This window comes from Mycobacterium sp. ML4 (assembly GCF_054515735.1).
On record NZ_JBTNSY010000003.1, the window covers coordinates 1 to 55,165 of the forward strand.

Consider the following 55,165-nt stretch of genomic DNA (forward strand, 5'->3'; position numbering starts at 1 on the left):
CAATGAACGAACCGGCAAGCCGCGCAGCGCCCACATGGTTCACCACAGTGAACTGGATCGGCGCCATCATCTTCGCGACCGCAGCAGCTTTCTGGGCATCCAGATACCTCGTAGAGCAGCAGCACGCCACAAAGCGCTTTCAGCCACTGGGGAATCTCGCCCAGGCGATGATTGCCGCCGGCATGGCAATCTTGTTCAGCGCCATACTCTTCGTAATCTGAGATCAGAGACGACCCGACAGCTGCCATGCGGGCTGCTCCTGTATGCGGTTCGGTTCGGCCCGACGCGTGCCCCACGTGTCCCGGTGCTCCGGGAGAGGGACGTGAGCAATGTTGCGGCACCGCGGCTCTTGTGTGGCACGTGCATCGTTTGCGTGGCGAGGACCTGTGCTGCATCGGTGACCGAGTGCTCTCCGTGCGCGATGATCGGATCGAGGCGATGCAACGTGCAACGGCGTACGGCCGAAGAGCAAGAGATGAAACCGATATCGAATTGCGCGACCGCCGAAGAGTGAGCCACGTGCGCTCATACTGCTGATCGCTTCTTCGGGCCGAGACTGCGGTGCTGCGCACGCTGACCGAATGTTCCGGGTCGGTCCCGACGCAAGAATCTTGGGCCCGAGCCCTTCCGCTGCGCCCAATTCTCGGGACTTTTGCCCCTACCCCCTAAGGGTATAGGGTGTCATACTTCACCTTATGACGCAAACACCAGATTCCGTCGAACCACCCAATGCAACCGGAGGATTCAGCCACTCGGATCCACCTGAGTCCAGTCGGGTTGATCGACTCTGGACGATTGTGGCGATCGCCGCGGGCGTGGTCTTCATCGTCGCTGTCATCTTCTTCTCGGGTTTCTTCCTGGGGCGGGTCACGCATGGCCCTTACGACGGCAAGCACGTCTCCGGCGGGGGTGAGAGCACCTGCCGGATGGGCTCCGGCGGAGGCATGGGACCCGGAATGATGGGCCCGGGAGCGTCCAGAGAGCCCCGGCAAACGACAATGCCCGGACCACAGCCAACGCCACACCCCTAGCAGCCCATAACCATTGGCAATCAACACATCAATTTATATCGCCATCGTGCTTGGGCACGTCCGACACAGTCTTCCACATCCTAGTAATTGAAGAAAGGAAGTCAGAAAATGAGGGATAAGCGAAAGCACCGAATCGCGTTCGCCGTCGGCAGCCTGGCAGCTACAGCAGGATTGATGATCGTGGCGATTCCGCTAGTTCCGCAGGTAACCGCCAACCTCGACGACGCTGCCCTGGCGGAGATGGGCATGAAGCCGGAAATGCCTGTCCCGCATGTGATGCGCTATGGAGCAATTGCTTACGCATCCAGCGGGGCGTGGGGTGCAGCGCAGGGCTATCCAGTCAAGGCGCAGGCAGAACAAGTCGCTCTGCAGAAATGTGGCGAGAAGGACTGCCGAGTAATCATCAGCTTCAACCTATGCGGCGCGGTCGCGTCTGACGGCGGGAGTTACCAAGGCGGAACAGGCTTCACACGTGCAGCGGCAGAAGCCGACGCCTTGAACAGGCTGGGTGGCGGGACTGTCCTCAGGTCGGTCTGCAACTGAGCTCGGCGCATCGATATCGTAAAATCGTTCTGACACAAACGAATTAATCACTTCCGCGATCTCCAGCGATGCGGGCTACAGCGCCATCGTCGCCCCGAGCGCCGCGACGTCACCGGACCGACGATCCGCAGGTCGATGAGATCGCGGGGAAAAATCCGCCGCCACATCGGCGTTCCACACCGGTTGGCAATCTCAATCCGATACGCGTCGAACGCTTTTCGGTCCCGGGTCACTGATCGTCGCACACTTGCAAGGTGGTGCCCAGTGGCGCGGCCGAAACGGTAGAACTGTGCGCGTTGTTCCTCGGTGATCGGGCCGCGCAACAGTTGATAGGTGTCTTCCAGTCCGACGAACAGGCAGTCCGCCACCCACATCTGCATATTGGATCTAAGGCGTTGTAGCGAACCGGGCTCTCCGGCGTCGATCTCACCTGTCGACGGGCACAGTCAACGGCTTCGCGAAACGGCGTCGCGGTCCTCCTGCGACCCGACGACCGCGATCGCCAGATAGTGACACGTGGTAGGCGCCCGCTTCCACGGGCGCTTTTGCAGGTTGCCGGAGTCGATTACGGATTCCACGACCTGTAGCCCACCTCAGGCCACGGCAATTTCATGATCACATTCGCCGGTCCTGCTGTTCGCCGACGTGTGCACGACCTGAGCCGCGCGGCTCAGCCGGTCAGCTGCGCGATCTGGATCAGGTTTCCGCAGGTGTCGTCGAGCACCGCGGTGATCACCGGCCCCATGGCAACCGGTTCCTGGGTGAAGCGCACGCCAAGACCGGTCAGCCGCTCGAATTCGGCCCGGGCGTCATCGACGGCGAAAGACATGAAGGGAATGCCGTCGGCAACCAGCGCCTCCTTGAATGGCTTGACCGCCGGGTGCCCATCGGGTTCGAGAACCAGTTCGGTCCCGTCCGGGTCTTCGGGTGATACCACCGTGATCCAACGGGCCTCACCCATCGGGATGTCGGCCTTCGGCCTGAAGCCGAGAACCTCGGTGTAAAACCGCAGCGCCTTGTCCTGGTCGTCGACGAGGATGCTGGTCAGATTGATTCTCACTGGGGATGACCGGCCAGGTAGTCGCCGACGGGAATCCGTTCGGAGGCCGAGTAGCCGACGGGCAGCAGCACGTCACCTGATGTGGTCAGGTAGTAGACGTCCCAGCGGTGGTAGCCGGGCAGGACGGCCGGATCGGCGGCGATCGCGTCGGCGTAATCCCGGACCGCTGCGACGTAGTGACTGGAATGGTTGTAGCTGTAGACGGCACCGTCACGATTGCCGGCAAAACCGTTGGCGGCGAGCATCCGGCCGGCCGCCATGATGCTGTCGCGCGGGGAGTGGATGTCCCCGCCCTCGGCGTAGGCGGCGAAGGTCGAGGGCAGGAACTGCATGGGCCCTTGTGCGCCGGCGGTGCTCACCCCGTTGATGCGGCCGAAGTCGGTTTCGACCATGTTGATCGCGGCCAGGTAGTTCCAGTCGACGCCGGTGGCCGCCGCCGCGGCCTGGTAGTCGCTGACGAGTTCGCCGAGCGGCACCGGCGCGTCGATGTGCCACGCGGGCAGCGTGGGTTTGGCCTCACCGGCGTTCAGCGCCATCAGGTGGTGGCGCGCATCGACGTTGAGGTCGTAGATCCCGACCAGCGCTGCCGGAATGATCGGCCGGATGGTGGGCTCCCATTCGGGGTGTCGCCCGATGGCCCGGTAGGCCGCCTGCTGACGGAGCGCGGCCGCCTGCAACACCGCATCCGAGGATGACGGGTCGCGTAGCGCCTGCTCGTCGGCAACCAGGTCACGGGCCAGCAGCGCCGGTTCGGCAGCCAGCGCCGGCTGCGCCGGGAGCGGGGCCGCGGCCGATTGGCCAGGCGAATTCAGCACCAGCGTGGCCAGGACGGCGAAAATCACTGCGCTGCAGCGCAGCAGCCAAGTGGGCGGTGAACCGCCCCCATGACGAACATCCATAGTTTCGACCTCAACGCAGACATGCGACCCGACGTCGTCGGCTCGTGCGGGTATTCCGCACTACATCTTGTCCGCTGAGTCCCGATTGACCAAGCTAAGGCAGCAACAACGCGGGGACATCGAGTTGGGGGCAGGTTCTGGCCCAGGCACGGCTGGTGAGCTCGGATGGCGGACTTCCGGCGCGAAGTGCGGCAAGCATGAGGTCCGGGTCGAACGACGGGCCGGCCGGGTCGGAGCTGTATTCTTCGCCGCGCATGTAGTCGGTCGATTCTTCCGGCGTGGCGAAGTTGTCGATCTGCAGTTCGACCATGTTGCCGTCGGGATCGCGGTAATAGATCGACGTCGTCACGCCATGTTGCACCGGTACATGAGGGTGGACACCCGACCTCGTCAAGGCCTCATATTTGGTGAGCAGACTCAACAGGTCAGGGTAGGTGTAAGCCGAGTGCGCCATCCCTACCGTCGCCGCGGTGCGCGGAACCGGACTGGATAATTGCACAATCGCCAGACGATGGTGTTCGTCGTCGAACGTCATGAACGACAGGAATTCGTTCTCGAACACCACATGGGCGTCCAGCACTTCGAGGTACCAGTCGCGCAGTTCCGGTAGCCGGCCGGTCTGCAGCACGATATGGGCGAGCCGCTTTTCGAGTTTCACGGCTTACCAGGCAGGCGCCGGGTCCAACATCGCGACATGGTCGTTCTGCCACTGATACCGCACCGTGGTGGTCGGTCCCGGGCACGCCGTACACACTTCCCGGCCGTCCTTGTAGTCCAACGCGACGGTGTCATCGGTCGTTTTTGCCGCATTGACGCTGGTGAAGGCATACGCCTTCAACGTCGCCACACCGACGTAGCTGCCCTTGTGGAAGAGCAACGCCATATCGGGCGAGCTGCCGGTGGCTCCGACCACAGTGACGATGACAGTCGACAACGTTGCGCACGGGTTGTAGTTGCTGCTCGGATCGAAGCTCTTGACGTTGTGATCCCACGCTGAGGCCTGCGGTAAGGCGGGCAACGAGGCAAGCGCGGTTTCGATCTGCGGGGCATTCAGGTTCACCCCGCACGTCGGCGTCGGGTCGGCGCGAGCGGGCGATGCCAGCGGATTAAACGCGCAGAGCGCGGCGATGAGCGCGCTCAGGACAACTGCTCGCATCGAAACACTGCCTCCTCGTCGGCTGCAGTCAATCGTCGCGCTGTTTTCCTCCCAGCTGGTAGGACCGCTATGACATTGTGTCGAAGAAGTGACCTACGCCGCGGTTATCGCGCGGGCTGGTTGGGCACGCCGGCTGGCAACTCTACGACGTGATCGTCGTACATCGAGGCTTGCTGCTGGCCCTGGCCGCGGCGGAGGCTTGCAGCGAGGACGGGGTCGCAGAAGCCGGACTGCGCTCTTGCCGGCCGGAACTGCCGGCGCCCTCCACGGTGGCGATGATCGTCGGCATGGTGGCGCTGCGTACGGCGTTTTTCGGCGACGAGCAACCCTCGCGTGATGCGATCGTCGATGAACTGGTGCAGGCCAGTCTGCACGGATTCCTGCACCGACACAGCTGAAGCGCGCTTCACCGCGCGGTGTCCGCGCAAGCGGGCGCGGAAAGGAAACTAGGGCGGCCGTCCAAGGCGTCCGCGCAGATACACAACGCATCGAGGACGCACCCAGGTCTCGTCCATTTCTCCGCCTATCCGGGCTGAAATCTGGCGCGATGCCTCGACGGCCCGTTCGCTGCGGTAGCGAGCGGGATCGACGAGGCCGCGAACGCTTGCGAAGCGCCATGGCAGGATTTGTCGCTATGGCAGACAACGGGGTCGGCAGGGTCGCCGGCAAGGTCGCATTGATCACCGGCGCAGCCCGTGGCCAGGGTCGTGAACACGCGATCCGACTGGCCGAGGAGGGAGCCGACATCATCGCGGTGGACGTCTGCGAAGACATCGACGGAGTCGCCTATCCCGGAGCCACCGAAGGTGACCTCGCCGACACCGCCGATCTCGTCGAGAAGTCAGGCCGCCGCATCGTCACGGCGAAATCCGACGTTCGTGATGTAGAAACTCTGCGTGCCGCGGTCGCGCGGGGAGTTGACGCGCTGGGCCCACTCGACATCGTCGTGGCGAACGCCGGCATCAGTGGGATTCCCGCCCCTGCGGCGATGATCGAAGAATCCGCGTGGCAGACGATGATGGGCATCAACCTGACCGGCGTGTGGCACACCGTCAAAGTGGCGCTGCCGCACATGACCAACGGCGGCGGCTCGATCATCTTGGTCAGCTCGATGTTGGGCATTCGCGGCGGTGGCTACATGGCCCACTACGCCTGCGCTAAACACGCCGTCGTCGGATTGATGAACTCGCTGGCCAATGAGCTTGCACCGCAATGGATCAGGGTGAACTCGATCCATCCGGGCAATGTGCTGACACCGATGATCGACAACGACTGGTTCGTCCGGACACTGCGACCGGACCTGCCGAACCCCACCGTGCACGACGCCGCAGAGATCATCGGACAGTTCCATATGTTGCCCAGGCCGCTGATCGAGGCACGCGCAGTCAGCCACGCCGTGCTTTTCCTCGCCTCCGACGAGTCGCAGTACATCACCGGCGCGGCACTGCCCGTGGACGCCGGCGCCGTCGCGAAGTTCTGACTCAGTCTCCTGTCGCGCCGTCCGGCGAGCACCGCGGAAGCCGGTGCAGCCCGTCGGGGTCTGTCTCGACACAGAGATACGGTTGCCCGTCCGCCGCGGTTGCAACACAGACGGGAAGTTCGTTGGCCCCGGGGCTGTCCGGTGCCACCAGGAGCTCCAGCTCCTGCGAGCCGACGTACCGCAGGGCGTCGTCGTTGGACAGCTTCCACGGCCGTCCATCGGTCGGCCATTGCCCGCCGACCACCCGGATATCCTGGCGCGCATCGCCTTCGGCGTCCCGGGTCTGCAGACAACTCACCCACAGCTTCCCCGGCAGCGGGCGGAAGTACACCGCGAGGCGCTGCCGGTTGAGGTTGACGTCGACCGGGATGCCGATTGGGGGCAGGGCTGTGCCCTCCGGCTGGTCGTTCAGCGACTTCTTGACCTGTCGGGACCCGATTCCGGTGCCGAACCAGTCGATCGTCAGCACGGTCGTGAGGTATTGAGCGATCGCCAGAGTCAGCAGCCCGCCCGCGCCGGCCACCCCGACGCCCGCAGCGCCGGCCGCGGCGGTTACCGGTAGCGCGATCAATCCGGCGACGGCGGCCGCTCCCGCAGCGGTGGCAATCTTGCCCGCGGTCGTGAGGCTGAAATCCGGATTCACCTGCGGCTGCGGGGGATTCTGTACCGGTCTCACTCCGACGGTTCGCGGCAACTCGTCGAAGAGGTCACTGACCCGCTTGACTTCCACCTCGTATTCTTCGCCGGTGAGCTCACCGGCGCGCTTCTTCTCGCCAGCGGCACTCAGTTGCCGCTCCAGACTTTCGATCGTCTTGAGGTTCGCCCGCCGGGTCTCCTCCACCGTCGGGTCGCGCGGTATCTCGTCGAGACCCATTTCGTAGGTAACCTTGAAGCTGGCCCTGAAGTCGTAGAGCTTGTTCTCGGCGCTCACGGTGCCGTCGACCACCAACCGGCCGTCTCCGGTACGCGGCAGAATGTCGGCGTCGAGGGTGTCGAGGCTGCGCTCTTCGCCACCGATGCTGACGGTCTTGGGCCCTCGCAACAGACACGGCACATCGGGATCGAAGTCGCTTTCGTCGAGTTCGAAGCTGTTCATCACTGTGTCGCGCACCTGACGCAGAATCCCCCATCCAGTGACGGCCAATCCCGTTTTCTCACATGGGTTTTCGGCCAGTATCGACGGTGGGAGCTGCTCACCGGCGGGCAACTCGCGCAGCGTCTGCAGCTGAACCACCATGGATTCGTGGGTGGCGTCGCCGATGTCGAAGCGGTGCACCACGGCGTCGAGGGCCTTGACCGTGCTGTCGTCCCGCGAGCCTGGATCAACGTCCAGCGGCGAGGGCAGCAGCGCCTGAATCCCGTTGTCCCCCATCTCGGCGAGCTGCGGGCGGATCGCATCGGCGATCTGGCCGGCCAGCGAGTCGAGAACCCTGGTGGCGGCGTCCTCGTCAGAGAGGCCGGGTTGCCGCAGCATTTCCATCTTCACCAGCAATTGGCCCGCGATGCTGTGGGTGATCCAGTACGCGTCGGCGTAGTCGAGTTCCCAGCTGATCCGCGGGTCTTGTCCGGTGAACGCGGTGGCGCCGTCGGCACCGCGTTCGACATGTGGACCGAACAGCCGCGGCCCGTACTCGTCGCTCAGCTGGTCGGCAATGAGCACCGGGGCGTCCTGTGCGGTGAAGTTCAATGCGATCGTCTGTTTGCCGGGCTCTACCTGGTGTGGCTCCAGCTGATCATGAATCGTCAAGCGGCCGAACAGCGCGATCTCGTTGTAGGGGATCTCTTTGGACTCACCCGCACGCGGCCCGTCCGGGATGGTGACCGTCGCCGGGGGCAGTTCCACCAGAGGGATGCAGGTCACCGAGTCGATCACGATCTTGGAATCGAAGATCACCAGGTCGATCGCGAAATGCCTCAGCGGGTCCCGCTGTTCGCCGCCGGCCTGTTCCTGCCACGCTCGTTGGTGGGAGTCGACGATGAACCAGACCCGATCCAGGGTGAGATCCAGGGTGGCGGTTGCGGAGTACCCGGTGCCGTCCACGGACTCGGTCCGCCTGTCGCCGCTGAACATCTCGACCGTCTGGTCCTGGACGCGTTCACGATGAATTTCGATGATCGTGTCGGGGCGGTCCATGTCGGATGCTGTACCCAAAAAGCTGGGGACTCAGACCTGGGAGCAGACCCTCACAACATCGAGTCGAGCATGACGCCGGCATCGCCGTCCGCACTCGCGGGCGCATCGCTGTTCTGCGCAAACACGACGAAGGCCGACTTGTGACTCGAGGTGTTCAGCAGCTCCGCAAACCAGCCCTCGACAGGAATGAGCCCCATCCGCGATGTGCCGTCAGCGCTGTACTGAACTTCCGCTGACTGCTGAAAGTGACTGCTTTGCACCGGTTTCGCGGTCGGCACGCCCAGATCTCTGACGTTGGTCAGGCCGGTCGTCGACAGGCCGTTCAAGTGGCCGATGTCTGCCTGCAGCACAGCGACGGGATCCGTCCCGCCGGCGATCTTGGTCTTGATCTCCATCTCGGCTGTGGAAAATGCGTTGTGTAGCGTAACCCATCCGGGACCCTCTTTTCCCACCGTCCACCCCGGCGCCGGGGTCACCGAGATGCCTTGACCCAGGTCGATCGCGCCGCCCACGGTCAGCACCACCGCCGGCGGGCGGGTGATCGAGCCGGTCGCGGCGATCGTCGACAGCGCCGCGGCAGCGACCGCGACGCACCACGTACCCCGCCAAACCTGTATGCAACGCCGTCGTACGTACATGGCTGACTCCTCGGCCGCGATGGGTGACGATCAATTCTGACGCGGCAACAACTCGGCCGCAAAGCGATTGATGAACGTGTCCGCCGGCGTCATAGCGACCGGCCTGATGACGAATCTCGTCAATCCCGAACCAGATAGGCGTCGAGCTGGCGGCGCAGCTGATCCCGCCCCTACCCCGGACCGGTCTCTCACGGCAAGACCAACGCGATGCCGGCTAGTTGAATCCCGGTTGCCGCAGCAGATCCGCAAAAAGCTGCGCCGCTGAGGCGACACCCGCGTCATCGTCGGTACCCACCAGGTCCAGGAGCAGCCCGCGGGTCACTGCCAGGCCCAGGCGTATCAGCGCCGGGTCGCCCGCGGAGCCGGCCACCCTCGCCGCCTCGGCCAACCAGCTGTTGACCGCGTTCGGCACCATGCGCACGAAAGGCTCCTCGCCCTGCGCGCCGCGGGAGTAACACTCGAAGAAGAGGCGTTCGAAGGGTCGTAGCTCGGGGCGGCGGAGGACGTCCCACATCGCGGTGAAACTGTCCGCGGGCTCGCTCGGTAGCTCGGGCAGGAGGGCCCTCTGCCGGCGTTCGACCTCCTGCACGATTTCCAGCAGGAGTTCGTCCCGGGACGAGAAGTGGTGCAGCAGCATGCGGTGGCTGGTGCCGACCGACTCAGCCACGTCGCGCAGCGAACGGTTTCCGATTCCGCCGCCCGCGAATTCCCCGATCAGGGCATCGAGTAGCTGCCGGCGTCGCCGGACGTCAGGAGTGCGGGCCAAGCGAGTGCCGCAGTTGCTCGCTGCGACCTTTCAGGCCCCGGGCCTCCATCTCCAAGTAGCGACGCGTAGTGCCCAGCATGAGCCGCCCGACGAGCGCGCCGATCGGTCCGCGCTGGTCGAGTTCCTGGCGCACCCGCGTGCGATCGCCGGCGATCGGGGTCAGCGAATGAAGTGCCGAGGTCGACCCGCCAGGAGAACTCTGCAGCCACGTCCACGAGACCCCGGGCTGCACGGCGGTGACCTTCCAGACAAGCTTCGGCAACTTCGGCTGCTTGATCTCGAATCGTTTACCGACCTCCAGGCCCGGCCCGTCCAGCGCGACCAGACGAGTGACCGAAGCTGTCCATTCCGGCCAGCGCTCGACGTCGCTGAACACCTCCCAAACCAGGGATGCCGGTGCGTCGATCTCGACGCCACTCTCAATAATCATGTACCAGATGGTACACCCATCGACGGCATCGGTGAACCGGTTCTTGGAGTCGTCCGGTCGCGCCCATAGGCTTCGGCGCATGGACTTCGAGTTGCTCCGCACCGACCTGCACCAGACCCGGTTCGTCTCGCACGACGCGCCCGCACCGGCACCGGGTGAGGCGTTGCTGCGCGTGGAGTCCTTCGGCCTGACGTCGAACAACATCACTTACGCCGTGTTCGGCGACGCAATGCGGTACTGGGATTTCTTTCCGGCGTCGGACCCGGATTGGGGAAAGCTGAATGTCTGGGGATATGCGCACGTCGAGGAGTCGCGCCACCCCGTTCTCGCGCCGGGTCTGCGCGTCTACGGCTACCTGCCGTGTGCCAGCCACCTGCTCGTCGTGCCCGACCGGATCAACGACAAGGGATTCATCGACGCAGCACCGCACCGGTTGCCGCTGCCCTCGGCCTATCAGGGCTACCGCGACGTCACCACCGATCCGGTGTACTCGGCCGACCGCGAAGCAGAGCACGTCCTGTTCTTTCCGCTGTTCTTCACTTCGTTCCTCATCGACGACTTCGTCGCCGACGAAGGATTCTTCGGGGCGGACACCATCGTGATTTCCAGTGCCTCATCGAAGACGGCCATCATCGCGGCCTATCTGCTCGCCAAGCGCGACGGTGTCGACGTGGTCGGGCTGACGTCGGCCGGCAACCGCGAGTTTGTCGAGGGACTGAACATTTACGATGCGGTTCACGTGTACGACGACATTTCTCGGTTACCCGGCGACCGCGCCGTCTACATCGACATCTCCGGCGACAGCGCGGTCCGCACGGACGTCCACACCCGCTACGGCGACCACCTTGCCCACAGCGCCGCGGTGGGCATGACGCACTGGACCCGCATGGCGCCCGGCGGCCTCGATCTCGCCGGCCCGAAGCCCGTCTTCTTCTTCGCCCCCGATCGCATCAAGAAGCGTGGCGCCGACTGGGGCACCGCGCAACTGGATCACAGGGTCGCCGAGTCATGGGCGCCGTTCGCCGAATGGGCATCGAAGTGGCTTCAGGTGCAACGGATCTCGGGCCAGGACGAGATCCAGCGAGCCTATCTCGAGTTGCTCGACGGCAAGGTCGATCCCGCGGCCGGCACCATCGTCGATCTGTAATCCGGGGTCCCCAACAACTGTCGGGAGGTTCCTTTGGCGGTAGTCGTCATCGCGATCGCCGCGGTCTTCTTCCTCGGCATGGGCGTCTACGCGTTAGCCGCTCCGGCAAGGATGATCGGGGTGTTCGGCATCACCCTGCCAGAGCGTGAGTCGCGCGCCGAGGTGCGGGCTGTGTACGGCGGATTCGGTCTGGCGATCGCGGGCGTGCTGGCTTTTGCCGCTATCGAAGCGGGCCCGACGCGAATCGGAATCGTGATCACCGTTGCATTGGCTCTGGCCGGCATGGCGTTGGGTCGCGTCGTCTCAGCCGTCGCCGAGGGCACCACCCCGTTCTATCCCAACTGGTTCTACTTCATCGTGGAATCGGTCGTCGCCGGCGCGTTGCTGCTGACCGCCCGGGGTTGACTGGATTCACCGACGTGAGGCGGCTCCGGAATCAGCCTTTTGATGCGTTCGAGCCGACGCCGATCAATTCCGTCGGTGGCGATCAGGCATGCTGGGTTGGTGTTCGACGCGCTCGACCACGTCATCGTCGCCGTGCGCGACCTCAGCGACGCTACGCGCCGCTACGCCACACTGCTGTCGCGGAACCCGTCATGGCACGGCGAACACCCGGGCGGGGGCACCGCCAACACCCTGTTCCGGCTGGACAACACCTACCTCAAGCTGATCACCCCGCGCGGCGACGGGCCGCAGGGCCGCACGGTCGCGAGGCAGTTGGATCGGCACGGCGACGGGCCGATCGGGGTCGCGTTCGCGACCTCCGATGTCGAGAGCGCACACGCGCAACTTGCGGCGAAAGGCCTTGAACCACCGCCTGTCTCGGCCGGCACCGGCCGCGATACCGAGACCGGGCGGGTTCGGCAGTGGCGCAGTGTGCTACTACCGCGAACACACACCCGCGGTGTGCTGATCATCGCGATCGAGCACGAATCCCCGGGTCGGCTACCCGAGTCCGTGCCGGTCGGAGCGCAGGACGCCGTCGTCACCGGAATCGACCACGCGGTGGTGCAGTCCTCCGACGCAGACGCGGCGATCGCCCTGTACCGCGACGGGCTCGGCCTGCGACTGGCGCTGGACCGCAGTTTCGCGGACTGGGGCATGCGGCTCGTCTTCTTCCGGGTCGGCGCCGTCACCGTCGAGATCGCCCAGCCACTGAGTGACGCGCCGTTACCGGCGCACACCGATCAGCTGTGGGGTCTTTCCTGGCGCGTTCGCGACGCCGACGCCGCGCGGGCGCGCTTGTCAGCAGCCGGGCTCGACGTCTCCGAGGTTCGTCCCGGGCGCAAGCCTGGCACCCGCGTGCTCAGCGTGAAGGACGGCACCTGCGGGGTACCGACGTTGTTGATCGAGCAGCAGTGAAATCTTGGCTCGGTGCGGTCGCCCTGGTCGCACTGCTTCCCGTGCTGGTGCAGTGCTCCCCCGCCGCGCCACCTCGGGCAGCCACGCCGACACCTTTCGCCCCGTCACCGTCGGACGGCGCGCCACGGGCTACCGCGGTCGCCGAGCCGGTCACCGCCGCCGATCTCGGGGCGAGCTGGCATCCGGGGTGCCCTGTCGAACCCGCGCAGCTGCGAAGAGTCCACATCGTCCACATCGGTTTTGACGGGCAGCAACATCGCGGTGAGCTGATCGTGCATCAAGACCTGGTGCCCGACGTCATCGAAATCTTCGAGCGGCTCTACCGATTGGGCTATCCCGTCGAGCGGATGCAGACCGTCGACCATTACCCGGGGGCCGACGACGAACTGTCGATGCAAGACGACAACACCTCGGCGTTCAACTGCCGACCCATCCCGGGCACCGGCAGCTGGGCTCAACACGCATACGGTCGGGCGATCGACCTCAACCCGCGTCTCAACCCCTGCCTTTATGCCGACGGCACCTTTGAACCACACAACGCGACACCATATTTGGACCGCGACCGCACCGACCCCGGGGTCCTGCACGATGGCGACCCGGCTGTGCGGACTTTCACCGATCGCGGGTGGCGCTGGGGTGGGTACTGGACCACGCCCATCGACTACCAGCACTTCGAGCGGCCGTGAACGAATTCAGAGACCCAGCGCCTGTGCCGCCGCCGTCGCGACCTCGCCCCGAAGATTCAACAGCGGCGGGCTTCCCCGCGTATGGATCGAGTTGGAGAGCAGCACCACGTAGGTATCGGAGCCCGGGTCTATCCACAACGAGGTCCCGGTGAAGCCGGTGTGCCCGAAGCTGCCGATCGGGAAGACCACGCCCCGCGGGCTGGACTGGCCGGTGTCGATGTCCCAGCCGAAGCCGCGCAGGTTCTGTCCGGCGATCGCCGGATAACGCGGAGCGAGCAGCGGGTGTACCGGGTTCGGCCGCTGCGCCAGCGCTTTTCGCGCCGCGTCGTTCGCCGCGTCGATTTGCTGAGTTCGGTGCCCCGGCTGCTGGGGCGTCGTCATCAACTGCAAAGTCGTTTGCAATAGCGGAAATTCGCTCGGCCGACCGCCGAGCCGGTCCAGCAGGGCTTGGGCGAACACGCTGACATCGTGTGCGGTGGAGAACAAGCCGGCGTGGCCGGCAACCCCGCCCATCCGCCGCGCCGTTGTGTCGTGCACCGTGCCCCGAAGCAGGCGATCGATGTCGGGATTGCGGCCCGGGTCGGCTCTGCTCTCTTCATCGCGTGCCGTTGGCGCGATGCGCGGCAAGAGGCCCCTACTCCAGGTACCGGCCGTACAAGTGATCGGTCCCGGTTCGGTCGCAGGAGCCCAGGCAACCGCAGATCCGTGCGTCGTGTGCGGACCACAGACTTTGGCCGCGGGAAGGAAACGCGTGTCTTCCATGCCGAGCGGTGCGAATACATGCTGTTGCGCGTAGGTGTCCAGCGCCTCGTCGGTGACCGTCTCACTCAGCGCACCCAGCAAAATGAAGTTGATGTCGGAGTAGCGAAATCCCTCGCCGGGACCCGACTGCAGCGGCGCGGTGAGCGCTCGGTGAATTCCTTCTTCCTTGTCGGGCCCGTTCAGTCCCCACGGATCCTTGAGTTCGACGTCACCCGGCTCCCCTGAGGTATGGGTGAGCAACATCCGAACGGTCACCTTCGCGCGCCGCGGATCGTTTGCCGCGTTGAAGTCCGGCAGATACTGCTGCACTGGATCGTCGAACTGCACCTTGCCCCGTTCATACAGCTGCATGACCACCGTTGCGGTGGCGAGGCTCTTCGTCAACGAAGCCAGATCGAAGATGGTGTCCTCGGTCATCGGCTCGGCGGGCGCCGGCAATCCGTCCAAGCCGGATTCGCCGGCGTGCTTGCGCAGGCCGTAGGCCTGGTGGAACGCGACCGCGCCGCCGTGCCCGATCTCGACCACCGCACCGGGCAGCTTGTCCGCCGCGATCGCATCCGTGATCAGCGTGGAGACGGTGGCGAAGGCCGGGGCGTTGGCCATCTCCGGCAACTGCGCAGGCATGGCTGCGAGGGGGCTGGGCGCCTGCATCGGACGCCGAGCGTCGCTCACGGCAGTGTGCGTTTGCGGCCCGGGCGAACACCCAGCCGCGAGCGCAAGCACCACAGCCGCGGCTGCGATGGCCCTACGGTTCACGTGATTCCCCGCGTTCACGGATATGGAGCACATCTCAGCTTAATGTGGTCAGCAGTACTAGCCGAAGGACACGGAGCCATGGATATCGACGAAGAGTCCGTCACCACTCTGGAGGACCTGCGCGGCGATCTGGCCCGCCGGTACCGGTCGACACCCAGCGGTGGCAGCTCGGTTGACATCGCACTCATCGAGGCCGACCTGGCGGCACTGGCCCGCGACGGCTACGTCATCTGGGAGAACCTGATCAGCGCCGAGCAGATTCGGGAGATTCGGGACGTGGTGCGCCCATGGCTGGGGCATACCGGGCGCAACTCCTTCGAGGGGCGGCGCACTCAGCGGATCTACAGCGTGCTCAGCCGAACGCGGGTATGCGACCGGCTCGTCGACAATCCGCGGGTGTTGGCGGTGCTGGATCGCTTGCTGATGCCCAACTACCTGCTCTCGGCTCTGCAGGCCATCAACATTCAGCCCGGCGAGACCGCGCAGCTGGCGCATCATGACGACGGCTTCTATCCGATTCCGCGGCCGCGGGAGCCGTTGGCGGCGGCGACGATCTGGGCGATCGACGACTTCACCGCCGACAACGGCGCCACCGTGGTGATACCGGGAAGCCACCGCTGGGGTAAGCGTCGTCCGGGCCCCGGTGATCGGGCTGTGCCGGTCGTGATGCCCGCAGGCTCGTGCGTCTTTTTCGTGGGCACGCTGTGGCACGGCGGCGGGGCGAACACGTCTGCCGGCGACCGGCTGGCCGTCACCGCCCAGTACTGCCAGCCGTGGCTGCGACCGATGGAGGCGTTCACCTTGTCGGTGTCGCGCGACATCGCACGGGCGGTCTCCGACGACATCCGCCGCTTGCTCGGCTACAGCATCCACCCCCCGTTCGTCGGAGCCGTCGACGGACTCCATCCGTTGCGGCTGTTGGGAATTGAGCAAGACCAATAGCCGCCCGATCAGGCCGCGATACCGAGTTCCTGGTTGATCTGCGGCCAGTACTGGGGACCGTCGAGTGTGAGAATGATCCAGTCATGGATCTGGCCGTTGGCTAGGACGAAGTTGAACGGGGCGTGGGCGGCATCGGCCAATGACTTGAGACGCAGCGTGTCAGCTGAAAGCAAGTCGAGGTTGCCGGAATAGACATACGTCGGCGGGAGTCCGGTCAAGGACCCATACAACGGACTCACCCGATAGTCATTGATCGGAAGGCCACCCGCCCAGGCCCTGCCGATCTGCTGTGCGGGGCCCAGCGGGAGCAGGGGATCCTGAACCAGTGCGATGTTCGGGTTGGTCATCGACACATCCAGCCAGGGAGAGAGCAGCACCATCGACCCCGGCTGGTGAAGCCCATTGCCGACGATGAATTGGCTGGCCGCCAGCGCGAGGTTGCCGCCCGCGGAGTCGCCGATCACGCTGACGTTGGCCGGCCCGTGCAGGGCGACCTGCTCGGAGATGAGGTTGGCCATCGCCGGGACCACCAGGCCGGCGGTACCTCCCTGCTGCAGCAGCGGGTAGATCGGCACCTGAACGGTGGCACCGGTCTGGTAGGACATCACCGAGTAGTGGATCCAATGCAGGAACGACGGCGGCAAGATGAACGCGCCGCCGTGGATGGCGACCACGTATTCGCCGGTCGGATGTGCCGGCGTGATCTGGACGACGCTCATACCGTTGGAGGTGGTGTACGAGACCGTCTCACCCAGCAGCAGGTTCAGGAAAGGCGGCGGGGAGTTGCCGATGAACCACGATAGCGGCGGCACGTCGCTGGCAAGTAGGGACAGAATCGGCGAACCCGTCATCGACAGCTGCGGCTCGAGTCCGGAGATGCTCAGCAGCGGTTTCACCGGGTAGATCGCAGCCTCTTCGAGCCTGGTGATCAGCGACGGCGCGCCGGTGAAGGTGCCGGTCTGGTCCGCCGCGAACGGCGGGGCGGCCGGTGCTCCGAAGATCCCGGTGATCACCTCGTCGGCCAGCCGGTTGAATCCGCCGGCCAATGCGGCGGGGGCCTGCTGAATTTCGAGGGCTAGGGACTCGACGGAATGCAGCAGCGTGGCATTGGCCGACTCGGCGGCGGCATAGGCCCCGCCGGCGCCGCCCAGTGCCTGCACGAACCGCTCGTGGAAGACCGCTACCTCGGCGCTGAGCATCTGATAGCTCTGCCCGTGGCCGGAGAACAGCGACGCGATCGCCGCTGACACCTCGTCCTCGGCAGCGGCCAGTACCGCCGTGGTAGCACTGGCCACGTCCCGGTTCGCCGTCGCGACCACCGAGCCGATCGAAACCACATCCGTGGTCGCGGTGGTCATCACCTCGGGCAACGCAAAAACGGATGACATTGCGCTCAACCCTCCCCCTACGGACAACCCCCACGTTGCCCAGCCAGAAACGATTGCCGAATAGCCGAAGCTTATGCCGTCGCGGCCGGCCCACGAGTCGAATCGCGCGAATCTATCGTTAGCCCATGGACAGTGATGCGGATTCCGTCAGCCGCCGGCGGCTGCTGTCGCTGGCCGGCGGCCTCGGCTTGACGGCCACGGTCGGCGCGTGCACCGGCAGAACCGCCGCGGACCCGGCGCCGGTGCAGTCAAGCACGTCGTCCGTCCCCAGCGTCTCCACACCTTCGTCAACCTCTGCAGCGCAGCGGGCCGTCCCGAAATCCATGCTCTGCCGCGATGCGTGGGGCGCCCGTCCCGCCATGCCCGGCGGGACACCCCAGACCATCATTCGCATGACGCTGCATCACGCCGCAGTTGCCCTGGGCGACAACCGCAATGCTCCAGCGCGCTTCCGGGCAGACCAGCGGTACCACCAGGACACGCTGGGCTGGATCGACATCGCCTATCACTTCGGTGTCGACGGCAACGGCAACATCTACCAACTGCGCCGGCCCGAGATCGCGGGCGACACGGCCACCGACTACAACACGACCGGCCACTTTCTCGTTATCTGCGAAGGCGACTTCGACCGGGAAGTGGTGCCGGAAGCCCAAGTTCAAGGAGCTGCAAGCGTGTTCGCCTGGGCTGCGGCCAGGTACGGCATCTCGACGAACACTTTGGCGGGCCACCGCGATCTCGCCCAGACCTCGTGCCCCGGCAAGAACCTGTACGCCTACCTTTCGTCGGGCGAGCTCAAGCGTCGTATCGACGATCTCCTGGCCACCGGCGGAGTGGACCTGCAGCCGTTGTGCGGAACCGAGGGGGCGGCACGGGTCGCGGCGATCGAAGCCGGTAACTGACGCAAGAATTCCGCGAACAGCCGGCAGTACCGTCGTCCGGACAACGCCGAAAGGACCGCGGCGAAACCCTCTCGGACCGCTCCGCGGATCATTGCCGGAACACTGCCCTCGGATGTCGCTGCATTGACGCGCATCGGCCCCGCCGGTACCGCCACGCCCGCGAACCGGGTGCTACCACGGCCCCGGAATGCGTTGGTGCCCGGGCGACTACGCGTTGTTGGCGTCTGACCCTTCCAACTGGAAGTCATGCGCAACACGAATACCGTGGCGGGCGTTTCGCTGTCCAAGGTTGACGGCAGTAGCCTCAGGAGGCCGATGTGTGCAATCGCAACGATGCCAACGGCTTTCACGCTCGCCGCACCGTCCGGCGAAGCACCGTGACCGTCACTGAGAGCGATCAGGCCCCGCATGTTTCGCCTTGTCGCATATCGTCGACCGCCTCGTTGATCTGCCGAGCCGACAACAGCATCGGCATGGCGGCGCGTGGATTCATGCCGCCGCCGAGCACACGCTTGAGTTGCCGTGCCGACAACACCATGTCGTTGAGCACAGCGACACCGGCAACTCGTCGTAGCGGCCGAGCGAGGTCAGCACGCAGGTGCCGCCTTCGCGGCAACATGGTCGCCGGCGGCAGCAAATCCGTCGGCACCACACGGGGGGTCAGCACCACCCGGTCGGCCATCACCCCGCTGGTCAGTCTCCGCCCCAGCGGACCCGCCTCGTCGACGGCGGCCACGACATGGGTAGCGCCGAAATGCAGCGGGATATCGCAAGGACTCCGCGGCCACCAGGTACTCGGCGAAGGTGCCCAACTGGGTCACCGCCGTCAGACGCTGATACCCGAGGTGCCGTCGGTGGACATCTCCTTCGTGACACCGCGAGGGCTCTCAGGTCGCACAGATAACTCTGACCGCAGGAGCACCAGTTTCACCAGCACCTCGCCGGCTCGCGGCCGGGGACCATTGGCCCTACAGCAGGCTCAATCAGGAGCGCATGCTGATCTGCATCAACCGGGAGGAGCCATCATGGCAGAGACAGACACCGAGAAGAAGACCGTTGCGGAACGAGCGTCGGACCTGAGCGAACGAGCAGCCGGCCTGTCTGACGAAGTCCTCAAGTCGGTGGAATCCGGACAGCGGGCGGCCATCGACGCCGTGCGCAAGTTCGTCGGCACGGTCGAAGAGTCGATGCCCGGGCACGGCGACGACCACCCGTCACGGCGCAACACCATCGTGGACGCCGCTCTGGACATGGCGGACAAGCTCGTCAAAACCCAGTACGAGTTCATCCGGAGCGTGGTGAGCAGCGCAAACGAGACGCTGCACAAGCAGGCCGACGCCAAGCCGCCGGCTGAATGATCGCCGCTGGCCGGCGCCTGCTCCGGAGTGCGAGATTCGCTCCCCCGCCGTGCCGGTTTGTAGGCTTTCGGGCATGCCGTTCAAAAACGGCGAGGTCTTCGCTGGCTACGTGATCGAGCGCATGCTCGGCACGGGCGGGATGGGCGAGGTCTACCTCGCCCAACACCCTCGCCTGCCGCGTCACGACGCGCTGAAGGTCTTGTCCCTGGCCGCGACCGGTGACCAAGAGTTCCGGGCGAGATTCAAACGCGAGGCGGAACTCGCGGCGACGCTGTGGCACCCGCATATCGTCGGGGTTCTCGACCGTGGCGAGTTCAACGGCCGGCTCTGGATCTCGATGGAGTACGTGGACGGCATGGATGCGGGCGAGCTGGTTCGGGACCGCTACCCGGACGGCATGCCCGAACACGACGTGGCGGAAATTGTGACGGCCGTGGCGGATGCACTCGACTTCGGTCATGATCGCCGCCTGCTCCACCGCGACGTCAAGCCGGAGAACATCCTGGTGACCGCCGCCGGGGGGCCCCGCCGCAGGGTGCTGCTGACCGACTTCGGCATCGCTCGCCGCATCGATGATGTCAGCAACCTCACCGAGGCCAACGTGGCCGTGGGAACCATCAGCTACGTGGCCCCGGAGCAACTCCTCGGCAAGCCGCTCGACGGCCGGGCGGACCAGTATGCGCTGGCTGCTACCACGTACTTCTTGTTGACGGGCGCCCCACCCTTTCAGGATTCGAATCGCGCGGTCGTGCTCAGCCACCACCTCAATTCGCCGCCGCCGCGGATATCGCTGCGCCGGCCAGAGCTCGCACATTTGGACGCCGTCATGGCGCGGGCGCTGGCCAAGAACCCGAATGACCGATACCCGACGTGCGCGGACTTCGCTCGCGCGCTCACGGGTGCGGGATCCAGCTCGCAGGCGCCGGGCCGCAGTTCGGAGGTACGTCCGGCGACGCAGCGTCTGGAGCGTCTGGTCCTGACCGGCACTGCGCGCGGGGTCAAGTCGATCGCGGTCGGCGCCGATAACGAGGCCGGAACCCTGTCCTTCCACTTAGTCCCGCACGAACCGTTGGAGGACATGCCCGGTCTGCTTCCGGTCGAGATCCAGACTGACCTCGCACCCGGCCAGCTCGCGGATGGGGATGACGTCGAGGTCAGCGGCACCTGGGACGGCGACCTGCTCGACGCCGACAAGGTCGTCAATGTTTCAGCGGTAGCTCGACGTCATCGTGAGCCGGTACGCGATGTGCCACCGCGAGCCCCCGCCCCGAAACGCAACAAGGGCTGGATTCTCGCCGCAGTCGCCGCACTCGCCGTGATCGCGCTGGCCGCCGGTGCGGTGCTGTATTTCACCCACGCTTTCGATCGCCCCACGCGCCCCGGACCGATGGTGAAGCCGGTCAGCGCGACGGTGTTCTCTCCCGACGGAGCTCCCGACAATCCGCAGGACGCGAAGCTGGCGATCGATGGCAACCCCAATACGGGGTGGTCCACCGTGACCTATACCGATGCCGTCCCTTTCCCGAGATTCATCCAGGGGATGGGGTTGATGCTGCACTTGTCCGAACCGACCGCTTTGAGCGCGGTGACGGTTGACGTGCCCAGCACGGGAACCCAGGTGCAGATCCGTTCGTCGCCCACCGAGAATCCGGCGAGATTGTCCGACACCACGGAACTGGCCCCGACCGCGTCACTGCAGCCGGGACACAACCGCATAGCGGTGCAGAACCGGACCAAGACCTCCAATGTGCTGGTGTGGATCTCCACCCTGGGCACCACCAACGGCCAGAGCCGGACGGAACTCTCCGACATCACACTGCAGGCAGCGGGTTAACGGCACGGCCCGTGCTCGGGACCGCCGGTGCCTTTGGCCCTCGGGCTTGCCTCACTCCGGCCCTATCCTCCGCGGCTGTCCCGGGTGATCCTCCCAGGAGGGGCAGATCAGGAATGAACTGAAGTGCTGCGAAACAGCGACGGCGATCGCTTTCGACGAAGCGGCCCGGCGAGGCGTCGGTCCGCTGGCCCGCGCGGCACGTGACGGCAGATCGCGCCCGGACGTGCTGCGTCAGCGCTCCGAAACGGCGGCGGCGCTCAGTAGCCGGCGCACATGCTTCTCCACCAGCAGCGGAACAAAGTCGCGGATGCGGCTCCCCCGGAATCGCGAATGCTCTTCACGGACCACGGCCTCAAGGATTTCCGGCTGGACGTGAGGGAACTGCTTGGTCAAGCGATATTCGATATCGGCGATCAGTGTCTGCTCGCTGCGCCCATGCTTGATCACTCTGAGAGGATCCCTGACGGGGTGACATTTCGTCAAACACAAAGTGAACGGGCGACGACCGCCAGGCGGCCAGGCGGGTCGTGCGGTCAAAGGCGCTGCGTGCGAACCATTCCCATGGTGTAGCCCGGATACGCCGCAGCCGCCGACGGCAACAGGCGGATATATTGCTACTCGACCAGATCGCTCAGGCTGCGATGCCCAGCTGCCGGTTGATCTGCGGCCAGTACGGCACACCCGCCGGAGTGAGCAGAACCCAGTCGTGGATGCCGAGGTTCTCCTGGAAGAAACTCATCGGAGCCCCCTGGCTCACGGCGGCTTGCTGCAGCAAAGCTGCTTGCTGCGCAAGCGAATCGAGCCCGCCGGAGTAGACGTAGGTCGGCGGGACCCCGGTCACCGACCCGTACAGCGGACTCACCATCGGATTGTTTGTGGCAAGACCGCCTGCCCAGACCGCACCGAGTCCCCCGGTGCCCACGTCCAACCACGGCGACAGCAACACCATCGACGAAGGCACGGGCTGGCCGTGGCCGACCAGATACTGCACGGCCGCCAGCGCGAGGTTCCCGCCCGCGGAGTCACCCACCACGCTCACGTTCTGCACTCCGTGTTCATTGATCAGCGAGGAGATCAGACCGGCCGTTCGGGGCACGACCGTGGTTGCCGTACCGCCCTGCTGCAGCAACGGATAAATCGGCACTTCAAAAGTCGCGCCCGTCTGGTACGCCGTCACCGAGTAGTTGATCCAGTGAAAGAAGGACGGCGGGAATATGAACGCACCACCGTGCAGGGCGACGACGTATTCGCCGGTGGGATGGGCGGGCGTGATCTGGACGACGCTCATCCCCTCATAGGAGGTGTACTGAACAGTCTGACCCAACAGCAAATTCAGCAATGGCGGCGGTGAGTTGCCCAGGAACCACGACAGTGGCGGAAGATCGCTGGCCAGCAATGCCAGCAGAGGAGAACCCTGCACCGAGGTCAACGAGGTGAGTCCGGTGGCCAGAGCGGTAGGGATCTGCAGGATTTCCTGTTGAACACCGAGCACGGCGCGCTCGAAGGCCGCCAGGGGCGCAGCGCCGGTCGCCTCAGCGGCCGCGTAGGCCCCGACGGCATCGGTCATTGCCTGTGCGAACCGGTGATGAAATGCCGCCGCCTGGGCGCTGAGTACCTGATAGCCCTGGCCGTGGGCGGAGAAGAAGGCCGCGATCGCTGCTGACACCTCATCTTGCGCCGCGGCGAATACCTCGGTGGTGGCGCTCGCGACGCTCTGGTTTGCCGCCGCGACCGCCGAACTTATCGAGGCCACATCCGTGGCCGCGCCGGACATCACGTCTGGTACCGCAAGAACATATGACACAGCGCCGCTCCACCTTCGATCGCCCGATTAGCGGAGCTTATGACGCCGCCGCGGCGTCACGAAGCGGAATTGCCCGAAACCTCCGGCTAACTGCCGTGGTGTGGTGGTGCCTCGTCGCGCAACCATTCATCATTCGATGCCCGGCGCATCAGGTCCTCGTCGCCGAACCTCTCCAGGTCCTCGCGCGTGACGTGCGGCTGCGATGGCTTCGGCGCGGCGGGTGGCGGAGTTTCGGGGTCCATAGCGGTTATTGTCTCGTCACCTCTGGGCGCCGGGAGCAGCCACATAGCATGCGCGAACCGGAGATCGTCTCGTGTTGTCCTCGACGATCACGATCGGTCTTCGGCGCCGCGAATTTCGATGCCAGCTTCTGCCCCTTCTGAAAGCAGACGTCACGCGTGAGCCGCTGCGGCTGTTGCCGGTACCGGCAGACGGGCCGTAAGCAGGCTTCGGACCCAGTTCACCCCGCCGCTGATGTCGTATGGCGAGTAGTGCGGGTTCGGTTTGTCCTTCAGGAACACCACGCCGGAAATGATCGCATCGACGATCGCCCAGATTTCTTTCAGTGGCCTACTGAACAGCGTGCTGATCTGGAAGGCCAACGAGATCGGGTCCGAAAAAAAGTCGCCACGCGCGACGGCCTGGTACACCGCAGCCTTCGCGTTGCTGGCGTCGTCGTCACCGTTCTCCGCGAAGATGTCGCCTTCGCGGTAGACGTCCATCCAATTGTCCGGCCGCACCGGGAACCCCGGCAGGCCGAACCGCCGGTAGGGATCCAGGCCGTGCGTTCCTCGCCTGGTGATCCAGCCCTCGGCCCAGGGAGCAATGCTGTCGGTTTGGCGGCACGGGTTGCCGTAAGCCAGCACGCCGAGCAGGTCGGCCTCACGCCACTCGAGCGGCTTGCCTGGTGCGAGGTGGTCCGTCCAGAAATCGAAGCCCACGATGGCACCCTGACTGAAGATTCCAAGCACCCACTTGGTGCCCGCCGGAAACGGCACGCCGTTGTCCATCACGGTCGCCCCGACCAGGCGCGCGAGTTCGTTCTCTGCGCTTGCGTTGTCGAACGGGACGGCAGCGTTGTTGTAGCCGATCGGCTGGTGGCGACAGAGCCCCTCGCCTTCCAGCTGGGTGGCCGTGTCAGCCACCGGCCCGTAGAACATGTCCGACTTGTGCCCCTCGACGGTGAACATGATCGGCAGGACAGGAGCCGAACTTGACCGCACCCTGTCGTCGGCACCGGGCGGCGGGTAACTGCCGAGCCGTTGCCGGACAGCGAGATTGGCGACGGCACGGCCACTCGGGTCGCGGATGACCGGTAGCCCGGTTCGCTGACAGAATTGCTCGACGGCGCGGGCCACGGGTTCGTCGTAAGTCGGTTGGGTCACCACTCCGAGCTCGCGCGCCCACTGATATTTGTCGTGCAGTTTGGTCGTCAGCAGGCTGATCGCGTCCCAGTTCGGAGCGTTGCGCGGTGTGTCAGGGCGGTCGGTGTCGCCGACGCCCAGGCCGATCCACTGTCCATTCGCATCATTTGCCATGTGGATCTCCTGCCTCGTTGCTACGACGAAAGCCCGCCGAAGCGGCCGGAGTACTTGGCGGCGGCCCCCTCGTCAACAGCGACTTCGACTATCGCTCATGAGCTTTGCCACCCGCCCCTAAGGGATTGTTCGATCACAGCACTCAACCGAACACGTCGATAGGGCCGAAAGTCATAACTTGAATCGCGTTCGAAAATTGTTGCTTTACAACGGAATTTCGCTCTCTAATCGAGCACTTTCCAGGCGACAGGACCGCCCTGCGAGGCCGAGCTCGTGCCGGACTCTTCCCCCGAACAACTACCGCTGTGGATTGTCCGCCACTGCCCTGGACCGGAGTGGTCCACCACGCTTCCGTCCAGGCTGAATTGAAAGGTGCTCGGCACAGACGTCTCTGTCTGCCACAAGCAGCGTGGATCGTTCGCGTCGCGGCCGGTCTGATGCGTCGTCCAGGTGCCCGTCATCACCATCCCGGACAACGTGCCGGTGAAGCTTCCGGTGTACGTATCCGCTTGATACGGCTGGTCCCAACTCGCTGTGCAGGTGACCGCGGCGTCGACGACGTGGCAGTCCTGCACCGGCCCGTAGCTGTCACCACCGATCCGGAAGTGCCTCATCGGCGGCAGGCTCGGGCCAGGTTGATCCCGCGAGGTGGTGGTGCTAGGTGGCCCACTGGCTATCGTTGGGCGCGCGACGACCGGCTGACCCGGTGTCGAGCCGCAGCCCGCAAGCACGAGCGCAGCCAACACGACGGCAACGCTGCCAAACGAGTGTGCGGGCATCAGGTCTTCTAGTATCGGCACCCGCGCAGTCCGCGATCAGAGACTTTGGCCCCTGGCCTGTGGGCCATTAGACCGCGATGCACCTACGCCGCGACCGCATAGGGTCAGCGGATGCGGTCTCGGCGGTTCGGGGTGCTGGCCACCCTGGGTGCGATGGTAATTTCGGTCGCGCCGGCGGTCGCCACACCGGGGGATGACAACACCGCACCGGTAGATAACCTCGACAGTTATCCGCTGGCGTCGGGCACCTACAGTTCCTCGTCCTTCTCCTGGTTCTATTTCACGACGCCTGATGGGCGGTCATGCGGCATCGCGCCCAACGGCGGGCCCATCGGCTGTGACGCGGTGCCCGCCGACGCCCCACCGGGAACCAACCAGACCTTCGCCGACGCCACACATGCGGCCCAATACCGCCATTCGGACACCAGGACATTCACCCGCGACTTCCCCGTGCTGCCCGCCGGGTATCGGGTGCAGGCGATGGGCGCCGCCTGCGCGGTCGACAACCAGGGAGCCGTGCACTGCCACACCGAAGGCAATCACGGGTTCATTTTGTCGAAAGATCATGGGGTGCTCTGGTAGCGCGCCGACGCCTCACGCCGCGGCCTCAAGCGCCGCCGCGTGGCCAGAGCACGTCGGGCGTCAATCAGTGCCTTTGGTCCTTTTGCTTGCATCTCTTCGGCCCTGATGGTCACGGCCTCGCTGGCTGATGCTGCGGGTGGGTAAGTAGCCGATCAGAAAAGAACTGAAATGTGGCAACCACCACGTGGCGCGATCTTGGTATGCGTTGATGGCTCAGCGGCGGCACTGGGCGCCGTCCGGTGGGCAGCCCGCGACGCCGTGCTTCGGAATGTGCCACTGACTCTGGTCCACATTTCCGACGCCCCCTTACCGGAGTGGTTCGGGGTCGCCGCGCCGGCCGGCTTCAGGCAATGGCAGCAACAACGGGCACGCGATTTCACCGAGACGGCGATCAGGATCGCCGAGGAGAGCACTGATGGGTGCGGTCAAGTGCAGATCGTCACCAAGGTGTTCAATTCGTCCACCATCCCGACGCTCGTCGGCCTCTCCGCAGATGTGGAGATGGTCGTGGTCGGCTACCGCGGACATGGCGGCGTTTCCGCCCGTCGCGGCCTGGGCTCGGTGAGTTCGGCGTTGGTCTACCATGCGCATTGCCCAGTCGCCGTGGTTCACGACGACCAAACCATGGTCGGCAATGCGGCACAGGCGCCGGTGCTGGTGGGTATCGACGGTTCCCCGGCATCGGAAGCGGCGACTGCTATTGCATTCGAGGAAGCCTCGCGACGAGGTGTCGGACTCGTGGCCTTGCACGCCTGGATCGATGCCTGGGTTTCCGGCTCCCGGGGATTGTTCCAGGATTCCAGATGGGACGCTCAGCTATCCCAGGAAGAGGAGAGCCTGGCTGAACGTCTGGCGGGTTGGCACGAACGCTATCCCGACGTGGCGATCCGTCGCACGATCGAGATCGGCGATCCGGCACGTTGTCTGGTCCAGGCGTCCAAGCAGGCGCAATTGCTTGTGGTCGGCAGCCATGGCTGCAGCTGGTTCCGCGGCAAGTTGCTGGGATCGGTAGGGGCGGCGGCCGTCAACAGGGCTAGCGTCCCGGTGATCGTGGCGCGTCAGTCCTGACGGCGGCCGTTGCGGCTGGGCTGCGGAAGGTGTTGACGGCATCTACAAGATGGGGCGCAGACGCTACCGAATCGCTAAGCGGGGTCAGCGAAAACCGGCCGCTCCCCAGATATCCCAGCGACCACGGCAGCGATCTGGTTGGGCGTCCCGATGAGCCCGGTTTGCAGAACCGTTTCGCGCGCGAGAGCAGCTACGGGGTCGTTGCTCAACCAGGTTTCGTTGTACAGGCGCTTCGCGGCACGGACGGCATCCGGTGACTTCATTGCGATCTCGCCCGCGAGCGCCAGCGCCGCAGACAGCGGATCCGCCGCCGTCCGAGTGATCAACCCGAGCTCGCAACCCTCGCTGCCGGAAACGACGCGGCCAGTGAACGTCAACTCTTTCGCGACGTCGATCGGTAGAAGTCTCGGCAGCGTCTGCGTGATACCCATGTCGGGAACGAGTCCCCACTTGATCTCCATGATGCTCAACTTCGCGTCCGGCGCGGCGATCCGGATGTCCGCGCCGAGCGCGATCTGCAGACCGCCGCCGAAGCAGTTGCCGTGGATCGACGCGATGACTGGCGCCGGGACCAACGACCAGTCGTAGCTGACGCGCTGGGCGAGATTCGCCGGCCGGTCCTCGTCGCGGGTCAACAGAACGCCCGTGCCACCTTCGCCGCCCATGAAACTTGCCACGTCCAAGCCAGAGCAGAAGCTCTTGCCCTCACCGTGCAGAACGATCACGCGGACCGAAGTATCAGCTGCCAGCTGCTCTGCGGCATCCACCAAGCCTTCGAACATCGCCTGGTCGAGCGCATTGTGCTTGTCGGCGCGCACCATCGTTGCCGTTGCCACGCCGTTGTCGGCGATCCGCACCCGGACTCTTTCTTCGCTCATTGGTAGCAATCTATCGCGGGCAGACTGAGCCGTTCGTGCGGCCGGCCTACGGCAACTGCCCCCCATCTTCTCGCCCCACGAATTCAATGTTCAATTGCCCAGGACGCGATCAAGACTCGCGCGAGCGAAAGCTGGAACATCAGGGCGCCGGCCGGGACCGCGCTAGGTGGCAAGGCGGTAGCGCGCCTCGGCAAACGAGAACAAGCCGTAGGCGAACAGGCCGACGGCGATCAGCCAGAGGACCACCTGTCCCCAGCCCTGGCCGGCGAGTTCGGCCAATAGCCCGGACAATCCCTTGGCGTGCTTCGGGTCGTAGGTCAGGCCGGCGATGACGAGGAAGAAGCCGATACCGATGGCCACCAGACCGCTGCCCACATAGCCCGCCCGGCCCAGCGCTTCGATGACCTTTCGCTTGTCCTGGCTCAGCGCTCCGGTGCGCTTCATGAACTCGCAATTGATGGCGTGCTTGTAGATTTCGTAGCCACCGAAGCCGATTGCGGCGAGGCCGACGATCAGCACGATCCACCGTCCGCCGGGCAGGCCCATGACCACCCCGGCAGCATGCTGCTGGCCTTCGCCGCCGCCACCACTGGGGACCGCGCCGGCATCGCCGCCCCAGTTCGCGATGAGAATCGACAGCGACGCCAGCGACGCACCGCTGTAGAGAACGCCCTTGCCCGCATACTTGGCCCGATCGCTGCCGTCGGAACCTTCGATCGGATCACCCGAGACGGCCTGGCTGAATTTCCACACCACTAACGCGATCAAAGCCACCGTCAGGGCGATCAGCAGGAACTTGCCGAACGGCGCCTGCGCGACCGTCTGGATCGCCCCAGTCTTACTAGCGCCGGCCGAGGAGCTGTGACCCATAGCGACCTTAATGGCCAGGAAACCCAGGAGCACGTACAGCGCTCCCTTGCCTATCAGGCCGGCCCGCGCGACTCTAGACCTGACGTCTCCCGCATATCCTTGTGCGCCGAGAGTAGCTCTGCTCATCGCATACTCGCCTTCGTCTAGTGAACGGCTGTGTAATAAGCAATTACCCACCGCGGGGTCGTGCGATACGTACACGCGTCAATTCATGTTTGTCATCGGGCGACAGGCGCATCGCGAGCGCCGGCCGTCCATGCGATCTGGCACAGCCCCGGTCCCGAAGAGCGCTATAACCCGGCGTCTTGTTCGGATGGGCCACCTTCGCCTGGATCTCGCCCGGCATCTCGCTCGCTCTGACGGTTTTCGTTGAGTTTCTCGATGACGCTGTCCGTGTCAATGTCCAGCAGCCCGAAGTCCTTGCAGGCCGAGCGGATCTCGGCCTCGGTGAACATCGGCACAGGCTCTTTGGTCCCCCAGCCCCAATTGGGGCGGTCTCCGGTCAACGGAACTCCACGGCCACCGATGGCTCCTTCGGGTGTCGTCCGACGTTAAGACCAAGATATGCGTCTGATCTACTTGAGGTCTTTTCGGGAGGCCCGGCCGTCCGATCTTGGCGCGGCAGGGTCAACCGATACTTCCATCTTGACGACCCCGAGATAAGTGGCAGGCGGGTACCCTCCCGGCCCGCGCAAGAGTTCCGCAAGGGGTCAGGCGCACGCTGTGGTGACCAACCACGAGAGGGATCGGAACATGCGCCGACGAATCGCGGCACTCGCATCCGCTATGTTGACCGGCTGTGGTGTAGCTGGCAGCTCCAGCCCAGGCGGGACCCCTACCACCGCATACGTGGTGCCCAGGCAACTCGATGGTGTACTCCCGCTACGACATGTCGTCCGGACCAGGAGTTGCCTACGGATGGGACATGATTGTCTGCCACACCTGGTACTGGGTCCGCAACTCGGCCGGCAACGTTCCGTACCAGGGCCGCCTACCGAGCGATGTGTGGGACAGACACAATCCGCCTCCCGTCAAAGAGGATTCGTGCGACTTCTGCTGGTAGGCAGCGGCGCAATACAGTCCCTCACACGCCCTACTGATCGCGTACTGATAGAAGTTGTTCTTCTGCGGCACGCGTTATCGCTCGACATGCTCGAAGATGTCAGCTCTCGAAGGGAGCTTGATGAACTGGTACACCGGCAACACCACTTATGACACCGTTGTGACGATAGGTCTGGTCATCGCGTCATTGGTGATCATCGGCGGTTTGTTCCGGCAGAGTCCTTACGGCCGATTCGGCGCTACGGCGCGCGGGGTGCGCCTCAATCCGAAGCTCGGCTGGTGGCTGATGGAAATACCCGCAACCGTGGTGTTCGCAATTTTCTACCTCACCGGGCCGCGCCGATTCGACGCTACGCCGCTCGTACTCGCGGCCATCTGGCTGATGCATTACGGCAACCGGGGCTGGTTCTTCCCGCTGTCGATCAGACAGGTGCCAGGCAAACGCGGCAGCTTCAACATCGTCGTGCTCGCCTTTGGAATGGTGATCACCACGATGCACGGCTACCTCAATGGCTCATTCTTCAGCCACGACTACAAGCATCAGTACGGCGCCGATTGGTTGGCCGATCCACGATTTCTCATCGGGGTGATTGTTTACCTAGGCGGATTCATCCTGCTGGTCCGGTCGGAGTCGATCGTGCGCAACCTGCGCGACAAGGCGAACCCGGGCACAACCGAGTACAAGATCCCGTACGGCGGGGGGTTCCGGTTCGTCACCAGCCCCGCATACCTGGGCGAGCTGATCGCGTGGGCCGGGTTTGCACTGCTGACCTGGTCGCTCGCCGGAGTGGTAATTTTTCTGATCACGGCAGGCAATCTGATCCCGCGGGCGTTCGCCACTCACAAGTGGTACCAGGAAAAATTTCCCGAATACCCGCCCGAGCGAAAAGCGTTGCTACCCGGAGTGATCTGATCAGGAAAAAACTTGTGTGGCAGAGCTGCCGGAATCGAAACCGCTTCTCCGCCAGTCATTTTGGGCTCTGACGCGAAGATTTGCGTGAGGTCTGTGATCAACTGGCGTGGCTAAGGGTGACCTGGTAGCCCATGGCCTCGAGTTGGTGGACGGCCCGGGTTTTTGCTCGGTCGGGGTGGAGTCGGTTGAAGTAGTCGGCGCCTGGATCGTCGTATAGGCAGCCGTTTGTTCCCATGTGCCAGATGGCGATCAGCATTGAGTGCTGGATCGCGACGTTGGCCTTTTGAGGTCCGCGGCGTGAGGCGATTCGTCGGTAGCGGGCGCCGAGGTAGGTGCGCGGGTTTTGGGCGCAGGCCATTGCGGCGGCGCCGAGCGCCCCTTGCAGGTAGGGGTTGCCCGGGCGTGTTCTGCTCGACTTGACCTTGCCGGCGGATTCGTTATTTCCCGGGGTGGTGCCGGCCCATGACGCGAGCTGATCTGCGGTTGGGAAGCGGGTCATGTCGGCGCCAGTCTCGGCGATGACGACGTCGGCGGTTAGGGTGCTGATGCCCGGGATGGTGCAGATCAGGTCGCGAAACCCTTGAAAGGGCGCAATCGTCTCCTCGATGCGGGTGGTGATCTCCCCGATGGCTGCGGTGTGCTGGTCGATCAGGTCCAGGTGGACTCGGGCCAAGAACGCGTGATGCTGGGTGAACCGACCAGTTAACGCCTCGGTCAATGCGGGGATCTTGGACCGCAGCCGGCGTTTGGCCAGATCGGCGAGTGCGGCGGGGTCGCGGCTGCCGGCGATCAGTGACTCCAGCATGGCGCGCCCCGACACGCCGAGAATGTCGGAGGCAACCGCGGACAGCTTGATCCCGGCGTCTTCGAGCAGCTTCTCCAGCCGCTGTACCTCGCGCGATCGTTCCCGGGTGATCGCCGTGCGCGCCCGAGTCAGATCACGAAGCTGCCGGATCGGCTCGGGGGGCACAAACGAGCCGCGTACCAGACCGTGCGCCCCGAGTTGGGCCAGCCAGGTTGCGTCGGCGACATCGGTCTTGCGTCCTGGCAGGTTCTTCACGTGCCGTGAATTCACCAGCAGCACATCGAATCCCGCGTCCTGCAACAGGTAGTAGAACGGCTTCCAGTAGTCGCTCGTGGCTTCCATCACCGCACAGGTGATCCGCTCGGCGATCAGATGCTCACGCAGCGCCAGGACCTGTCTCGTCATTGAGCTCCACGTGGTGACCGTCTCGACGGTCTTGCGGCGCCCAGCACCGGCGACCCGCACGCACACTTTGGCGTCTTTCTTCGAGATATCCAGCCCGGCACAACGAGCATGAACCACTTCCACGGTGCTTCTCCCTTCCCACGCGCACACCTGTGGATGTCCGTCGTGGGGAGGGCAGGGAGATTCGAAAAGTCTGACGCTCGGGCTCGAAGGCACCAATCCACGGTTCCCGTGGGAGCCCTCCGCCACCATGCTGAACTACAGGCTCAAGGCACCACAGAGGCAATCGGGGTCACCACGACGAACCCCACCAGTCTCCCCCATCAGCACCGCTGGCAACAGCAACCAGGGCCAATCTTCGCGCACCAAGGTGCGCACGTACGCGGGCGCAGTATTGCTGAACTGCCGGTTCGTTCCAGTTCGGTCCCCCCGTTCAGTACGTCTTTTGCCTGCGGTTATGTTTTCGGGGGTCTTGGCGGCGTCAATGCTCACGATCTACTACCTGGGCTCGCAGGACTCGTAGGACTGGCCGGGTTCGTCGGATTGGTCGGGCTTGTACGACTTGTCGCACTCGTGGGACCGGTCGTGTTCGTAGGACCTGTCGGGCTCGTAGGACTTGTCGGGCTCGCAGGACTCGTGGACGTGGGACTCGCAAGGCCTGGGCCTTCGCCACACCAGTCCTGCACATCTTTCGGGTACTGCTCGAGCGGTAGAGGGCACCGCTGCCCCGGCGGGAAATTGGCGCCGGCGTTGAGTAGATCGCAGGGCACGTAGACCTGCTTGCCTTTGGGCGTGTTGGTTAAACACTTCGTCGGCGGATCGGCATGGCCCTGTGCAGGAACGATGATCACCACCGCCAAAGCGGCGAGCATCCCGATAGCAAGGCGGTAAATCATGGGCACTACTTTATCCAGAGCCCTTATCACGATGAACTCTGCTGGAGGGTAGTCAGCCACAGCCGGCGAAAAGAAAACTGGCCAGAGCTTCTGACTCTGACCAGCATCTTCTCGGTGGAGCTGCCGGGAATCGAACCCGGGTCCTACGGCATTCCCTCAAGGCTTCTCCGTGCGCAGTCCGCTATGTCTCTGCTCGGATCTCCTGGTCACACGAACTAGCCAGGATGACGATCCCAGTCGCTGTTGGTGTCCCGATGAGTCCCGCGACCGAACTCATCGGTTGATCCCTCTAGCTGATGCCGGGGTCCGGGGCGAGGGCGTTCCCGGTCCGACAGACTAGCCGTCGCTTAGGCAGCGAGAGCGTAGTCGCGCTGATGTGAATCGGCGCTTATATGGTTGCAACGACGCTTACGGTGGTCTCTTGCCTGCACCGGCACGCTTCCCTTGATTCGATGCGCGAAGTCGAAACCGTTCAGCCCCTTGTCTTTATTCTTCGAGCATCCCTGCCGACTTTCCGGCAGGACAACCCATGGTACGCCCCTACCAACGAGCGGCAACGCATTTATCTTCCCCACACAGCCGAGTACCCCCGGTCCAATCGCTCCCCGGGGGCACTCGGTTGGTTACAGCGGCGCTGGCTAGCTGATACCGACAGCCTCTTTCGCGATGGCGGCGACGCGGGTCTGCGCAGCCGAGACGATCCGCTGGCGATCCTTGTGCGCCTCCTCGTAGGCGATCATCACGCGGACGTCCCGAGGAGAGGTGAGGTCCTTGATCGCGGCTACGGCGTCGCCGATGTTCAGCTCGTCGTAGTTCTTGATCGGCAGCTCGCTGGCGTCCAGGACGCCCACCGACTCGCGTCCCTCGTGCAGCGCGTCGGCCGCGTTGTCCGCGCCCTCGCTGCGGGTGACGCGCTCCGCGGCCCGCAACGCGGCGTTCTGCGAGGCGGAGAGGGCCTTGGCTGCGATCTCGCCGGCGTTTCCACCGCGCTCGACCAGCTCCTTGAACGCGGGACCGGCGCTGCGCAGGCTCTCGACGGCGCGGTCGATTCCGCGGGCCGACCAGGTGACCGGCAGGTTGACCAGCTTCACCGCGGTGCCGGCGGCTACCTGAACCGGAGTGCGACGCAGCGCCGCAGGACCGCCGAGCGCGTCCTCGGCAAGCACGGTGGTCAGCCACTCCACCGTCGCGGTGTGCGCGGTGATCAGGCGGTCGGCCAAGCGTTCGACGTCCTTGTTCTTGGCGGCGATCGCCAGGGCCCTGGTGTAACGCGCGCGATCCAGCAACTGATCTTCCAGCGCAAGATCACCCAGCAGTGCCTCGTCGAACGGTTCGGCCTGCTCGGTCAGCGCTTTGACAGCTGCAGCCGCACGTCCCAGGAACGGGCCGATCACGTCCGGGTAGCCGCCCAGCTCGCGGATCTGCGCCTGAATGGCTTCGGCTCGCTCGCGCCCGTTTTCCGCGTTCTGGGTCAGCTCGCGGCGTACCGCCTCGGTGCGGGCCTGCACCACCCGGGTTTCCGCGATCTGGATCTCGGTGTTGGTCAGGTCCAGCAAAGTACGAAGCTGCGCGAGCAGTCTGGTCGTGTCCGGTGCAGTCATTACTGAATGCCCTCCTTGAGTCTTGTGATTGGCTCGGCGCAGGCAGCGCCCGTAACTGTCGGCTACCCATCTGGGCTGCCAAGTCAACATCCACGCAATAGTTGTGACTTATGTCGCTCTGACGTACATCGTGCGCGAAATGAGTTGTCAGATAACGAAGTTAAGGCGCTCGACGATCCGGCCCGCCAACTCTTTGTCACCGTCGAGTTCGATGTCCTGGCTGCGTGCGGGGCATAGTGGACGTCCGCCGGCCAACCGGGTGAACTGCAACGCGTCCACGCTGATGGTGGCCGTCGGCTGCGCGTCGCCGAACTCGTCGACCAGCTGGGCCCGGCCGTCGACGCTCACCCGGATCTCGCGCGCCGCCGGGCCGGTGAGATCGAACAGGACGCGTGACCCGTCGGGCGCTTTCGCCAGCTTGCCGACGACGAATCCCATCGAAGTTTCGACCTCGTCCAACGACAACCGCAGGGCCGGTCCGGCCAAGTCGTCGTCGGACGACGGGCGCTGCAACCCGATCCGGATATCCTGCTCGTGCATCCAGCAGTCGAACACCCGGATACGCATGAACCGTCCGTAGCTGTCCGGCCCGGCCGGGGTGAACGACACCGCGTTCCACTCGTCGTCGGACATGGCCACCAAGATTTTTCGACGCGTCGCGGTGACCTCGCGGAACTTCGCCAGCACCTGGGCACCCGGCTCACCACTGAGATGGCGGACCCAACACTCGTTCATCACGCCGATGTCGTTGCGCACGTGGTCGAGCGCCTTGACGTCGATGTCCGGTTCAGGCGGGCTGACACCCTGCAGAAAAGACTCGGTGCCAATGATGTGCGACACCACGGCCTTGACGTCCCAGCCGGCCAAAGCGCTCGGCGTCTCCCAGTCTGCCTCGCTCAAACCACCGAGCAACGCATCGAGGTCGTCCCAGACGGCGAACAGACCCGCCAGCACGTCGGATTTGTCGAGCAGGGTTACGGGACGGTCGGCCATGGATCGGATCCTAGCGCCGGCATTAGAAGATCAGTCCGATACGCACAATGATCAGTCCGCTGACGTCCAGGTTGTTGAGGGCTGCGGCGTTGCCGGGCTCGGCGACAGCGCCTGCTGATATGCCGCTGGGGACTCCGCGATCCAGCCGAGATCGTGCAGGATAGCACCGCGTAACACCAGTGTGTCGACGTCCGTCGGGCCGAGCCGCAGCGCCTCGTCGACCTCGTTCAACGCGTCGCGGAAGGGGTTGCCTTCTGCAGCACCCTGGCGTATAGGCGTTGTGCCAGAGGCTCATTCGGGTGTGACGTCACCGTCCGCCAGGCCATCCAGCGACAGTGCCTAGATCCGCATCGCGAGCTCGTCGTGCGGGGCGGCAGACAAAGCCGCGTCGGCACTCGAAGCGGCTTGCGCGTGGTCGCCGAGCAGGTACTCGGCGCGGGCGTTGTGCGCTAACAGCAAAGGATCGCAGGGATGTTCGGCCAGCACCCGGCGCAGCACCTCTCGTGCGCGCTGGTAGTTCTTCGAACTCGATGTAGGCATCGGCAACCACAATGGCCTCGACCACCGGGTCGGGGCCGGCTGGCGTCATTACCGAATCTTCCTGCGGCGCAGGTATTTCGCCAGTTCGTCATAGCTGCCGTCGTGGTTTGCGGACTCGACGACGTTGCGCGCGGTTTCGAACCACAGCCCGGCACTGGGGACGCATCGTTGACTGACACGGCCGAATCGAGTTCTTCGAGCAGCGCGTTGACCGCCGTGCGCATCCCGGAACTGCCACTCAGCGCCGAACGGCGCTGCCCCAGCTCGTCGACCTCGTTGAAGAACAGCACACAGGGCGCGTCACGCCGGGCGCTGTCGAACACCGAGCGGATGCAGCGCTCACTCTCCCCCAACCAGCGGTGCAGCACGTCAGCGATCACCACCTGGTAGAAGCTGGCCCCAACTACCCGGAGATCGCTTTGGCGATGTGGGTTTTCCCGCATCCGGGATGATGTCGGCGACCTGTTGCTCGGCGCTGGACCAATCGAACTGCGGCTCGGCCGGTCCGCCCGCCACCAACGCCGAGCTACAGCGCGCCAACAAGCTCAACGCGTCGGTATTGACGGCGTCGAGCGTCAGCGCCGCGCTGCAATGCCCGAGGCCCTCGGCGTAGCGACCCTTGTCCGGCAGCAACCGCGCCAGGTGTACCGGAACTCGACGACATCGGGGCTGCGCTCGACCGCAGCCGAAAGCTCCCCCGGATGACCGGGTCCTCGGTCATCAGCCCATGCCCTTGGCCCGGCGACCCAGTTCCCTGATCACTTCACGCTGTGCGTCGCGCTTCGCCATGTCCTGCCGCTTGTCGTGCGCTTGCTTACCGCGGGCCAACGCCAGCTCGACCTTGACCTTGCCTTCAAAGAAGTACATTGACAGCGGCACCAGGGCGAAGTTGCCCTCGCGGATCTTGCCGATCAGGGTGTCGATCTGGCGGCGGTGCAACAGCAGCTTGCGGTTGCGTCGCGGCTCGTGGTTGGTCCAGCTGCCGTGCCGGTATTCCGGGATGTGCACGTTGCGCAGCCAGATCTCGCCGTCGTCGACGGTGGCGAACGCGTCGACCAGCGACGCGTGTCCCTCGCGCAGACTCTTGACCTCGGTGCCCTGCAGCGCGATGCCCGCCTCGAAGACGTCGATGATCGCGTAGTTGTGCCGGGCCTTGCGATTGCTGGCGATGATCTGTCTGCCGTCTTTGCGCGGCTTCATTGCGCGGCTCCTCCTCGGGCCGCGGGGCGGCCCGCATCGTCGCCGCGCGGCTTACTCGCCACCGCTACCGCCGTATGTAAAGGCGTAGCGTCGCGTACGCCGTCAATCCCGACATCGCGACGCCGAGCAGCAACAGAATAGGCGAGATGTAGATGATGTCGGCATAGTCGACTTTGGCGATCAAATGGGCCTGATAAAACTGGCTCAGCGCGCCTTCCAGGAACAAGGCCCGCACCAGTATCAAGCCGACGATCGCAATCACGACGCCGATCGTCGCGGCCAGCACCGCTTCCACCAGGAACGGCAGTTGCGTGTACCAGCGACTGGCCCCGACCAGTCGCATGATGCCGATCTCGGTGCGGCGCGTGTACGCGGCCACCTGCACCATGTTGGCGATAAGCAGAATCGCCCCGATGGCCTGCACCAGCGCGACAGCGAAGGCGGCTTTACTCAACCCGTCGAGCACCGCGAACAACCGGTCGATCAGTTGCTTCTCGTTGAGGATGCCGCGCACTCCCGGCTGGCCCTCCATCGCGGCCGCGAACTCGGCGTGCTGGTCGGGATTGTTGAGCTTGACGATGAACGAGGCCGGGAACGAGTCTTTGCCGGCGACATCCTTGAACTCGGGAAATTTCTTGATCGCGTCGGCGTAGGCGTCCTGCTGGTTGATGAACCGCACCGATTTGACGTCTTGGCGACCTTCGATCTTGTTCCGCAGCGCCTTGCATATGTCGCCATTGCAGGTGGGGTCGTTGGCTGATACGTCCTCGGTGAGGTACACCTGCGTTTCGACGCGGTCGAGGTAGATGGCCCGCGAGTTGTCGGCCAGTCGCACCACCAATAGGCCGCCGCCGAACAGGCCGATGGAGATCGCGGTCGTCAGGATCATCGCGACCGTCATGGTGACGTTGCGACGAAGGCCGGTGACGACCTCGTTGAGGAGGAATCCGGCGCGCACTCAGCGATCCATCCCGTAGACGCCGCGCTGCTCGTCGCGAACCAGCCTGCCCAGCGACAACTCGACCACGCGCTGGCGCATCGCGTCCACGATGTGATGGTCATGGGTGGCCATCAACACCGTGGTCCCGCTGCGGTTGATCCGCTCCAACAAATCCATGATGTCCTTACTGGTGTCTGGGTCGAGGTTGCCGGTGGGCTCGTCGGCCAGCAGAACCAGGGGCCGGTTGACGTACGCGCGGGCGATGGCAACCCGCTGCTGCTCGCCGCCGGACAGTTCGTGCGGCAACCGGTTGGCCTTGCCCGACAGCCCGACCGTCTCGAGCACCTCGGGAACGACCCGGTTGATCGCGTCGGAGCGGCGGCCGATGACCTCCAGCGCGAAGGCGACGTTGTCGTAGACCGTCTTTTGCTGCAACAACCGGAAGTCCTGGAAAACGCAGCCCATCACCTGACGCAGCTTGGGCACGTTGCGCCCACGCAGCTTGTTGACGTGAAACTTCGACACCCGGATGTCACCGCTGGTGGGATTCTCCGCGGCCAGCAGCAGCCGCATGAACGTCGACTTACCCGAGCCCGACGGACCGATGAGAAAGACGAACTCACCCTTGTCGATTTTGACGTTGATGTCATCCAAGGCCGGACGTGCCGACGATTTGTACTGCTTGGTGACATGTTCCAGGGTGATCATCACGGCACGCCAGTGTAGCGGGGTGGTTCGCCGGGGGGCGAAACTCAACCCGCCGGGGGCATGGTGCTGGGCGATGGTCCGGGCCCGGGCTGCGGTGTGGTCGGGGTCGTGGTAGCCGGGCAGAAGGGTGGCGGCAGCAGGCACGGCAACCCCGGTGTCGTTGTGGTCGTCGGCGACGGCGTTGTGGTCGTCGTTGGGGGTGGCGTCGTCGCGGACGTGGGCGTCGGCCGCGGCGTCGTCGTGGCCGGCTGCTGCACCCGGGTGCGCGGCACCCATGTGTAGTCCGGGTCGGGGACGAACCCTGGCGGCACCACCTGGCCAGGCGGCGTATTGCTGCGCGGCGGTTCCGGGCGCGGGCGGTAGGTGGAGTAGGTCCACCACAGCGCCAGGAACGCCACGATCAGCACCACCGTGGAGGTGCGGACGCGACCCCCGAACAGATGGCTCGGCGTGCGCGGCTCCCGGCTCTCACGGATCTTCTGCAGCAGGTTGAGTTCGATCTTTTTCATCGCTGCGGCACCGATGTGTCGGCGTCAGTCGGCTCGTCGGGCGCAGGGATGCCCGCGTCGTCGACGACACCGACGGTTGCGTCGGCCGCGGTCACGATGCCGGCCCGGGCCAGCGCGCGGATGACGAGGACGCGCAGCAACCGGCCGGCCTCGAACTGCTTGCCGGGGAGCGTGCGGGCCACCAGGCGCAGCGTGACGGTTTCGACCTCGATGCTCTCCACACCCATCACCGTGGGCGAATCCAGCAGCAGCTCGCCCAATAGCGGGTTGTTCTGCGCGTTCTCGCATTCCTGGTGCAAAACCACGTTGACCCGGTTGAGGTCGGCGTTGGTGGATACCGGGATGTCGACCACGGCGCGCGCCCAGTCCTTGGAGAGGTTGACCGACTTGACGATCTGCCCGTTGGGGACGGTGAACACCTCACCGTCCGCCGACCGGAGCCTGGTCACCCGCAGTGTCACGTTCTCCACGGTGCCAACGGCGTCGGTCGTCGAACCCTGGATGGTCAGCTTCACCAGGTCACCGAAACCGTATTGGCGCTCAACAATGATGAAGAATCCGGACAGCAGGTCTTTGACCAGCTGCTGGGCACCGAAACCCAAGGCGGCCCCGACGACGGTGGCCGGCGCGACCAGACCACCTACGGAGAACTGCAGAACGTCGGCGATCTGCATCATCACCATGATCGCGATGAACACGATCGAGACCCACCTGATCACCGAGGCGACGGCCTGACGGTGTTTGGTCGCCTCCGAACGCACCAACGCATCGCTCTCGGCGAAACCTTCGTCGAGTGACACGGTGATCCGCTGAGCCACCCAGCTGACGAAGCGGGCCGCCAGCACCGCGGCGATCACCAGCATGGCGACGCGCAGCCCCCGGGTGATGATCCATTCCCCCAGCGGGCCACGCCAAAAGTCGTGCCATCGCTGCGCGGCAGAGGCGATGTCTTTCACGCTGAACGCAGTGTTATTAGTCGTCATCTTTTCTGTTGCGCCACCGGATCCCGGCTTCCAGGAACCCGTCGATGTCTCCGTCCAGGACGGCCGCCGGGTTGCCCACCTCGTACTCGGTGCGCAGATCCTTGACCATCTGATAGGGGTGCAGCACATAGGACCGCATTTGGTTTCCCCAGGAGCTGCCGCCGTCACCTTTCAAGGCGTCCAGCTCCGCGCGTTCTTCGGAACGCTTGCGCTCCAACAACTTTGCCTGAAGCACTCGTAACGCTGAAACTTTGTTCTGCAGTTGCGACTTCTCGTTCTGGCAAGTCACGACGATACCCGTTGGGATGTGGGTAAGTCGAACCGCAGAGTCAGTGGTGTTGACCGACTGGCCGCCGGGACCGCTCGAGCGGTAGACGTCCACGCGCAGATCCCCCTCCGGGATTTCGATGTGGTCGGTGGTCTCCACCACCGGGAGCACCTCGACCTCCGCGAACGACGTCTGACGTCGGCTTTGGTTGTCGAACGGGCTGATCCGCACCAGCCGGTGGGTGCCCTGTTCCACCGACAGAGTGCCGTAGGCGAACGGCGCGTGCACGGCGAACGTCGCGCTTTTGATGCCAGCCTCTTCGGCGTAGGACGTGTCGAACACCTCGACGGGGTACTTGTGCTGCTCAGCCCAGCGGATGTACATCCGCATCAGCATCTCGGCCCAGTCGGCCGCGTCGACTCCGCCCGCTCCAGAGCGGATTGTGACCAATGCCTCACGTTCGTCGTACTCGCCGGACAGCAAAGTGCGCACTTCGGTGGCCTCGATGTCGGCGCGCAGCGCCTTCAACTCGGCGTCGGCTTCGGCCAGAGCGGCCTCCCCCGAAGGCCCTTCTTCCTCGGCGGCCATTTCGTACAGCACCGGCAGGTCGTCGAGGCGACTGCGCAACTCCTCGACCCGGCGCAATTCGCCCTGGGTGTGGGACAGCTCGCTGGTCACCTTCTGCGCGCGGGCCTGGTCGTCCCACAGGTTGGGATCGGACGCTTCCTGCTCGAGTTTCTCGATCCGGGCCTTCAGACCCTCGACGTCAAGCACCCGCTCCACCGTGGTGAGGGTGGAGTCGAGGGCGGCGATATCTGCTTGACGGTCAGGTTCCACAGCCGACAACGTTACCGGCACCACCGTCTAGCATCCTTCTACATGCGTCCCTATCACGTCGCCATCGTCGGCTCCGGGCCGTCGGGCTTCTTCGCCGCCGCATCCCTGCTCAAGGCGGCCGACACCTCCGACGACATCGACGTGGCCGTCGACATGCTGGAGATGCTGCCGACTCCGTGGGGGCTGGTGCGTTCCGGCGTGGCGCCCGATCACCCCAAGATCAAGTCGATCAGCAAACAGTTCGAGAAGACCGCCGCCGATCCCCGGTTCCGCTTCTTCGGCAACGTGGTGGTGGGCGAACACGTTCACTCGCACGAACTCGCCGAACGCTATGACGCGGTGGTCTACGCCGTCGGCGCGCAGTCGGACAAGCCGCTGAACATCCCCGGAGAGCACCTGAAGGGAAGCATCTCCGCCGTGGATTTCGTTGGCTGGTACAACGCGCACCCGCACTTCGAGGAGAAGACACCCAACCTGTCCGGGGCGCGGGCCGTGGTGGTGGGCAACGGCAACGTCGCGATCGATGTCGCCCGCATTCTGGTGACCGACCCCGACGTGCTGGCGCTCACCGATATTGCCGACCACGCGCTGGAGTCGCTGCGTCCGCGCGGCGTCGAGGAGGTGGTGATCATCGGCCGGCGGGGTCCGCTGCAGACGGCGTTCACCACACTGGAGTTGCGTGAACTCGGCGAACTCGACGGGGTTGACGTGATCGTCGACCCGGCTCAGTTCGAGGGCATCAGCGACGAGGATGCGGAAGCCGCGGGAAAGACCACCAAACAGAACATCAAGGTGCTGCGTGGGTACGCGCAGCGTGAGCCGCGCCCCGGCCATCGGCGAATTGTGTTCCGCTTCCTGACGTCTCCGATGGAGATCAAAGGCGAAGACCACGTCGAGAGCATCGTTCTGGGACGCAACGAACTGGTCACCGACGAAAGCGGATGGGTGTCTGCCAAGGACACCGGCGAGCGCGAGGAACTGCCGGTGCAACTGGTCGTCCGCTCAGTCGGTTATCGGGGGGTTGCGACCCCGGGCCTGCCGTTCGACGAAAGGCGCGGGACAATCCCCAACACCGCCGGGCGCATCGAAGGCAGTCGCAACGAATACGTGGTCGGCTGGATCAAGCGCGGGCCGACCGGCGTGATCGGCACCAACAAAAGCGACTCCCAGGAGACCGTCGACACGTTGATCGCCGACCTGGCCGGCGCTCGGCCGGCGGAATTACCCGACGACCACGCCGACAAGCTCTTTGACTGGCTGACCGAACGCCAGCCCAAGGTCATTACGTCCGCGCACTGGGAAGTCATCGACCAATTCGAGCGGGCAGCCGGCGAGCCGCACGGGCGTCCTCGCGTCAAGCTACCCAACCTCGCCAAACTGCTGCACGTCGGGCACGGCTGATCACGGGTCGACGTGGCGATCGCAAGCGCGGCCGTGGCGATCGCAAGCGCGGCGTAGCCGGGCGAAGGGGTCGCCACGTAATGACGGGCCCGGGCGCAGCAGGTCGCCACGTAATGACGGGCCCGGGCGCAGCAGGTCGCCACGTAATGACGGGTCCGGGCGAAGCGGGCCGCCACTATCCCATTAGCACTCCGGGATTGAGGATCCCGGCCGGGTCCAGCGCGTGTTTGGCCGCGCGAAGCGCCTTTGCGAACGGGTCGGGGCGCTGGCGGTCATACCAGGGACGGTGGTCGCGACCCACGGCATGGTGATGGGTGATGGTGCCGCCGGTGGCGCTGATCGCTTCGGAGACAGCGGCTTTCATCTCGTCCCACTGGGTGTCCAGAGAGCCCCACCGCCCGGCGGCGTAGATGCCGTAATAGGGCGCGGGGCCATCGGGATACACGTGGGTGAAACGACAGGTCACCACGCCGGTGCCACACACCTTCCCGATTGCGGCCCGGGCGGCACCAGTTACCGCCTTATGCAGCTCCTCGAATCCGGTCCAGGTACAAGCGGTTTCGAACGTCTCGGCGATGACACCGCGGCGCACCAAGGCATCTCGTTGGTAGGGCATACGCAGGAAGGACGAGCGCCAGTTGGTCGACGCGTCGGTCGCATCGTCTCCTATTGCTTCGCCGCCGGGTTCGCGGTTGCGCCGCGAGACCACCGTACCGCCGTGTTCGGCCGCGATCTCCAACGCCCGGTTCAGCCACGGGTCGATCGGATGGTCCGCGGATTCGAAAGCCAGTACCAGCAGCCCACCCGAGACCGGCGTGCCGGCGTTCAGGAATGCCTCGGCAGGGTCGAGCAGGCGGCAGTTGGCCGGGAAGAGCCCGGCCTGCGCGATGGTGCGCGTCGCGGCTACGGCGTCGGTCCAGGCGCCGAACGCCACCGACGCCGTGACCTGCCAGCGTGGGCGATACTGCAACCGCATCCACGCCTCGGTGATGACGCCCAGGGTCCCTTCGGAGCCGACGAACAGCCGGTCGGGCGAGGGGCCCGCACCCGAACCGGGCAGCCGGCGGGATTCGCTGACACCGGCCGGAGTGACCACCCGCACCGACTCGGTCAGGTCGTCGATGTGGGTGTAAAGAGTGGCGAAGTGCCCGCCGGCGCGGGTGGCCAACCAGCCACCCAGACTGGAGAACGCAAACGACTGCGGGAAGTGCCGCAGTGTCAGGTTGTGTTTGCGTAACTGGTCTTCAATCCACGGCCCGAGCGCGCCGGCCTGGATCCGCGCGGCCCGGCTGACCTGATCGACTTCGATCACCGAGCTCATCGCGCTGACGTCCAGGGTGACCGCGGGCTCCTCGAAGCGCGGCTCCACACCGCCGACGACGGAACTGCCACCGCCGTAGGGAATCACGGGGACGCGTTCGCGGCTACACCAATCGAGTACGTCGACGACGTCCTGTTCGCGGCGCGGCCGCACGATCAGATCTGGCAGATGGTCGAGGCGCCCCTGCAGGTTACGCGCCACATCCCGAAAAGCCTTGCCGCGAGCGTGTCCGGCCCGATCCACCACCTGGGGCGAGCACAGCGAGGCCAGCGACGACGGCGGCGTGATGCGCGGACTCGGCAGCCCGAGCGCATTCGGGTCCGGCGGGGGGTGGTCGGTGAGGTCGTGGCCGGGCAGCATTGCCGCTACCCGCGCCACCAGCTCGTTCGTCTCCTGCTCTGTGAGGGCCTGTTCGAGCGTGCCCCAGCCCCACCACGAACGCATGGCGGCGGCGTCAGCGCTTGCGGAGAACGAGCGCCCCGCCGGCGAACAGCAGCACCAGGGCCAGGATGATTCCCCACCCCGCGCCGGCGAAGTACCAGGTGACGGCCACCAGCGCGATCAGCGGCGACACCGCGAAGAGCGCGATACCCGGGTTCTGCCTGATCACTGCCAGAGCGCTCTTGGCCCGGATGGGGTCCAACTCGTTGCCTGCCATCCGTTCAGAATGCCAGGTGCGGGGCGCATTGCAAGCGGTGCCACATTATTGCGCTGATGCGCCCGCGGGTCATCGACCGGCCCTAGAGTCGTGCTGTTCGCGTTGGGACGCCGGGTCTGACCCGGTCGAGTGTCAGGTCGCGATGCCGCTGCGGTGACGCGCAAATCGAAAGAGGAACCATGCAGGAATCGAGTACCCTTCTGCCGGTCCCCAGTGCGCTCGCACCGGGTTGATCACCTATGACGCCAAGGACCCCAACAGCGCGCCGAATGTGCTGCTGATCCTGCTCGACGATGTCGGGTTTGGTGCGGCGAGCGCCTTCGGCGGTCCATGCCAGACGCCGGTCGCCCAACGGCTGTCGACTGGTGGCCTGCGCTACAACAGATTTCACACAACGGCGCTCTGCTCGTCGCGCCTGAGGATGCGCTCCGCGTCGCGATTGCGCGCCAATAGTCTCAACGCTTTGAAGACTATTACGTTCTCCGCACCCCTGCTTGCTGACATCACGCGGATACTACGACGGGCCACCGACCACTCTCGGAGCTGACAAACCGATAGGCTCTGCCGCACAGCCGATTTCGCCCACGGCGAAGCGGTGATGACACAGGACATTTCGCCGGATGACCAAGGTCCCTACCGATCGGCCACCGGCGACCGTAACGTCCTTGCCGTGGACGTCGCGACGGTCAAGAGCGCAGTCTCGCTGGCCTGCCGGGCGCCGTCGATCCACAACAGCCAACCGTGGCGCTGGATCGTCGAGCATGACGCAATTCACCTCTTCGCCGACGGCAACCGAACCGTCCGTGCTACCGACCATTCCGGGCGTGACGCGCTCATCAGTTGCGGCGCTACCCTGCATCATCTCCAGGTCGCCATGGCGGCGGCGGGTTGGCAAGCCAGCATCACCCGCCTCCCCCACCCCGAGAACCCCGCACATCTGGCCACCGTGCGGTTCCGTCCGGTCGATCACGTCACCATGGCACAGCGCCATCGGGCCGAAGCCATTCTGCAGCGCTACACAGATCGGCTGCCGTTCGATCGCCCCAGGTACTGGGACCACTTCGAACCACGGCTGCGCAGCGCACTCGACGAGGAATTGGCGACCCTGGACGTCTTGGCCGACGAGCAACGTCTCAGGCTCGTCGAGGCATCACAGCTGAGCGAAGCATTGCGCCGCGACGATGTGCACTACCACGCCGAACTCGATTGGTGGACTTCGCCATTCGCGCTGTCCGAGGGTATGCCCCCATCCGCGCTGGCGTCCGACACCGAGCGCTTGCGGGTGGATGTGGGCAGGGAATTCCCGGTTCGCGGCCACCAGCAGCGCCGGCCCGAAATCGCGACGGACTGGTCGAAGATTCTCGTACTCTCGACACCGCAGGACACCAGGGCCGACGTGCTCAATTGCGGCGAAGTACTCTCCAGCGTGCTCCTTGAATGCACCATGGCCGGAATGGCGACCTGCACCTTGACCCACCTGATCGAAGCTGAGGAGAGTCGCGACATCGTGCGAGATCTGATCGGCTGGCGCGGCGAACCTCAGGTCTTGATCCGCGTCGGGATCACGCCGGCCATGGAACCGCTACCCGCACCCACACCACGCCGTCCGCTGGATGCCGTCCTCGAGATCCGCCACGCGCCCACGAAAGGTTGAACCGATGACCACCGAGCCGATCACCGTCCTGTCCGAACACGAAAGTTGGGATCTGCTGGGCACCGCCTCACTCGGTCGGCTGGTGACCAACTTCGCCGGCGAGCCGGAGATCTTCCCGGTCAACTATGTGGTGCAGAACCACAGTGTCCTCTTCCGCACCGCCGAAGGCACCAAACTGTTCTCGGCCGTGGCCAATCACACCGTCGTCTTCGAGGCCGACGACCACAACGTCGAAGAAGGCTGGAGTGTGATCGTGCGCGGGCGCGCGCGGCTGCTCAAGTCAGACGCCGACATCCAGCAAGCCGACCAGGCCGGGCTGTACCCGTGGGTTGCGACCGCGAAGCCCAACTACGTACGGATCACCCCGAACGACATCACCGGCCGCCGCTTCGTCTTCGGCCCGGAGCCCGATCACAACGAGACCGTCTCCTGACGCGTCAGCGCGCGAGCAGTGCGTCAAGCTCGCGCGCGTCAGTACCGCTCAAACGCCGGTTCATCGACCAGGCGATCCGGGCCGCCTGAAGCTTCGCATGCTCGGCCACCGGGCCGGCGTAAAGCTCGTCGACCGCCTCGTTCCAAAGAGTCAGCCAGCGGACAAAGTGCCTCGCCTGCAATGGAGTTCGGGCGTGCAGGTCGCGATGCGCGGTCAGTGCGCTGCCGTGGTAGCGCCCGGCGCGAAACAGTACGGTCTCCCAGAAGTCGCACATCGTCGGAATGTGCGAATCCAGTCCGGCGCGGCGCAACTCGGTGAACGGTTCATACAGCACCTCGTCGTGCAGCGACGCCCCGTAGAACCGATAGAGCAGTGCCTCGACATCAGCGCGATCGGCCAGGTCCGGCCGTGGCCTTGCCGACATCAGACAACCAGGGAAAGCGGCCCGCGGCTCGGCGGATTCCTGCGCTTTTTGCTGATTGCGACCAGACGCGCGACCGCGGCCTCGATGCCGCGGGCCAGTTGGTCGACGTCGGCCACCGCGTCGTAATCGGCGAGTATCCCGAAGAACAGGTGACCGGCGTAACTGAGCATCGCCAAACCTGTGCGCAGGTGCATCGCCAGCGGCGGCACCGGGTACAGCCCGATCACCGTCCTGCCCATAATGCGCGCCGGCCGAGGCGGCCCGGGCACACTGGTCGCCACCGTCACCACACCGCGTTGCGGCAAACGCATCAGTAAGCCGACCGTCCAGGCGCTCAAGGCGAACGGGACGCGATTGGACAGCGACACGAACACATTTCCCGCCTGCCGCTGACCGCTCGCCTTCGCCCGGCCCACACGCTCGTGCACGCTGCGTAACCGTTCCACCGGATTCTCCTCGTCCACCGGCAAATTCGGCAGCATCAGCGACACCCGGTTATCCGTCGCGCCGGCCGCATTGGCAAATCGCACCGATACGGGCACCCATGTCCGCCACGAATCACCCGGCGGCTTGACACCACGGTCCACCATGAGATTGCGGTAGCTCTCGGTAATCGCGGCCAGCGCAACGTCGTTGACGGTGACGTCGAAAGTGGCGGAGATGAGTTCGATGTCAGCCATGGCGACCCGGGCCCCGCTGTAGCGACGTAAGTCGCTCAGCGGCCCGGTCAGCGACGACGCGGACGGCATCAACAGGCCGGCAGCGATCTCACCGGCACCCCGTACCGCGCGGATGATGCCGGCCGTGAGGGCGGCTGAGGCTTGCGTCACCCCGTGCAGCAACGCTGTCCGTTGTGCCAGATCATGTTTGGGGATGCTTCGTGGCTTTCGCGCCGTACGGAGCGGCACACCGTCGGCACCGTCGTCACACAAACCGGCAAGCATATGAGTTGCGGCGACGCCGTCGGCCATGCAGTGGTGGAGTTTGGTGAGGATCGCCCAGCGACCATCGGAAAGCCCCTCGATCACCCACACTTCCCACAGCGGCCGCTCGCGGTCCAATCGCCGCGCCATCACGTCGGCGATCAACCGGAACAGGTCGCGGTCGTCGCCGGGATGCGGTACCGCGGCCCGGCGCACGTGCCGTTGAATGTCGAAGTCGTCATCTGCCATCCACTCCGGCGCACCGAGGCCCAGCGGATGCAGTCGCAACCGCTGCCCGAACCGCGGGCACCGGCGACCCCGCTCGGCGAACACCGATATCAGCGCATCCTGCTCGGGCACCGGGCCCTCGATCACCGCCAAACCACCAATTGCCAGGCTGACTCGCGGATCGGCGTCTTCGGCCTTGAGGAACCCGGCCTCCAGAGTGGTCAGGTGGTCCAAATTTGTGCCCTCCCATCAGTTATCTGCAACTCGCAGTTTCACTATCCGCCGCAGGCGCTTCGTGGAGCAGTGCCAAAGGTCCCACGCTGCCGGGGCTTCGTGCTCTGCCGAGCGCGGTGGTGCGCCGACGATCCTGGGAAAGGTGACCACAGTCATAGATAGGAAGGGCTCGGCCCCCATGAACGCCCAATTTCCCGACGCCGACACGCTGCAAACGGTTTTGACCTTGGCCACCCGCGCTCCTTCCATCCACAACACGCAACCGTGGCGCTGGCGGGTAGGCGCGGCGAGCCTCGACTTGTTCTCCGAACCGGAGATGCAGCTGCAGAGCACCGATCCCGACGGACGTGATCTGATCATCAGCTGCGGCGTCGCGTTGCATCACTGTGTCGTCGCTCTGGCGTCAATGGGCTGGCACGCCAGGGTAAGTCGCTTCCCCGACCCCGAAGATGCCCGTCATCTGGCCACCATCGAAGTGGTGCAGCAGGCGCCCGATCAAGCCGACATCGCGCTGGCAGCTGCCATTCCGAGGCGCCGTACGGATCGCCGTGCCTACAGTTCCTGGCCGGTGCCCGGCGGTGACATCGCACAGATGGCCGCCCGCGCAGCGCGCAGTGGGGTCATGCTGCGCCAGGTCGATTCCCTGGCGAGAATGAAAGACATTGTGGCGCGCGCCGTTTCCGACCATGCGACGAACGACGCATACATGCGGGAGCTGACGACGTGGAGTGGACGATATGGCGCCGTGGCAGGTGTACCGGCCCGCAACGCCCCCCCGTCGAACCCACAGTCCCCGATCCCGGGCCGATTGTTCGCCGGCCCCGGACTGGCTCAGCCGGAAGGCATCTCACCCGCCGACGACTGCGGCGTGATCCTGGCGCTGGGCACCGAAAAGGACGATCGGATGTCGCAGCTGCGTGCCGGAGAGACCACCAGCATCGTGCTGTTGACGGCCACGGCGATGGGCTTGGCATGTTGCCCGATCACCGAACCGTTGGAGATACCGGAGACCCGCGCCGCGGTTAGGGCCGATGTATTCGGCGACAGCGGTTATCCGCAGATGTTGCTGCGGGTCGGTTGGGCACCGATCAACGCCGACCCGCTGCCGGCCACGCCGCGGCGGCGACTCGTTCGCGTTGTCGACTGGCCCGAGCAGTCACTGGACGAGCGGCGCTGACCAGCGCAGCACCGTCCCCCCGGACGCCGGACTGTCGACGGTGAAGTCGCCGCCGGATTCCAGCGCACGCCGCTTGAGATTCGTCAGCCCGCTTCCGGTGAACTCCTCGGGCATGCCACAGCCGTTGTCGGTCACCTCGATGCACAGATCGTCATCCACCTTCACGCGCACCGCCAAGGTCGTGGCGCGGGCGTGCCGGACGGCGTTGCTCACCGCTTCGCGGACCACCGCCTCGGCATGATCGGCCAACACGCTGTCGACCACCGACAGCGGCCCGATGTATTGAACGCTGGTCCGTAATCCGGCGTCGGCGAACTGGCCCGCGGCCGCGTCGATGCGCTGACGCAACCGCGTGATTCCCTGGGAGGTCCCGTGCAAGTCGAAAATGGTGGTCCGGATCTCTTGAATGACCGCCTGCAGGTCGTCGATGGCACCTGAAAGACGTTGCTGCACCTCGGGTTCTCGGGTTCTCGGGACCGCGCCCTGTAGTGAGAGCCCCACCGCGAACAGTCGCTGTATCACGTGGTCGTGCAGATCCCGCGCGATGCGATCCCGGTCGGTCAGTAGGTCGAGTTCGCGCATCTGCCGCTGTGACGTGGCCAGCTGCAGCGCCAGCGCAGCCTGATCGGCGAAAGCGGCCATCATCTCGAGCTGATCGTTGGTGAAGTATCCGGGACCGCCCTGACGCAGAACGACGACCACGCCGGCCACGGTGCCGGTGGCTCGCAATGGCAGCAGCAGTACCGACCCGGCATCGTCGAGGGCGCCAATGCCGTCCATCTCAAGCCGCCCGACTTGGCGTGGCATGCCGTTGACAAAAACGTCCCCCAGTGCTGTGCCGTTGACGGGAATAGTCTGTCCCGCAATGGACTCCACGGCCTCACCGATCGTCTCGATCACCATGAGTTCCTCGACGTCAGCAGGCGAGACGGTCTCGTCGAGCGGAACGACGACCAGCGCCGCGTCGGCCGCCGTCAGCTTAAGCGCCTCCTCGGCGAGTAGTCGGTACACCGTTGCCGGTTCGGTGCCGGAGAGCAGCTCGGTCGCGATGTCACGGGTCGCTTCGATCCACGACTGCCGTTCCTTGGCTTGTTGGTAGAGCGCTGCATTGGCAATCGCGATACCCGCCGCTGCCGCCAGCGCCTGCACCAGCACTTCGTCGTCGTCGGTGAACGGTTGACCGTTGGTCTTATCGGTCAGGTACAGGGTGCCGAAGGATTCCCCGCGCACCAGGACGGGCACCCCGAGAAAGGTTCGCATCGGCGGATGATGCTCCGGAAAGCCGACCGATGCCGGATGCTTCGAAAGATCATCCAGCCGTAGGGCTTTCGGTTCATCGATGAACAGGCCGATGATGCCCTTGCCTTGCGGCAGCTGTCCGATGCGCCGAACCGTCTCCTCGTCGATGCCCTCGTGGACGAAATCCATCACCCGCTGCTCGCCGTCGTGCACTTCGAGGGCGCCGTAGCGGGCGTCGACCAGATTGGTCGCCGAGTGCACGATGGCGCGCAGCGTGGCGTTCAGCTCCAGCCCCGAGGTGACCACCAACATGGCCTCCAGCAGACCGTCGAGCCGGTCGCGGCCCTCGACGATCTGTTCGACCCGGTCCTGCACCTCGACGAGCAGTTCCCGCAGTCGCAACTGGGACAAAGTCTGCCGCAGCGGGTGCAGGCCGGCTTCCGGGCCGGTCTCGACCGGCTCGCCGACCGTCATCGGCCGGCGCCTTGAGAGCGCTTCAATTCCGTTGCGAACACCGCCGCCTGGGTTCGGCGCTCCATGCCGAGTTTGGCCAGCAACCGGGACACGTAGTTCTTCACCGTCTTCTCGGCAAGGAACATGCGATCGGCGATCTGCTTGTTGGTGAGGCCCTCGCTGAGCAGCCCCAGCAACGCGCGCTCCTGTTCGGTGAGGCCCGACAAGGGATCCTGCCTTTCGGTCGCGTCGCGCAGTTTGGACATCAGCGCGGCCGCCGCGCGGTTGTCCAGCAGCGACCTACCCGCACCCACATCCTTGACAGCGCGTGCCAATTCCATTCCCTTGATGTCCTTGACGACATAACCGCTGGCGCCGGCCAAAATCGCATCCAGCATCGCTTCATCGGAAGTGTAGGACGTCAGGATCAGGCAGCGCAGTTCGGGCATGCGCGACAACAAGTCCCGGCACAGTTCGATGCCATTGCCATCGGGCAGCCGGACATCGAGGACCGCGACATCGGGATTGGCCGCAGGTATCCGTGACATCGCTTCGGCGACCGAGCCGGCTTCGCCGACGACGTCGAGTTCGGAGTCGGCGCCGAGCAGGTCGATCAGGCCACGCCGCACTACTTCATGGTCGTCGACCAGGAAGACTCTTACCACGGCATCACTCCACTGTCACAAATTGCCGCTGCGTACGGTCAGCACCGACGATCCCGCGTTGTACACACTGCGCACCTGCGCCGCGTGCGCGTCGGTGACGAAAAGCTGCCCCGGCGCCTCATTGTCAGCCATATAGCGCCCGCCATGTCCCCGCACGATGGCCGACTCCACCCGCACGTCGGGGTACAGCCGCGTCCACCGGGTCAGCCTGCGATCCAATTGTGCTTGTGCCAACAGGTTTCCATCCCCTGGTGCGCCGGGCGAATGTGCCGCCTGTACCGAGACGGCACGCAGCGGAACGCCGCGCAGCCGGGCCTCCCGGAACGCGTGACGCAGGACGGCACCGTTGTCGGCTTCTGCCACCACCCGCCTGATCTTGGGGACCGTGGTGCCGTCGGGCGAGCGGTGGATCACCGCTACCGGACACAGCGAAGATCCAGCCAGGGCCCCGGCCACCGATCCCTGTCCGCTGTGAGCGTGGTTGCGTCCGATCGCGCCGACACAGATCATCGCTGCCGACCTGGACTCCTGCATCAGCTTGGTGAGGGGTCTGCCCCAGAGAATTTCGGTTTCGACAACCACCTCTTTGCCGGTCGCCTTGATCGCTTGCTGGGCGTCGAAGAGCGCCGCGCGGGCCGCCGCCTGATGTCCCGCGATGCCACCGGATCCGGCCGGCGCCGACTCGATGACATAGACCAGGCGCAACGGAACGTCCCGGGTCACCGCCTCGTCGATCGCCCATAAGGCCGCGTGCAAAGCCGTTCTCGACCCGTCGATACCCACCACGACTGCCGGACCTGACGCGCGGCTGCTCATCGCGGTCTCCCCTTACTGTCGAATCACTTCGGCCAACCCGAACGCTATTGCCGGCCCACCCGCGTCCCAAGAGGCATTGGTCCCCTGATCGGTGCCTTAGGTCCCTAGAGCGAAGCGAATCGGCCCGCCTCTTGCCAGCGAGCGAGAACGCGAATTGGATAGGTACGGCGCGGGCACGCGCCTCGCGTGTGTGAGACGCCGGGAGAATTTCATCGCGTAGGGGGTTTCCTGTCATGGCTGTTCGAGAGACATCGTCACCTTCCGCCCAGCCGACGCCGCAACCCCTGGTGGGGAGGGGTTGGATTCAAGGTGTCGCCCTGGTGCTGGTCTTCGGATTTCTCGTGATGGGCGTCCTGGCCTACCGGACCTACACGGCGGCGATGCCGATGCCTGCCAAGGTGGTCACCGAATCGGGCCAGGTGCTGTTCACCGGTGACGACATCACCGCCGGGCAGGAGCTTTTTCAGGCCCGGGGCCTGATGCAGTACGGGTCGGTGCTGGGCCACGGCGCCTATCTCGGACCCGACTACACCGCGGACTATCTGCGGATGGCCGCCGACGACGTGACCGGTCAACTTCGCGCCGAGGGTGTCGCGGACCCCCGCGATCGGGTGGTCACCGAGTTCCGCACCAACCGCTACCGTTCCGACACCCAGACGCTGGTGTTCACCAACCGGCAGGCCGCGGCTTTCGACCGGATCCAGGACCACTACGCCGCCTACTTCGGGGAGAACTCCACGAAATACGGGCTGCTGCCACAATTGATCACCGACAAGGCCGAGATCCGCCGGCTGACCGCCTTCTTCGCCTGGACCGCATGGGCCGCAGCAGCGGAACGGCCGGGTCACAAGTACACCTACACCAATAACTGGCCGGCCGAGCAGCGCGTCGACAACGGTCCGACCGCGGCGGTGATCGTGTGGTCGGCATTGTCGCTGATCGCGTTGCTGGGCGGCATCGGGGTTATGTTCGCGATCTACGGCCGCTGGAGCCAGAAGGTCGGCTGGCACGGCGCCGAGACGTCGACGCTGTCGTTCCGCCAGCCGGGGGAAGTCAGCTTGACGCCGGCGCAACGCGCCACCATCTGGTTCTTCGCGATCGTGTCGGTGCTGTTCCTGGCGCAATCGCTGCTGGGGGCGGCGGCCGAGCACTACCGGGCTGATCTGTCCACCTTCTTCGGACTGGACCTGGCCCGGGTGCTGCCGTACAACCTCGCCCGTACCTGGCATCTGCAACTGGCGCTGTTCTGGACGGCGGCGGCGTTTCTGGCGGGAGGAATCTTCCTGGTGCCGTTCATCTCTCGCCGCGAGCCGAAACGGCAGGCGCTGCTGGCGTACATCTTGCTCGGCGCGGTGGCGCTGGTGGTGTTCGGCTCGCTGACCTGTGAGGCGCTGTCCATCTACGGCGTCATCCCGCGCGGCAGCCTACTTTCCCAGCAGTGGGAGTACCTGGACCTGCCGCGGCTGTGGCAGATCCTGCTCGTCGTCGGGCTGTTCATCTGGATCGCGATCATCTGGCGTGGCATCCGCGCCCGGCTCAAGAACGAGTCCAAGATGAACATGCCGTGGCTGTTCTTCTTCTCCGGCCTGGCGATTCCGATGTTCTACGCCGTCGGACTGCTCGCGAGCAGCGACACCCACTTCACCGTCGCCGACTTCTGGCGGTTCTGGGTGGTGCACTTGTGGGTCGAGGACTTCCTCGAGCTGTTCACCACCGTGATGGTGGCCTACATCTTCGTGTTGCTGGGCGTGGTGCGCGAGCGCATTGCGCTGGGCGTGATCTTCCTCGACGTGATCCTGTACTCCGCCGGAGGCGTCATCGGAACCATGCACCACCTGTATTTCTCCGGGACCCCGGTGGAGCACATGGCCCTCGGGGCGTTCTTCTCGGCGGCCGAGGTCATTCCGCTGACCTTCCTCACCGTCGAGGCGTGGGCCTTCTTGCAGCTCGGCGCCCGTCAGCAGTCCGGCGACGCGAACCCGTTTCCGCACCGCTGGGCGGTGATGTTCCTGGTCGCGGTGGGGTTCTGGAACTTCTTGGGCGCCGGCATCTTCGGATTCCTGATCAACCTTCCGGTGGTGTCCTACTA

At 65.1% G+C, this 55,165-nt stretch carries 60 protein-coding genes, 1 other RNA gene and 1 pseudogene (1 of these 62 cut by a window edge); 23 read left to right on the forward strand and 39 right to left on the reverse strand.

Going from position 1 to position 55,165, the window contains the following annotated elements; translation table 11 throughout:
- The 3 genes from ACX9NE_RS03780 to ACX9NE_RS03790 form a co-directional block, all read left to right on the forward strand.
- Window positions 1-221, forward strand: a 221-nt coding sequence (locus tag ACX9NE_RS03780) for a DUF5134 domain-containing protein (protein WP_459370693.1), incomplete at its 5' end; no start/stop codon positions are given.
- Between the two features lie 576 nt (window positions 222-797).
- Window positions 798-1,031 carry a hypothetical protein gene (locus tag ACX9NE_RS03785; protein WP_459360367.1) on the forward strand — a complete coding sequence of 78 codons (234 nt, stop codon included), beginning with the start codon at window positions 798-800 and terminating at the stop codon, window positions 1,029-1,031.
- A 174-nt stretch (window positions 1,032-1,205) separates the two neighbouring features.
- Window positions 1,206-1,574, forward strand: a complete 369-nt coding sequence (locus tag ACX9NE_RS03790) for a DUF4189 domain-containing protein (RefSeq protein ID WP_459370692.1) — start codon at window positions 1,206-1,208, stop codon at window positions 1,572-1,574.
- 47 nt (window positions 1,575-1,621) lie between these two features.
- Here the strand turns inward: ACX9NE_RS03790 and ACX9NE_RS03795 are convergent, their stop codons facing one another.
- From ACX9NE_RS03795 to ACX9NE_RS03815, 5 genes are all read right to left on the reverse strand, one after another.
- Window positions 1,622-1,954 (reverse strand): oxygenase MpaB family protein, encoded by a 333-nt coding sequence (locus tag ACX9NE_RS03795; RefSeq protein ID WP_459360369.1) that lies wholly within the window; start codon window positions 1,952-1,954, stop codon window positions 1,622-1,624.
- Between the two features lie 290 nt (window positions 1,955-2,244).
- Window positions 2,245-2,634, reverse strand: coding sequence for a VOC family protein (locus ACX9NE_RS03800; protein WP_459360370.1), 390 nt, complete (start codon window positions 2,632-2,634; stop codon window positions 2,245-2,247).
- Window positions 2,631-3,533 carry a lytic transglycosylase domain-containing protein gene (locus ACX9NE_RS03805; RefSeq protein ID WP_459360371.1) on the reverse strand — a complete coding sequence of 301 codons (903 nt, stop codon included), beginning with the start codon at window positions 3,531-3,533 and terminating at the stop codon, window positions 2,631-2,633. The genes ACX9NE_RS03800 and ACX9NE_RS03805 overlap by 4 nt, the downstream gene beginning before the upstream one ends.
- 94 nt (window positions 3,534-3,627) lie before the next feature.
- Window positions 3,628-4,191: a VOC family protein gene (locus ACX9NE_RS03810; RefSeq protein WP_459360372.1), complete on the reverse strand. Its 564-nt coding sequence runs from the start codon at window positions 4,189-4,191 to the stop codon at window positions 3,628-3,630.
- Between the two features lie 3 nt (window positions 4,192-4,194).
- Window positions 4,195-4,689, reverse strand: coding sequence for an LppP/LprE family lipoprotein (locus ACX9NE_RS03815; protein WP_459360373.1), 495 nt, complete (start codon window positions 4,687-4,689; stop codon window positions 4,195-4,197).
- Window positions 4,690-4,793: 104 nt separating this feature from the next.
- Between ACX9NE_RS03815 and ACX9NE_RS03820 the strand changes: the two are divergent.
- Window positions 4,794-5,087: pseudogene (locus ACX9NE_RS03820) on the forward strand (TetR/AcrR family transcriptional regulator); the annotation flags it as partial.
- Window positions 5,088-5,323: 236 nt separating this feature from the next.
- Window positions 5,324-6,169 carry a mycofactocin-coupled SDR family oxidoreductase gene (locus ACX9NE_RS03825; RefSeq protein WP_459360374.1) on the forward strand — a complete coding sequence of 282 codons (846 nt, stop codon included), beginning with the start codon at window positions 5,324-5,326 and terminating at the stop codon, window positions 6,167-6,169.
- A 1-nt stretch (window position 6,170) separates the two neighbouring features.
- On the opposite strand, the gene ACX9NE_RS03830 is transcribed toward ACX9NE_RS03825, so the two are convergent.
- The 4 genes from ACX9NE_RS03830 to ACX9NE_RS03845 form a co-directional block, all read right to left on the reverse strand.
- Window positions 6,171-8,303, reverse strand: coding sequence for a hypothetical protein (locus ACX9NE_RS03830; RefSeq protein ID WP_459360375.1), 2,133 nt, complete (start codon window positions 8,301-8,303; stop codon window positions 6,171-6,173).
- A gap of 50 nt (window positions 8,304-8,353) precedes the next feature.
- Entirely contained in the window at window positions 8,354-8,941 is a 588-nt protein-coding gene (locus ACX9NE_RS03835) for a hypothetical protein (RefSeq protein WP_459360376.1), read from the reverse strand.
- A 214-nt stretch (window positions 8,942-9,155) separates the two neighbouring features.
- The gene (locus ACX9NE_RS03840; protein WP_459360377.1) at window positions 9,156-9,707 is read right to left on the reverse strand and encodes a TetR/AcrR family transcriptional regulator; all 552 of its coding nucleotides are present in this window, start codon (window positions 9,705-9,707) and stop codon (window positions 9,156-9,158) included.
- The gene (locus ACX9NE_RS03845; RefSeq protein ID WP_459360378.1) at window positions 9,691-10,137 is read right to left on the reverse strand and encodes an SRPBCC family protein; all 447 of its coding nucleotides are present in this window, start codon (window positions 10,135-10,137) and stop codon (window positions 9,691-9,693) included. Before ACX9NE_RS03845 ends, ACX9NE_RS03840 begins: the two co-directional genes overlap by 17 nt.
- Window positions 10,138-10,216: 79 nt before the next feature.
- Here ACX9NE_RS03845 and ACX9NE_RS03850 point away from each other — a divergent pair, with 79 nt between their 5' ends.
- The 4 genes from ACX9NE_RS03850 (at window position 10,217) to ACX9NE_RS03865 (ending at window position 13,332) form a co-directional block, all read left to right on the forward strand.
- A complete protein-coding gene (locus tag ACX9NE_RS03850; protein ID WP_459360379.1) occupies window positions 10,217-11,284 on the forward strand; it encodes a DUF2855 family protein in 1,068 nt (355 codons plus the stop codon).
- Window positions 11,285-11,317: 33 nt separating this feature from the next.
- Window positions 11,318-11,689, forward strand: coding sequence for a DUF4345 domain-containing protein (locus tag ACX9NE_RS03855; RefSeq protein WP_459360380.1), 372 nt, complete (start codon window positions 11,318-11,320; stop codon window positions 11,687-11,689).
- A 99-nt stretch (window positions 11,690-11,788) separates the two neighbouring features.
- Window positions 11,789-12,646 (forward strand): VOC family protein, encoded by an 858-nt coding sequence (locus tag ACX9NE_RS03860; protein ID WP_459360381.1) that lies wholly within the window; start codon window positions 11,789-11,791, stop codon window positions 12,644-12,646.
- Window positions 12,643-13,332, forward strand: a complete 690-nt coding sequence (locus ACX9NE_RS03865; RefSeq protein ID WP_459360382.1) for a M15 family metallopeptidase — start codon at window positions 12,643-12,645, stop codon at window positions 13,330-13,332. Before ACX9NE_RS03860 ends, ACX9NE_RS03865 begins: the two co-directional genes overlap by 4 nt.
- 6 nt (window positions 13,333-13,338) lie before the next feature.
- Here ACX9NE_RS03865 and ACX9NE_RS03870 read toward each other — a convergent pair whose 3' ends face one another.
- Window positions 13,339-14,718 carry a serine hydrolase domain-containing protein gene (locus ACX9NE_RS03870; protein ID WP_459360383.1) on the reverse strand — a complete coding sequence of 460 codons (1,380 nt, stop codon included), beginning with the start codon at window positions 14,716-14,718 and terminating at the stop codon, window positions 13,339-13,341.
- A gap of 210 nt (window positions 14,719-14,928) precedes the next feature.
- On the opposite strand from ACX9NE_RS03870, the gene ACX9NE_RS03875 reads away from it, so the two are divergent.
- Window positions 14,929-15,792 (forward strand): phytanoyl-CoA dioxygenase family protein, encoded by an 864-nt coding sequence (locus ACX9NE_RS03875; RefSeq protein WP_459360384.1) that lies wholly within the window; start codon window positions 14,929-14,931, stop codon window positions 15,790-15,792.
- An 8-nt stretch (window positions 15,793-15,800) separates the two neighbouring features.
- On the opposite strand, the gene lipY (ACX9NE_RS03880) is transcribed toward ACX9NE_RS03875, so the two are convergent.
- Window positions 15,801-17,180, reverse strand: coding sequence for a triacylglycerol lipase LipY (gene lipY / locus ACX9NE_RS03880; protein WP_459360385.1), 1,380 nt, complete (start codon window positions 17,178-17,180; stop codon window positions 15,801-15,803).
- A 125-nt stretch (window positions 17,181-17,305) separates the two neighbouring features.
- Here lipY (ACX9NE_RS03880) and ACX9NE_RS03885 point away from each other — a divergent pair, with 125 nt between their 5' ends.
- Window positions 17,306-18,079 (forward strand): peptidoglycan recognition protein family protein, encoded by a 774-nt coding sequence (locus ACX9NE_RS03885; protein ID WP_459360386.1) that lies wholly within the window; start codon window positions 17,306-17,308, stop codon window positions 18,077-18,079.
- A 397-nt stretch (window positions 18,080-18,476) separates the two neighbouring features.
- Here the strand turns inward: ACX9NE_RS03885 and ACX9NE_RS03890 are convergent, their stop codons facing one another.
- A complete protein-coding gene (locus tag ACX9NE_RS03890) occupies window positions 18,477-18,815 on the reverse strand; it encodes a hypothetical protein (RefSeq protein ID WP_459360387.1) in 339 nt (112 codons plus the stop codon).
- A 289-nt stretch (window positions 18,816-19,104) separates the two neighbouring features.
- Between ACX9NE_RS03890 and ACX9NE_RS03895 the strand changes: the two genes are divergently transcribed.
- Complete coding sequence (locus ACX9NE_RS03895; RefSeq protein ID WP_459360388.1) at window positions 19,105-19,437, forward strand: hypothetical protein; 333 nt, start codon at window positions 19,105-19,107, stop codon at window positions 19,435-19,437.
- Between the two features lie 73 nt (window positions 19,438-19,510).
- The gene (locus ACX9NE_RS03900) at window positions 19,511-21,271 is read left to right on the forward strand and encodes a serine/threonine-protein kinase (protein WP_459360389.1); all 1,761 of its coding nucleotides are present in this window, start codon (window positions 19,511-19,513) and stop codon (window positions 21,269-21,271) included.
- A 231-nt stretch (window positions 21,272-21,502) separates the two neighbouring features.
- Here ACX9NE_RS03900 and ACX9NE_RS03905 read toward each other — a convergent pair whose 3' ends face one another.
- The 5 genes from ACX9NE_RS03905 to ACX9NE_RS03925 all read right to left on the reverse strand — a co-directional run bounded on the left by ACX9NE_RS03905 (window position 21,503) and on the right by ACX9NE_RS03925 (window position 25,227).
- The gene (locus ACX9NE_RS03905) at window positions 21,503-21,718 is read right to left on the reverse strand and encodes a three-helix bundle dimerization domain-containing protein (RefSeq protein WP_459360390.1); all 216 of its coding nucleotides are present in this window, start codon (window positions 21,716-21,718) and stop codon (window positions 21,503-21,505) included.
- Window positions 21,719-21,902: 184 nt separating this feature from the next.
- Window positions 21,903-23,075 carry a triacylglycerol lipase LipY gene (gene lipY, locus ACX9NE_RS03910; RefSeq protein ID WP_459360391.1) on the reverse strand — a complete coding sequence of 391 codons (1,173 nt, stop codon included), beginning with the start codon at window positions 23,073-23,075 and terminating at the stop codon, window positions 21,903-21,905.
- 86 nt (window positions 23,076-23,161) lie between these two features.
- A complete protein-coding gene (locus ACX9NE_RS03915) occupies window positions 23,162-23,317 on the reverse strand; it encodes a hypothetical protein (protein ID WP_459360392.1) in 156 nt (51 codons plus the stop codon).
- A 150-nt stretch (window positions 23,318-23,467) separates the two neighbouring features.
- Window positions 23,468-24,613 carry a peptidoglycan-binding protein gene (locus tag ACX9NE_RS03920; protein ID WP_459360393.1) on the reverse strand — a complete coding sequence of 382 codons (1,146 nt, stop codon included), beginning with the start codon at window positions 24,611-24,613 and terminating at the stop codon, window positions 23,468-23,470.
- Window positions 24,614-24,837: 224 nt separating this feature from the next.
- Window positions 24,838-25,227 (reverse strand): hypothetical protein, encoded by a 390-nt coding sequence (locus tag ACX9NE_RS03925; protein ID WP_459360394.1) that lies wholly within the window; start codon window positions 25,225-25,227, stop codon window positions 24,838-24,840.
- 276 nt (window positions 25,228-25,503) lie between these two features.
- Between ACX9NE_RS03925 and ACX9NE_RS03930 the strand changes: the two genes are divergently transcribed.
- Window positions 25,504-25,974 carry a hypothetical protein gene (locus tag ACX9NE_RS03930; RefSeq protein WP_459360395.1) on the forward strand — a complete coding sequence of 157 codons (471 nt, stop codon included), beginning with the start codon at window positions 25,504-25,506 and terminating at the stop codon, window positions 25,972-25,974.
- A gap of 168 nt (window positions 25,975-26,142) precedes the next feature.
- Complete coding sequence (locus ACX9NE_RS03935) at window positions 26,143-27,042, forward strand: universal stress protein (protein WP_459360396.1); 900 nt, start codon at window positions 26,143-26,145, stop codon at window positions 27,040-27,042.
- A 74-nt stretch (window positions 27,043-27,116) separates the two neighbouring features.
- Here ACX9NE_RS03935 and ACX9NE_RS03940 read toward each other — a convergent pair whose 3' ends face one another.
- The 3 genes from ACX9NE_RS03940 to ACX9NE_RS03950 all read right to left on the reverse strand — a co-directional run bounded on the left by ACX9NE_RS03940 (window position 27,117) and on the right by ACX9NE_RS03950 (window position 29,245).
- The gene (locus tag ACX9NE_RS03940; RefSeq protein ID WP_459360397.1) at window positions 27,117-27,920 is read right to left on the reverse strand and encodes a crotonase/enoyl-CoA hydratase family protein; all 804 of its coding nucleotides are present in this window, start codon (window positions 27,918-27,920) and stop codon (window positions 27,117-27,119) included.
- Between the two features lie 162 nt (window positions 27,921-28,082).
- Window positions 28,083-28,916, reverse strand: coding sequence for a DUF1206 domain-containing protein (locus tag ACX9NE_RS03945; protein ID WP_459360398.1), 834 nt, complete (start codon window positions 28,914-28,916; stop codon window positions 28,083-28,085).
- A gap of 164 nt (window positions 28,917-29,080) precedes the next feature.
- Entirely contained in the window at window positions 29,081-29,245 is a 165-nt protein-coding gene (locus ACX9NE_RS03950; RefSeq protein ID WP_459360399.1) for a hypothetical protein, read from the reverse strand.
- 728 nt (window positions 29,246-29,973) lie between these two features.
- Between ACX9NE_RS03950 and ACX9NE_RS03955 the strand changes: the two genes are divergently transcribed.
- Complete coding sequence (locus tag ACX9NE_RS03955; RefSeq protein WP_459360400.1) at window positions 29,974-30,765, forward strand: phosphatidylethanolamine N-methyltransferase family domain-containing protein; 792 nt, start codon at window positions 29,974-29,976, stop codon at window positions 30,763-30,765.
- Window positions 30,766-30,862: 97 nt separating this feature from the next.
- Here ACX9NE_RS03955 and ACX9NE_RS03960 read toward each other — a convergent pair whose 3' ends face one another.
- From ACX9NE_RS03960 to ACX9NE_RS03985, 6 genes are all read right to left on the reverse strand, one after another.
- On the reverse strand, window positions 30,863-32,098 hold the full coding sequence (locus tag ACX9NE_RS03960; RefSeq protein WP_459360401.1) for an IS110 family RNA-guided transposase: 1,236 nt from the start codon (window positions 32,096-32,098) through the stop codon (window positions 30,863-30,865).
- An 885-nt stretch (window positions 32,099-32,983) separates the two neighbouring features.
- Window positions 32,984-33,351: a transfer-messenger RNA gene (ssrA, locus tag ACX9NE_RS03965) on the reverse strand.
- 158 nt (window positions 33,352-33,509) lie between these two features.
- A complete protein-coding gene (locus ACX9NE_RS03970) occupies window positions 33,510-34,472 on the reverse strand; it encodes a ferritin-like domain-containing protein (protein ID WP_459360402.1) in 963 nt (320 codons plus the stop codon).
- Window positions 34,473-34,619: 147 nt separating this feature from the next.
- Entirely contained in the window at window positions 34,620-35,465 is an 846-nt protein-coding gene (locus ACX9NE_RS03975; RefSeq protein ID WP_459360403.1) for a maleylpyruvate isomerase family mycothiol-dependent enzyme, read from the reverse strand.
- Window positions 35,466-35,804: 339 nt separating this feature from the next.
- The gene (locus tag ACX9NE_RS03980) at window positions 35,805-36,005 is read right to left on the reverse strand and encodes a tetratricopeptide repeat protein (protein ID WP_459360638.1); all 201 of its coding nucleotides are present in this window, start codon (window positions 36,003-36,005) and stop codon (window positions 35,805-35,807) included.
- A complete protein-coding gene (locus ACX9NE_RS03985; protein WP_459360404.1) occupies window positions 35,915-36,448 on the reverse strand; it encodes an AAA family ATPase in 534 nt (177 codons plus the stop codon). The genes ACX9NE_RS03980 and ACX9NE_RS03985 overlap by 91 nt, the downstream gene beginning before the upstream one ends.
- Between ACX9NE_RS03985 and ACX9NE_RS03990 the strand changes: the two genes are divergently transcribed.
- Window positions 36,433-36,618: a hypothetical protein gene (locus tag ACX9NE_RS03990; protein WP_459360405.1), complete on the forward strand. Its 186-nt coding sequence runs from the start codon at window positions 36,433-36,435 to the stop codon at window positions 36,616-36,618. The genes ACX9NE_RS03985 and ACX9NE_RS03990 overlap by 16 nt on opposite strands.
- A 107-nt stretch (window positions 36,619-36,725) precedes the next feature.
- Here ACX9NE_RS03990 and smpB read toward each other — a convergent pair whose 3' ends face one another.
- The 6 genes from smpB to prfB form a co-directional block, all read right to left on the reverse strand.
- Window positions 36,726-37,205 (reverse strand): SsrA-binding protein SmpB, encoded by a 480-nt coding sequence (smpB, locus tag ACX9NE_RS03995; RefSeq protein WP_459360406.1) that lies wholly within the window; start codon window positions 37,203-37,205, stop codon window positions 36,726-36,728.
- A gap of 64 nt (window positions 37,206-37,269) precedes the next feature.
- Complete coding sequence (gene ftsX, locus ACX9NE_RS04000) at window positions 37,270-38,163, reverse strand: permease-like cell division protein FtsX (protein ID WP_459360407.1); 894 nt, start codon at window positions 38,161-38,163, stop codon at window positions 37,270-37,272.
- Window positions 38,164-38,853 (reverse strand): cell division ATP-binding protein FtsE, encoded by a 690-nt coding sequence (ftsE, locus tag ACX9NE_RS04005; protein WP_459360618.1) that lies wholly within the window; start codon window positions 38,851-38,853, stop codon window positions 38,164-38,166.
- 44 nt (window positions 38,854-38,897) lie between these two features.
- A complete protein-coding gene (locus tag ACX9NE_RS04010) occupies window positions 38,898-39,362 on the reverse strand; it encodes a hypothetical protein (RefSeq protein ID WP_459360408.1) in 465 nt (154 codons plus the stop codon).
- Window positions 39,359-40,345, reverse strand: coding sequence for a mechanosensitive ion channel family protein (locus ACX9NE_RS04015; RefSeq protein WP_459360409.1), 987 nt, complete (start codon window positions 40,343-40,345; stop codon window positions 39,359-39,361). The genes ACX9NE_RS04010 and ACX9NE_RS04015 overlap by 4 nt, the downstream gene beginning before the upstream one ends.
- Window positions 40,335-41,450 (reverse strand): peptide chain release factor 2, encoded by a 1,116-nt coding sequence (prfB, locus tag ACX9NE_RS04020; protein WP_459360410.1) that lies wholly within the window; start codon window positions 41,448-41,450, stop codon window positions 40,335-40,337. Before prfB ends, ACX9NE_RS04015 begins: the two co-directional genes overlap by 11 nt.
- 42 nt (window positions 41,451-41,492) lie before the next feature.
- On the opposite strand from prfB, the gene ACX9NE_RS04025 reads away from it, so the two are divergent.
- Entirely contained in the window at window positions 41,493-42,851 is a 1,359-nt protein-coding gene (locus tag ACX9NE_RS04025) for an FAD-dependent oxidoreductase (protein WP_459360411.1), read from the forward strand.
- A gap of 175 nt (window positions 42,852-43,026) precedes the next feature.
- On the opposite strand, the gene ACX9NE_RS04030 is transcribed toward ACX9NE_RS04025, so the two are convergent.
- Together ACX9NE_RS04030 and ACX9NE_RS04035 are read right to left on the reverse strand one after the other, a co-directional pair.
- The gene (locus tag ACX9NE_RS04030) at window positions 43,027-44,616 is read right to left on the reverse strand and encodes an FAD-binding oxidoreductase (protein WP_459360412.1); all 1,590 of its coding nucleotides are present in this window, start codon (window positions 44,614-44,616) and stop codon (window positions 43,027-43,029) included.
- A 10-nt stretch (window positions 44,617-44,626) separates the two neighbouring features.
- On the reverse strand, window positions 44,627-44,830 hold the full coding sequence (locus ACX9NE_RS04035; RefSeq protein ID WP_459360413.1) for a hypothetical protein: 204 nt from the start codon (window positions 44,828-44,830) through the stop codon (window positions 44,627-44,629).
- 229 nt (window positions 44,831-45,059) lie between these two features.
- On the opposite strand from ACX9NE_RS04035, the gene ACX9NE_RS04040 reads away from it, so the two are divergent.
- From ACX9NE_RS04040 to ACX9NE_RS04050, 3 genes are read left to right on the forward strand one after another with little or no spacing between them, the layout of a single operon-like run.
- The gene (locus ACX9NE_RS04040) at window positions 45,060-45,377 is read left to right on the forward strand and encodes a sulfatase-like hydrolase/transferase (RefSeq protein ID WP_459360414.1); all 318 of its coding nucleotides are present in this window, start codon (window positions 45,060-45,062) and stop codon (window positions 45,375-45,377) included.
- A gap of 51 nt (window positions 45,378-45,428) precedes the next feature.
- Window positions 45,429-46,484: an Acg family FMN-binding oxidoreductase gene (locus ACX9NE_RS04045; RefSeq protein ID WP_459360415.1), complete on the forward strand. Its 1,056-nt coding sequence runs from the start codon at window positions 45,429-45,431 to the stop codon at window positions 46,482-46,484.
- 4 nt (window positions 46,485-46,488) lie between these two features.
- The gene (locus ACX9NE_RS04050) at window positions 46,489-46,917 is read left to right on the forward strand and encodes a pyridoxamine 5'-phosphate oxidase family protein (RefSeq protein ID WP_459360416.1); all 429 of its coding nucleotides are present in this window, start codon (window positions 46,489-46,491) and stop codon (window positions 46,915-46,917) included.
- A gap of 4 nt (window positions 46,918-46,921) precedes the next feature.
- On the opposite strand, the gene ACX9NE_RS04055 is transcribed toward ACX9NE_RS04050, so the two are convergent.
- Window positions 46,922-47,341 (reverse strand): group III truncated hemoglobin, encoded by a 420-nt coding sequence (locus ACX9NE_RS04055; RefSeq protein ID WP_459360417.1) that lies wholly within the window; start codon window positions 47,339-47,341, stop codon window positions 46,922-46,924.
- Window positions 47,341-48,726, reverse strand: a complete 1,386-nt coding sequence (locus ACX9NE_RS04060; protein ID WP_459360418.1) for a WS/DGAT/MGAT family O-acyltransferase — start codon at window positions 48,724-48,726, stop codon at window positions 47,341-47,343. Before ACX9NE_RS04060 ends, ACX9NE_RS04055 begins: the two co-directional genes overlap by 1 nt.
- A gap of 178 nt (window positions 48,727-48,904) precedes the next feature.
- On the opposite strand from ACX9NE_RS04060, the gene ACX9NE_RS04065 reads away from it, so the two are divergent.
- Window positions 48,905-49,903 (forward strand): Acg family FMN-binding oxidoreductase, encoded by a 999-nt coding sequence (locus ACX9NE_RS04065; protein WP_459360419.1) that lies wholly within the window; start codon window positions 48,905-48,907, stop codon window positions 49,901-49,903.
- Here the strand turns inward: ACX9NE_RS04065 and ACX9NE_RS04070 are convergent.
- Genes ACX9NE_RS04070 through ACX9NE_RS04080 form a run of 3 tightly spaced genes read right to left on the reverse strand, consistent with a single transcriptional unit; the run spans window position 49,883 to window position 53,076 of the window.
- Window positions 49,883-51,616 carry a GAF domain-containing sensor histidine kinase gene (locus tag ACX9NE_RS04070; protein WP_459360420.1) on the reverse strand — a complete coding sequence of 578 codons (1,734 nt, stop codon included), beginning with the start codon at window positions 51,614-51,616 and terminating at the stop codon, window positions 49,883-49,885. The two genes, ACX9NE_RS04065 and ACX9NE_RS04070, sit on opposite strands and share 21 nt — an antisense overlap.
- On the reverse strand, window positions 51,613-52,260 hold the full coding sequence (gene dosR / locus ACX9NE_RS04075) for a hypoxia response regulator transcription factor DosR/DevR (RefSeq protein WP_459360421.1): 648 nt from the start codon (window positions 52,258-52,260) through the stop codon (window positions 51,613-51,615). The genes ACX9NE_RS04070 and dosR overlap by 4 nt, the downstream gene beginning before the upstream one ends.
- Before the next feature lie 15 nt (window positions 52,261-52,275).
- Complete coding sequence (locus tag ACX9NE_RS04080) at window positions 52,276-53,076, reverse strand: universal stress protein (protein WP_459360422.1); 801 nt, start codon at window positions 53,074-53,076, stop codon at window positions 52,276-52,278.
- 233 nt (window positions 53,077-53,309) lie between these two features.
- On the opposite strand from ACX9NE_RS04080, the gene ACX9NE_RS04085 reads away from it, so the two are divergent.
- A protein-coding gene (locus tag ACX9NE_RS04085) for a nitric-oxide reductase large subunit (protein ID WP_459360423.1) crosses the window boundary here: on the forward strand, window positions 53,310-55,165 show its 5' portion. It continues 439 nt past the right edge of the window; 1,856 of the gene's 2,295 nt are visible here — the first part of the coding sequence; the start codon lies at window positions 53,310-53,312; its stop codon lies beyond the right edge, outside the window.

Coding starts and splice junctions, on each gene's coding strand:
- ACX9NE_RS03895 (WP_459360388.1), top strand. CDS start 19,105: ATGGCAGAGACAGACACCGAGAAGAAGACCGTTGCGGAACGAGCGTCG.
- ACX9NE_RS03805 (WP_459360371.1), bottom strand. CDS start 3,533: ATGGATGTTCGTCATGGGGGCGGTTCACCGCCCACTTGGCTGCTGCGC.
- ACX9NE_RS04070 (WP_459360420.1), bottom strand. CDS start 51,616: ATGACGGTCGGCGAGCCGGTCGAGACCGGCCCGGAAGCCGGCCTGCAC.
- ACX9NE_RS03835 (WP_459360376.1), bottom strand. CDS start 8,941: ATGTACGTACGACGGCGTTGCATACAGGTTTGGCGGGGTACGTGGTGC.
- ACX9NE_RS04080 (WP_459360422.1), bottom strand. CDS start 53,076: ATGAGCAGCCGCGCGTCAGGTCCGGCAGTCGTGGTGGGTATCGACGGG.
- ftsE (WP_459360618.1), bottom strand. CDS start 38,853: ATGATCACCCTGGAACATGTCACCAAGCAGTACAAATCGTCGGCACGT.
- ACX9NE_RS03930 (WP_459360395.1), top strand. CDS start 25,504: ATGCGGTCTCGGCGGTTCGGGGTGCTGGCCACCCTGGGTGCGATGGTA.
- ACX9NE_RS03950 (WP_459360399.1), bottom strand. CDS start 29,245: ATGTTCACCGAGGCCGAGATCCGCTCGGCCTGCAAGGACTTCGGGCTG.
- ACX9NE_RS04030 (WP_459360412.1), bottom strand. CDS start 44,616: ATGCGTTCGTGGTGGGGCTGGGGCACGCTCGAACAGGCCCTCACAGAG.
- ACX9NE_RS04010 (WP_459360408.1), bottom strand. CDS start 39,362: ATGAAAAAGATCGAACTCAACCTGCTGCAGAAGATCCGTGAGAGCCGG.
- ACX9NE_RS03850 (WP_459360379.1), top strand. CDS start 10,217: ATGGACTTCGAGTTGCTCCGCACCGACCTGCACCAGACCCGGTTCGTC.
- ACX9NE_RS03970 (WP_459360402.1), bottom strand. CDS start 34,472: ATGACTGCACCGGACACGACCAGACTGCTCGCGCAGCTTCGTACTTTG.
- ACX9NE_RS03935 (WP_459360396.1), top strand. CDS start 26,143: ATGTGGCAACCACCACGTGGCGCGATCTTGGTATGCGTTGATGGCTCA.
- ACX9NE_RS04045 (WP_459360415.1), top strand. CDS start 45,429: ATGACACAGGACATTTCGCCGGATGACCAAGGTCCCTACCGATCGGCC.
- smpB (WP_459360406.1), bottom strand. CDS start 37,205: ATGAAGCCGCGCAAAGACGGCAGACAGATCATCGCCAGCAATCGCAAG.
- ACX9NE_RS03920 (WP_459360393.1), bottom strand. CDS start 24,613: ATGGCAAATGATGCGAATGGACAGTGGATCGGCCTGGGCGTCGGCGAC.
- ACX9NE_RS03790 (WP_459370692.1), top strand. CDS start 1,206: ATGATCGTGGCGATTCCGCTAGTTCCGCAGGTAACCGCCAACCTCGAC.
- ACX9NE_RS03955 (WP_459360400.1), top strand. CDS start 29,974: ATGAACTGGTACACCGGCAACACCACTTATGACACCGTTGTGACGATA.
- ACX9NE_RS03980 (WP_459360638.1), bottom strand. CDS start 36,005: ATGCCTACATCGAGTTCGAAGAACTACCAGCGCGCACGAGAGGTGCTG.
- ACX9NE_RS03830 (WP_459360375.1), bottom strand. CDS start 8,303: ATGGACCGCCCCGACACGATCATCGAAATTCATCGTGAACGCGTCCAG.
- ACX9NE_RS04050 (WP_459360416.1), top strand. CDS start 46,489: ATGACCACCGAGCCGATCACCGTCCTGTCCGAACACGAAAGTTGGGAT.
- ACX9NE_RS03825 (WP_459360374.1), top strand. CDS start 5,324: ATGGCAGACAACGGGGTCGGCAGGGTCGCCGGCAAGGTCGCATTGATC.
- ACX9NE_RS03925 (WP_459360394.1), bottom strand. CDS start 25,227: ATGAGGCACTTCCGGATCGGTGGTGACAGCTACGGGCCGGTGCAGGAC.
- ACX9NE_RS04035 (WP_459360413.1), bottom strand. CDS start 44,830: ATGGCAGGCAACGAGTTGGACCCCATCCGGGCCAAGAGCGCTCTGGCA.
- ACX9NE_RS03940 (WP_459360397.1), bottom strand. CDS start 27,920: ATGAGCGAAGAAAGAGTCCGGGTGCGGATCGCCGACAACGGCGTGGCA.
- ACX9NE_RS03875 (WP_459360384.1), top strand. CDS start 14,929: ATGGATATCGACGAAGAGTCCGTCACCACTCTGGAGGACCTGCGCGGC.
- ACX9NE_RS03845 (WP_459360378.1), bottom strand. CDS start 10,137: ATGATTATTGAGAGTGGCGTCGAGATCGACGCACCGGCATCCCTGGTT.
- ACX9NE_RS03945 (WP_459360398.1), bottom strand. CDS start 28,916: ATGAGCAGAGCTACTCTCGGCGCACAAGGATATGCGGGAGACGTCAGG.
- ACX9NE_RS04065 (WP_459360419.1), top strand. CDS start 48,905: ATGAACGCCCAATTTCCCGACGCCGACACGCTGCAAACGGTTTTGACC.
- ACX9NE_RS03985 (WP_459360404.1), bottom strand. CDS start 36,448: ATGCGGGAAAACCCACATCGCCAAAGCGATCTCCGGGTAGTTGGGGCC.
- ACX9NE_RS03885 (WP_459360386.1), top strand. CDS start 17,306: ATGGACAGTGATGCGGATTCCGTCAGCCGCCGGCGGCTGCTGTCGCTG.
- ACX9NE_RS03900 (WP_459360389.1), top strand. CDS start 19,511: ATGCCGTTCAAAAACGGCGAGGTCTTCGCTGGCTACGTGATCGAGCGC.
- lipY (WP_459360385.1), bottom strand. CDS start 17,180: ATGTCATCCGTTTTTGCGTTGCCCGAGGTGATGACCACCGCGACCACG.
- ACX9NE_RS03815 (WP_459360373.1), bottom strand. CDS start 4,689: ATGCGAGCAGTTGTCCTGAGCGCGCTCATCGCCGCGCTCTGCGCGTTT.
- ACX9NE_RS03975 (WP_459360403.1), bottom strand. CDS start 35,465: ATGGCCGACCGTCCCGTAACCCTGCTCGACAAATCCGACGTGCTGGCG.
- ACX9NE_RS04025 (WP_459360411.1), top strand. CDS start 41,493: ATGCGTCCCTATCACGTCGCCATCGTCGGCTCCGGGCCGTCGGGCTTC.
- ACX9NE_RS03795 (WP_459360369.1), bottom strand. CDS start 1,954: ATGCAGATGTGGGTGGCGGACTGCCTGTTCGTCGGACTGGAAGACACC.
- ACX9NE_RS03915 (WP_459360392.1), bottom strand. CDS start 23,317: ATGGACCCCGAAACTCCGCCACCCGCCGCGCCGAAGCCATCGCAGCCG.
- ACX9NE_RS03870 (WP_459360383.1), bottom strand. CDS start 14,718: ATGCCTGCGCAGTTGCCGGAGATGGCCAACGCCCCGGCCTTCGCCACC.
- ACX9NE_RS04055 (WP_459360417.1), bottom strand. CDS start 47,341: ATGTCGGCAAGGCCACGGCCGGACCTGGCCGATCGCGCTGATGTCGAG.
- ACX9NE_RS04015 (WP_459360409.1), bottom strand. CDS start 40,345: ATGACGACTAATAACACTGCGTTCAGCGTGAAAGACATCGCCTCTGCC.